The organism is Streptomyces sp. NPDC048664 (assembly GCF_040650555.1).
In the GTDB taxonomy this organism is placed as follows: domain Bacteria; phylum Actinomycetota; class Actinomycetes; order Streptomycetales; family Streptomycetaceae; genus Streptomyces.
Map to the genome: position 1 here is coordinate 114965 of NZ_JBEZHK010000015.1, position 56812 is coordinate 171776.

51 protein-coding genes (1 of these 51 only partly in view) are annotated in these 56812 nt (G+C 72.5%); 25 read left to right on the plus strand and 26 right to left on the minus strand.

Going from position 1 to position 56812, the window contains the following annotated elements; translation table 11 throughout:
* Positions 1–281: 281 nt before the first annotated feature.
* On the minus strand, positions 282–1322 hold the full coding sequence (locus tag AB0C59_RS18430; protein ID WP_363005803.1) for a PP2C family protein-serine/threonine phosphatase: 1041 nt from the start codon (positions 1320–1322) through the stop codon (positions 282–284).
* Positions 1323–1770: 448 nt separating this feature from the next.
* Here AB0C59_RS18430 and AB0C59_RS18435 point away from each other — a divergent pair, with 448 nt between their 5' ends.
* The gene (locus AB0C59_RS18435) at positions 1771–3837 is read left to right on the plus strand and encodes a SpoIIE family protein phosphatase (RefSeq protein WP_363005698.1); all 2067 of its coding nucleotides are present in this window, start codon (positions 1771–1773) and stop codon (positions 3835–3837) included.
* An 18-nt stretch (positions 3838–3855) separates the two neighbouring features.
* On the opposite strand, the gene AB0C59_RS18440 is transcribed toward AB0C59_RS18435, so the two are convergent.
* From AB0C59_RS18440 to AB0C59_RS18470, 7 genes are all read right to left on the minus strand, one after another.
* Positions 3856–4689 carry a DUF1206 domain-containing protein gene (locus AB0C59_RS18440; protein WP_363005700.1) on the minus strand — a complete coding sequence of 278 codons (834 nt, stop codon included), beginning with the start codon at positions 4687–4689 and terminating at the stop codon, positions 3856–3858.
* 122 nt (positions 4690–4811) lie between these two features.
* A complete protein-coding gene (gene sbnA / locus AB0C59_RS18445) occupies positions 4812–5837 on the minus strand; it encodes a 2,3-diaminopropionate biosynthesis protein SbnA (RefSeq protein ID WP_363005702.1) in 1026 nt (341 codons plus the stop codon).
* A gap of 37 nt (positions 5838–5874) precedes the next feature.
* Positions 5875–6945 (minus strand): 2,3-diaminopropionate biosynthesis protein SbnB, encoded by a 1071-nt coding sequence (sbnB, locus tag AB0C59_RS18450; RefSeq protein ID WP_363005704.1) that lies wholly within the window; start codon positions 6943–6945, stop codon positions 5875–5877.
* On the minus strand, positions 6942–7949 hold the full coding sequence (locus tag AB0C59_RS18455) for a TauD/TfdA family dioxygenase (protein ID WP_363005706.1): 1008 nt from the start codon (positions 7947–7949) through the stop codon (positions 6942–6944). The genes sbnB and AB0C59_RS18455 overlap by 4 nt, the downstream gene beginning before the upstream one ends.
* A 52-nt stretch (positions 7950–8001) precedes the next feature.
* Entirely contained in the window at positions 8002–11274 is a 3273-nt protein-coding gene (locus AB0C59_RS18460) for an amino acid adenylation domain-containing protein (protein ID WP_363005708.1), read from the minus strand.
* 13 nt (positions 11275–11287) lie between these two features.
* A complete protein-coding gene (locus AB0C59_RS18465) occupies positions 11288–13951 on the minus strand; it encodes a Pls/PosA family non-ribosomal peptide synthetase (protein WP_363005710.1) in 2664 nt (887 codons plus the stop codon).
* Positions 13952–14372: 421 nt separating this feature from the next.
* Positions 14373–14945 (minus strand): ATP-binding protein, encoded by a 573-nt coding sequence (locus AB0C59_RS18470; RefSeq protein WP_363005712.1) that lies wholly within the window; start codon positions 14943–14945, stop codon positions 14373–14375.
* A gap of 114 nt (positions 14946–15059) precedes the next feature.
* Here AB0C59_RS18470 and AB0C59_RS18475 point away from each other — a divergent pair, with 114 nt between their 5' ends.
* Both AB0C59_RS18475 and AB0C59_RS18480 read left to right on the plus strand, forming a co-directional pair.
* On the plus strand, positions 15060–15677 hold the full coding sequence (locus tag AB0C59_RS18475) for a TetR/AcrR family transcriptional regulator (RefSeq protein WP_363005714.1): 618 nt from the start codon (positions 15060–15062) through the stop codon (positions 15675–15677).
* Positions 15678–15748: 71 nt separating this feature from the next.
* Positions 15749–16234, plus strand: coding sequence for a general stress protein (locus tag AB0C59_RS18480; protein WP_363005716.1), 486 nt, complete (start codon positions 15749–15751; stop codon positions 16232–16234).
* Positions 16235–16287: 53 nt separating this feature from the next.
* On the opposite strand, the gene AB0C59_RS18485 is transcribed toward AB0C59_RS18480, so the two are convergent.
* On the minus strand, positions 16288–17466 hold the full coding sequence (locus AB0C59_RS18485) for a PP2C family protein-serine/threonine phosphatase (protein ID WP_363005718.1): 1179 nt from the start codon (positions 17464–17466) through the stop codon (positions 16288–16290).
* A gap of 54 nt (positions 17467–17520) precedes the next feature.
* Positions 17521–17763 (minus strand): hypothetical protein, encoded by a 243-nt coding sequence (locus AB0C59_RS18490; protein ID WP_363005720.1) that lies wholly within the window; start codon positions 17761–17763, stop codon positions 17521–17523.
* Positions 17764–18596: 833 nt separating this feature from the next.
* On the opposite strand from AB0C59_RS18490, the gene AB0C59_RS18495 reads away from it, so the two are divergent.
* Positions 18597–23177, plus strand: a complete 4581-nt coding sequence (locus AB0C59_RS18495; protein WP_363005722.1) for a cation-translocating P-type ATPase — start codon at positions 18597–18599, stop codon at positions 23175–23177.
* Between the two features lie 28 nt (positions 23178–23205).
* Here AB0C59_RS18495 and AB0C59_RS18500 read toward each other — a convergent pair whose 3' ends face one another.
* Positions 23206–24297: a magnesium and cobalt transport protein CorA gene (locus tag AB0C59_RS18500; RefSeq protein WP_363005724.1), complete on the minus strand. Its 1092-nt coding sequence runs from the start codon at positions 24295–24297 to the stop codon at positions 23206–23208.
* A gap of 143 nt (positions 24298–24440) precedes the next feature.
* Positions 24441–24860 carry a (2Fe-2S) ferredoxin domain-containing protein gene (locus AB0C59_RS18505; RefSeq protein WP_363005805.1) on the minus strand — a complete coding sequence of 140 codons (420 nt, stop codon included), beginning with the start codon at positions 24858–24860 and terminating at the stop codon, positions 24441–24443.
* A 129-nt stretch (positions 24861–24989) separates the two neighbouring features.
* Between AB0C59_RS18505 and AB0C59_RS18510 the strand changes: the two genes are divergently transcribed.
* A complete protein-coding gene (locus AB0C59_RS18510) occupies positions 24990–26006 on the plus strand; it encodes a cytochrome c oxidase assembly protein (RefSeq protein WP_363005726.1) in 1017 nt (338 codons plus the stop codon).
* 4 nt (positions 26007–26010) lie between these two features.
* Here the strand turns inward: AB0C59_RS18510 and AB0C59_RS18515 are convergent, their stop codons facing one another.
* Positions 26011–26349 (minus strand): antibiotic biosynthesis monooxygenase, encoded by a 339-nt coding sequence (locus AB0C59_RS18515; protein WP_363005728.1) that lies wholly within the window; start codon positions 26347–26349, stop codon positions 26011–26013.
* Positions 26350–26643: 294 nt separating this feature from the next.
* Here AB0C59_RS18515 and AB0C59_RS18520 point away from each other — a divergent pair, with 294 nt between their 5' ends.
* Both AB0C59_RS18520 and AB0C59_RS18525 read left to right on the plus strand, forming a co-directional pair.
* On the plus strand, positions 26644–28290 hold the full coding sequence (locus AB0C59_RS18520; RefSeq protein WP_363005730.1) for an APC family permease: 1647 nt from the start codon (positions 26644–26646) through the stop codon (positions 28288–28290).
* Positions 28291–28482: 192 nt separating this feature from the next.
* Positions 28483–29316: a maleylpyruvate isomerase family mycothiol-dependent enzyme gene (locus AB0C59_RS18525; protein WP_363005732.1), complete on the plus strand. Its 834-nt coding sequence runs from the start codon at positions 28483–28485 to the stop codon at positions 29314–29316.
* Positions 29317–29332: 16 nt separating this feature from the next.
* On the opposite strand, the gene AB0C59_RS18530 is transcribed toward AB0C59_RS18525, so the two are convergent.
* A complete protein-coding gene (locus AB0C59_RS18530) occupies positions 29333–29464 on the minus strand; it encodes a hypothetical protein (RefSeq protein ID WP_363005734.1) in 132 nt (43 codons plus the stop codon).
* A 357-nt stretch (positions 29465–29821) separates the two neighbouring features.
* On the opposite strand from AB0C59_RS18530, the gene AB0C59_RS18535 reads away from it, so the two are divergent.
* Positions 29822–30460 (plus strand): hypothetical protein, encoded by a 639-nt coding sequence (locus AB0C59_RS18535; RefSeq protein WP_363005736.1) that lies wholly within the window; start codon positions 29822–29824, stop codon positions 30458–30460.
* Between the two features lie 22 nt (positions 30461–30482).
* Here the strand turns inward: AB0C59_RS18535 and AB0C59_RS18540 are convergent, their stop codons facing one another.
* Positions 30483–30674 carry a glycosyl hydrolase family 28-related protein gene (locus tag AB0C59_RS18540; RefSeq protein ID WP_363005738.1) on the minus strand — a complete coding sequence of 64 codons (192 nt, stop codon included), beginning with the start codon at positions 30672–30674 and terminating at the stop codon, positions 30483–30485.
* A gap of 295 nt (positions 30675–30969) precedes the next feature.
* On the opposite strand from AB0C59_RS18540, the gene AB0C59_RS18545 reads away from it, so the two are divergent.
* Positions 30970–32037: a glycosyltransferase family 2 protein gene (locus tag AB0C59_RS18545; RefSeq protein WP_363005740.1), complete on the plus strand. Its 1068-nt coding sequence runs from the start codon at positions 30970–30972 to the stop codon at positions 32035–32037.
* 173 nt (positions 32038–32210) lie between these two features.
* Here the strand turns inward: AB0C59_RS18545 and AB0C59_RS18550 are convergent, their stop codons facing one another.
* Positions 32211–32678 (minus strand): helix-turn-helix domain-containing protein, encoded by a 468-nt coding sequence (locus AB0C59_RS18550; protein WP_363005742.1) that lies wholly within the window; start codon positions 32676–32678, stop codon positions 32211–32213.
* A gap of 94 nt (positions 32679–32772) precedes the next feature.
* On the opposite strand from AB0C59_RS18550, the gene AB0C59_RS18555 reads away from it, so the two are divergent.
* From AB0C59_RS18555 to AB0C59_RS18575, 5 genes are all read left to right on the plus strand, one after another.
* The gene (locus tag AB0C59_RS18555) at positions 32773–33273 is read left to right on the plus strand and encodes a PaaI family thioesterase (RefSeq protein WP_363005744.1); all 501 of its coding nucleotides are present in this window, start codon (positions 32773–32775) and stop codon (positions 33271–33273) included.
* 116 nt (positions 33274–33389) lie between these two features.
* Positions 33390–34148, plus strand: coding sequence for a TetR family transcriptional regulator (locus AB0C59_RS18560; protein WP_363005746.1), 759 nt, complete (start codon positions 33390–33392; stop codon positions 34146–34148).
* Positions 34149–34288: 140 nt separating this feature from the next.
* Positions 34289–34702, plus strand: coding sequence for a hypothetical protein (locus AB0C59_RS18565; protein WP_363005807.1), 414 nt, complete (start codon positions 34289–34291; stop codon positions 34700–34702).
* Positions 34703–34782: 80 nt separating this feature from the next.
* Entirely contained in the window at positions 34783–35235 is a 453-nt protein-coding gene (locus AB0C59_RS18570) for an NAD(P)H-dependent oxidoreductase (RefSeq protein WP_363005748.1), read from the plus strand.
* Positions 35236–35280: 45 nt separating this feature from the next.
* Positions 35281–36204, plus strand: coding sequence for an NAD(P)H-binding protein (locus AB0C59_RS18575; RefSeq protein ID WP_363005750.1), 924 nt, complete (start codon positions 35281–35283; stop codon positions 36202–36204).
* Here AB0C59_RS18575 and AB0C59_RS18580 read toward each other — a convergent pair.
* Both AB0C59_RS18580 and mgrA read right to left on the minus strand, forming a co-directional pair.
* Positions 36197–36916, minus strand: a complete 720-nt coding sequence (locus tag AB0C59_RS18580; RefSeq protein ID WP_363005752.1) for a hypothetical protein — start codon at positions 36914–36916, stop codon at positions 36197–36199. The two genes, AB0C59_RS18575 and AB0C59_RS18580, sit on opposite strands and share 8 nt — an antisense overlap.
* Before the next feature lie 74 nt (positions 36917–36990).
* On the minus strand, positions 36991–38034 hold the full coding sequence (mgrA, locus tag AB0C59_RS18585) for an L-glyceraldehyde 3-phosphate reductase (RefSeq protein WP_363005754.1): 1044 nt from the start codon (positions 38032–38034) through the stop codon (positions 36991–36993).
* A 368-nt stretch (positions 38035–38402) separates the two neighbouring features.
* Here mgrA and AB0C59_RS18590 point away from each other — a divergent pair, with 368 nt between their 5' ends.
* Both AB0C59_RS18590 and AB0C59_RS18595 read left to right on the plus strand, forming a co-directional pair.
* Positions 38403–38708 carry a hypothetical protein gene (locus tag AB0C59_RS18590; protein ID WP_363005755.1) on the plus strand — a complete coding sequence of 102 codons (306 nt, stop codon included), beginning with the start codon at positions 38403–38405 and terminating at the stop codon, positions 38706–38708.
* A gap of 6 nt (positions 38709–38714) precedes the next feature.
* A complete protein-coding gene (locus AB0C59_RS18595; RefSeq protein WP_363005757.1) occupies positions 38715–39146 on the plus strand; it encodes an SsgA family sporulation/cell division regulator in 432 nt (143 codons plus the stop codon).
* A 31-nt stretch (positions 39147–39177) separates the two neighbouring features.
* On the opposite strand, the gene AB0C59_RS18600 is transcribed toward AB0C59_RS18595, so the two are convergent.
* Positions 39178–39885, minus strand: coding sequence for a helix-turn-helix domain-containing protein (locus tag AB0C59_RS18600; RefSeq protein ID WP_363005759.1), 708 nt, complete (start codon positions 39883–39885; stop codon positions 39178–39180).
* Positions 39886–40024: 139 nt separating this feature from the next.
* Between AB0C59_RS18600 and AB0C59_RS18605 the strand changes: the two genes are divergently transcribed.
* On the plus strand, positions 40025–42205 hold the full coding sequence (locus AB0C59_RS18605) for an alpha-galactosidase (RefSeq protein ID WP_363005761.1): 2181 nt from the start codon (positions 40025–40027) through the stop codon (positions 42203–42205).
* Positions 42206–42265: 60 nt separating this feature from the next.
* Here AB0C59_RS18605 and AB0C59_RS18610 read toward each other — a convergent pair whose 3' ends face one another.
* Positions 42266–43483, minus strand: a complete 1218-nt coding sequence (locus AB0C59_RS18610; RefSeq protein ID WP_363005763.1) for a saccharopine dehydrogenase C-terminal domain-containing protein — start codon at positions 43481–43483, stop codon at positions 42266–42268.
* Between the two features lie 151 nt (positions 43484–43634).
* On the opposite strand from AB0C59_RS18610, the gene AB0C59_RS18615 reads away from it, so the two are divergent.
* The 3 genes from AB0C59_RS18615 to AB0C59_RS18625 all read left to right on the plus strand — a co-directional run bounded on the left by AB0C59_RS18615 (position 43635) and on the right by AB0C59_RS18625 (position 45582).
* A complete protein-coding gene (locus AB0C59_RS18615) occupies positions 43635–44363 on the plus strand; it encodes a TetR/AcrR family transcriptional regulator (RefSeq protein ID WP_363005765.1) in 729 nt (242 codons plus the stop codon).
* A gap of 64 nt (positions 44364–44427) precedes the next feature.
* Entirely contained in the window at positions 44428–45198 is a 771-nt protein-coding gene (locus AB0C59_RS18620; RefSeq protein ID WP_363005767.1) for an alpha/beta fold hydrolase, read from the plus strand.
* A gap of 171 nt (positions 45199–45369) precedes the next feature.
* Positions 45370–45582 (plus strand): hypothetical protein, encoded by a 213-nt coding sequence (locus AB0C59_RS18625; protein ID WP_363005769.1) that lies wholly within the window; start codon positions 45370–45372, stop codon positions 45580–45582.
* Positions 45583–45654: 72 nt separating this feature from the next.
* On the opposite strand, the gene AB0C59_RS18630 is transcribed toward AB0C59_RS18625, so the two are convergent.
* Positions 45655–47568 carry a cellulase family glycosylhydrolase gene (locus AB0C59_RS18630; protein ID WP_363005771.1) on the minus strand — a complete coding sequence of 638 codons (1914 nt, stop codon included), beginning with the start codon at positions 47566–47568 and terminating at the stop codon, positions 45655–45657.
* Positions 47569–47666: 98 nt separating this feature from the next.
* Positions 47667–48011: a cupin domain-containing protein gene (locus AB0C59_RS18635; RefSeq protein WP_363005773.1), complete on the minus strand. Its 345-nt coding sequence runs from the start codon at positions 48009–48011 to the stop codon at positions 47667–47669.
* A 252-nt stretch (positions 48012–48263) separates the two neighbouring features.
* Between AB0C59_RS18635 and AB0C59_RS18640 the strand changes: the two genes are divergently transcribed.
* A complete protein-coding gene (locus AB0C59_RS18640; protein WP_363005775.1) occupies positions 48264–48683 on the plus strand; it encodes an MscL family protein in 420 nt (139 codons plus the stop codon).
* Positions 48684–48688: 5 nt separating this feature from the next.
* On the opposite strand, the gene AB0C59_RS18645 is transcribed toward AB0C59_RS18640, so the two are convergent.
* The 3 genes from AB0C59_RS18645 to AB0C59_RS18655 form a co-directional block, all read right to left on the minus strand.
* Complete coding sequence (locus tag AB0C59_RS18645) at positions 48689–48829, minus strand: hypothetical protein (RefSeq protein WP_363005777.1); 141 nt, start codon at positions 48827–48829, stop codon at positions 48689–48691.
* Between the two features lie 144 nt (positions 48830–48973).
* Positions 48974–50824 carry a glycosyltransferase gene (locus AB0C59_RS18650; protein WP_363005779.1) on the minus strand — a complete coding sequence of 617 codons (1851 nt, stop codon included), beginning with the start codon at positions 50822–50824 and terminating at the stop codon, positions 48974–48976.
* A 169-nt stretch (positions 50825–50993) separates the two neighbouring features.
* Positions 50994–51509, minus strand: coding sequence for a hypothetical protein (locus AB0C59_RS18655; RefSeq protein ID WP_363005781.1), 516 nt, complete (start codon positions 51507–51509; stop codon positions 50994–50996).
* Between the two features lie 329 nt (positions 51510–51838).
* Here AB0C59_RS18655 and AB0C59_RS18660 point away from each other — a divergent pair, with 329 nt between their 5' ends.
* Positions 51839–52270, plus strand: a complete 432-nt coding sequence (locus AB0C59_RS18660) for a nitroreductase/quinone reductase family protein (protein WP_363005783.1) — start codon at positions 51839–51841, stop codon at positions 52268–52270.
* Positions 52271–52302: 32 nt separating this feature from the next.
* Here the strand turns inward: AB0C59_RS18660 and AB0C59_RS18665 are convergent, their stop codons facing one another.
* Positions 52303–53418, minus strand: a complete 1116-nt coding sequence (locus AB0C59_RS18665; RefSeq protein WP_363005785.1) for a PP2C family protein-serine/threonine phosphatase — start codon at positions 53416–53418, stop codon at positions 52303–52305.
* Positions 53419–53546: 128 nt separating this feature from the next.
* On the opposite strand from AB0C59_RS18665, the gene AB0C59_RS18670 reads away from it, so the two are divergent.
* The 3 genes from AB0C59_RS18670 to AB0C59_RS18680 form a co-directional block, all read left to right on the plus strand.
* Positions 53547–54077 carry a DUF4232 domain-containing protein gene (locus tag AB0C59_RS18670; protein WP_363005787.1) on the plus strand — a complete coding sequence of 177 codons (531 nt, stop codon included), beginning with the start codon at positions 53547–53549 and terminating at the stop codon, positions 54075–54077.
* A 356-nt stretch (positions 54078–54433) separates the two neighbouring features.
* Positions 54434–54745 (plus strand): hypothetical protein, encoded by a 312-nt coding sequence (locus tag AB0C59_RS18675; RefSeq protein WP_363005789.1) that lies wholly within the window; start codon positions 54434–54436, stop codon positions 54743–54745.
* 467 nt (positions 54746–55212) lie between these two features.
* On the plus strand, positions 55213–56812 hold the beginning of the coding sequence (locus AB0C59_RS18680) for a pyruvate carboxylase (RefSeq protein WP_363005809.1). The gene runs 1775 nt beyond the window's last position; 1600 of the gene's 3375 nt are visible here — the first part of the coding sequence; it begins with the start codon at positions 55213–55215; its stop codon lies beyond the right edge, outside the window.

The window sequence follows — 56812 nt, forward strand, 5'->3', positions numbered from 1 at the left end:
CCGTCATGTCGCCCCACGCCCCCCGGATGGGGGCGCGGGGAACTGCGCAAACCTCACGACGGCCCCGCAGCCGACAAGGCGCCTCACCCCCCCGGATGGGGGCGCGGGGAACTGCGCGAAATCCCACGACGAACCTGCAGCCGTCATGTCGCCCCACGCCCCCCGGATGGGGGCGCGGGGAACTGCGCAAACCTCACGACGGCCCCGCAGCCGACAAGGCGCCTCACCCCCCCGGGATAGGGGCGCGGGGAACTGCGCAAAAAACCGCCCCCCCAACCCCCTCACGGCATGCGATAAGCCGACAACGCCGCCGTATCGTCGTCCAGCCGCGCATCGCTGTACGCCAGCAGATCCTGATGGAGCCGGTTCAGCAGGCCGCCAGGCCCCAGCGCCGCCCACCCCCGCACTCGCTCCGTCAGCGGATAGAAGTTCCCGCGCCTGTCACGCGTCTCGGTCACCCCGTCCGTGTACAGCAGCAGCTGATCCCCGGGCCCGAACGGCTTCACCTCGACGTGGTAGTCGTCCCCCACGAGCACCCCCAGATTGATGGGCGGCGAGGGATCCTCCGGCTCCAGTTCCACGACCTCGCCGCGCCGGATGAGCAGCGGTGGCGGATGCCCGCAGTTGACGAGGCGCACGACGGGTTCACCCTCCGGGATCTCCGCGAACACGGCGGTGACGAACCGCTCCGCCACCTCGCTCCCGCGCAGCTCCGCCGCCCTGCGGGTCATGCTGGTCTCCACCCGGTGCGCCACCGCGGCCAGGTTCGGCTCGTCGTGCGCGGCCTCGCGGAACGCGCCGAGCATCGTCGCCGCGGTCTCCACCGCCACCAGCCCCTTGCCCCGGACGTCGCCGATGAGCAGCCGCACCCCGTGCGCCGTCGGTACCGCCTCGTACAGATCTCCCCCGATGCGCGCCTCCGCGGCGGCGGACAGGTACAGGGTCTCCACGCAGATCTGCCCGACCCGGTGCGGCACCGGCCGCAGCAGCACGCGCTGGGCCGTCTCGGCCACGAACCGCACGGTCGCGAGGGTGCGTTCCCGGCGGGTCCGGTGGGCGGCGAGAAGGGCGCCGAGAAGCCCTATCAGGGCGGTCGAGACGTACGAGGCCACGTAGTGCCGCTCCCACAGATAGCCCACGGAGCGGCCCGCGCAGCACGGCGTGCCCGCCAGGACCCCCTCGAAGACGATCGTGAGGGCCGTGACGAGGGCGACGGTGACGGGGCCGTGGGCGAAGGCGGCGATGACGGGGATCGCGATGAGCACGAAGCTGACCGGCCAGTCCACCGGCGTGAGCGGTTCCAGCGCCAGGACCGCCGCCACGTAGAGCAACGGCAGCCACCGCAACCACGCGGGAGGCGCGGGCGTGGCCCCGCCCGCGAGACCCGTGCTGTCCGTGCCGCCCGACGATCCCGCCGGCCGGCCCCGGGCGTCACGGAAACCTGGCCGGTGGGGCCGTCTCACGGCTCGCTCCGCGGCGCACGGCACGCCGCCGGCGGCAGGAACCCACGCGGGCCCTGGCGGATCCGGTCACTCGGCCTGTGCACACGAACTCCTGGCGGGGGGCTGATCACGAGGATCAGCCCGATGCGGTCCGCAGGTCAAACCGATCATTTACTCCGAAAGAGGCATATCGGTACCTTCGTGACGATCCTACGGCACGGGGATCATGCGATACAGGGCCGTAGGGGGTACTCGCAGCAGGAGCCCTGCGCTGGGCAGCGCGCTGTGACGGGGGCAGCATGGAAGTACCCGAACAGGGAGATCCGGGATGACAGCCGACTCGTTCCAGGCCGAGGACGACAACAGGGGCCCGGGGCAGGAGCGGACCAGCGGCCTGCTGGACATGCTCAGCGTCGCCGCGGTCGTGCTGGACCCGAGCGGCCGCATCGTCTTCTGGAGCCCCCAGGCGGAGGATCTCTTCGGGTACACCGCGCAGGAGGCGCTCGGAGAGTTCGCGGCGCGCCTGTTCATCCAGCCCGAGCACCTGCACGCCGTGGTCAGCCTGTTCTCCGAGGTGCTGGAGACCGGACGCAGCTGGTCCGGGGCCTTCCCCATCCGGCACAAGGACGGCGACACCCGCCTCATGGAGTTCCGCAACATGCGGCTCCTGAACGACCGGGGCGACGCCTACGCCCTCGGCATCGCCGCCGACCACACCGCCCTGCAGCAGGTGGAGACCAACCTGGCGCTGTGCGAACGGCTGGTCAACCAGTCACCCATCGGCCTGGCCCTCATGGACCCGGAGCTGCGCTGCCTGCTGGTCAACCCCGCGCTGGAGCGCATCGACGGGATACCCGCCAAGGAGCACATCGGCCGGCACCTGCGCGAGACCCTGGCCTTCCCCGACATCGACACCATCGAGTCCGCCCTGCAGCAGGTCCTGGCCACCGGCACCCCGCTGCTCGACCAGTACGCCGTCGGCCGCACCCCCGCCGACCCCGACAACGACCACGCCTGGTCCCTCTCGTTCTACCGGCTGGAGGACCCCGGCGGGCGGGTCCTCGGCGCGGCGACCTCGGTCGTGGACGTCACCGAGCGCCATCGCGCGGCCATCGAGGCCGACCGGGCCCGGCGCCGGCTGGCCCTGATCGCCGACGCCTCCGCCCGGGTGGGCACCACGCTGGAGGTGGACACCACCGCACGGGAGCTGGCCGAGATCGCGACCCCGGTGCTCGCCGACGTGGTCGCCGTCGACGTCCTGGACTCGGCGCTCGCCTGCCGCCGCACGAGCAAACCCGACACCGGTCCGGAACTCTTCCGGGCGCTCGCCCTGAAGGCCTCGCATCCCACGGTGGCCCTGCGCGCCGCCGATCCTCCCGGCGACCTCGCCTCCTACGAGGGGGACCGGCTGGTCACCCTGTGCGTCCACTCCGGGCGGCCGGTCCTGGTGCGTCACGTCGGCGACCAGGACCTCTCACGGATCGCCCGCGACCCCGAGGCGACCACCCTCCTCGCACGCGCCGGCGTCCACTCCTACCTGGCGGTCCCGCTGATCGCGCACGGCGAGGTGCTCGGGGCGCTGGACCTCAAGCGCACCCGCAACCCGGTCGCCTTCGACGACGACGACGTCGTCCTGGCCAGCGAGCTGGCCGGCCGGGCCGCGGTGGCCATCGACAACGCCCGCTGGTACCAGAGCGTGCGCAACACCGCCCTCACGCTCCAGCGCAGCCTGCTGCCCGCCCACCCGCTGCAGCACACCGGCCTGGAGCTGGCCACCCGCTACCAGCCGGCGCAGACCACGAGCGAGGTCGGCGGCGACTGGTACGACGTCATCCCGCTCGCGGGGGACAAGACGGCGCTGGTCGTCGGCGACGTCATGGGCAACGGCATCGACGCCGCCGCCACCATGGGCAGGCTGCGGACCGCGACCTGCGCCTACGCGGACCTCGACCTCGAACCCGACGCGGTCCTCCAGCACCTGGACAAGATCACCTGTGATCTGGAGCACTACATCGTCACCTGCGTCTACGCCGTGTACGACCCGCACGAGAGGACCTGCCGGATCGCGAACGCGGGACACATGCCGCCCGCGCTGGTGGGTCCCGGACACGCCCCCACGCTCCTGGAACTGCCCGCGGGCGCCCCGCTCGGCGTCGGCGGCGTCCCGTTCGAGACGACCACGGTCCGGCTGGACGAGGGGGATCTGCTGATCCTCTACACCGACGGCCTCGTGGAGACCCGGCACCATCCCATAGACGACCGGCTCGACCTCCTCCTGAGCCTGCTCGACGAGCCCCGACGCCCCCTGGAGGAGACCTGCGACCTGCTGCTGTACGGGCTGCGCCACCCCGACGACCACGACGACGTCGCCCTTCTCGTCGCCCGCGCCGCCTGATCCGGCGCCCCGGGTCCCTCAGACCCTGCGCCAGCGCGCCAGCGCGAAGGAGAAGAGACCGAACAGCGCCACTCCCACGGCCACCAGGACCAGCAGCCACGGTCCGAACGGCGTGTCGGCGAACGAGCGCAGCGTGTCGTCCAGCCCCTTGGCCCGGTCGGGCCGGTAGTCCACCGCCGCCCGCACGGCGAAGACGCCCGCCGCGGCGAACACCAGTCCGCGCGTGGCGCCGCCGCCCACACCCGTGACGTCCACCGCGCGGCGCGCCCGCCGGGACATCTCACCGAGCTTCAGCTTGTCGTGGAAGTCGCGCCGCACCGCCCTGACACCGATCCACACCCCGGCGCCGAGCACCCCGACCGCGGCGACCCCCACGATCCACTGGCCGCCGGGCATCCCCAGGGCCCGGGCGGTGAGGTCCCGGGACTGCTGGTCACTGGAGGAGCCCCCGTTGCCCGAACCCGCCGCCAGCGACAGCACGGAGGTGGCGACGAACCCGTAGAACACGCACCGCCCGAGCGCCATGAGCCGCTTGTGGACCTTGCGTCCGTCCGCTCCCCCCGCTCCGAACGCGGCCTCCGACAGCCGCCACAGCGCCATCCCGGCCAGTCCGGCCCCCAGCGCCCACAGCATCACGGCGCCGAACGGCTCCTTGGCGATCTCGGCGAGGGCTCCCTGCCGGTCCGCCTCCTGGTGCCCGTCACCGAAGGCGATCCTCAGGGCCAGCACGCCGATCAGCAGATAGATCACCCCCCGCGCCGTCAGCCCCGCCCGAGCGGCGCCCTCCGTCACCGAATCCCTGGTGCGCCGCGTTCCGGCCCCGGTCGCGCGGGCCACCGTACTCGTGTTCATCCGGACCTCCTGGGACCCGGATGCCCCGGCACCCGGCGGGCACACGCGGTCGGCGGGCGCGGGGCCGACGGTGAGGGCCCCGCGCGAGCGGACGGCGGTCGTCGGCGGCGAGCCGGCGGCCCTCAGGTCTTGCGCCGCCGGCCCGTCGCCCGCGGCGTGCGCTCGGCTCCCCGGGGAGCGGGGGTCATGTCGTCCAGGCCCAGGACGTCGTCGCCGTACAGGTCGTGCAGCCAGTTGGTCTGGTAGATCGTGTCCAGGTAGCGCTCGCCGAGGTCCGGCGCGATCGCCACGGCGGTCAGGCCCCGTCTCTCGTGCCGGGCCAGCCAGTCCATCGCGCCGCTGACCACGGTCCCGGTCGAACCCCCGAACAGGAACCCGCGCCGGGCCAGCCGGTGGCAGGCGCGGATGGTGTCCGCCTCCTCGACCCTGATCACCTCGTCGACGTACGACTCGTCGAGCAGCGGCGGCCGCATGCTCATGCCCAGCCCGGGAATCATCCGCCGACCCGGCTCGCCCCCGAAGCTCACCGAACCCACGCTGTCCACCGCCACGATCCGCACCGGCCGGTGCCACTCGCGGAAGTAGCGGGCGCAGCCCATCAGGGTCCCGGTGGTGCCCGCGCCGACGAACAGCACGTCGAGGCGGGGGAACTGACGGGCGATCTCCGGGGCCGTCCTGCGGTAGTGCGCCCGCCAGTTGCCCGGGTTGGTGTACTGGCTGAGCCACACGTACCGGTCGTCGGAGGCGCACAGCGCGCGCACGTAGTCGATCCGGGCACCGAGGAACCCGCCGTTGGCGTCCAGGTCCGCGATGATGTGGACCTCACTGCCCAGCGCCTCCATGAGCAGCCTGGTCGACAGGTTGCAGCGGGAGTCCGTCACACAGATGAACCGGTAGCCCTTGCTCGCGGCGATCATGCTGAGTGCCACGCCCAGGTTTCCCGACGACGACTCGACAAGGATCGAGTCCGGCCCGAGGAGCCCGTCCCGCTCAGCGGTCTCCACCATCTCGATCGCGGCCTTCAGTTTGACCGAACCGGCGAAGTTGAAGCCCTCGCACTTCAGGTAGAGGGAGCGCCCGAAGATCGACTGGAGATCGACGTAGAGCTGGCTTTCGTTGAAGGCTTGAGGGGTGGAGATGACGGGCACGGTGGCCTCCTGGTGCCAGAGCCGAAGGTGAAGGCGTTCAGCCGTATCGGCGCAGCTCGTGGAAGAAGTGGTCGATGAGGTGGAGGTGTCCGGCCAGGGCGATCTCGTCGTAGACGTACTTGCCGACGGCGAGGTCGAGGACGCCCAGCCCGAACGGTGAGAACACCACGGGCCGGTCGGTCGGCGGGCTCACCCGTCCGGACATGACGTCGTCGAGGGTGCCGTTCAGGAAGTCACGGTTGCCGGTGAGCTGTTCGGCCAGGTGCGGCGAGGTGTCGGCCTTCAGGCAGTGCTCGACGTCGTCCACGAAGTTGGCCGAGCGCAGCAGGATCTGGGGTGCGAGGTCGCGCAGGGAGACATGCAGGACCAGGGGGTTGTGGGTGAACCAGTCGGGATCGGTGACATGGGGCTGGGAGGCGACGGTGGCGAACACCACCAGGTCGCTGGAGCGGATCAGCTCCTCGGGGCTCTCGTGCACGGTGACCTGCCCCGTGGCGCCGGACTGCTCCAGATAGCCGCGGAAGCCGGCCGCGCTGTCCGGGGACACGTCGTGCACGCCGACCCGCTCGAACGCCCAGCCCGTGCCGGCCAGGAACGTGTGGATGTAGCGGGCGATCAGACCCGTGCCGAAGAACCCGACGCGGGTGGGACGCGACCTGCCGTGGCTGAGCCGGTCGGCCGCCAGCGCGGCGGACGCCGCGGTCCTGGTGGCGCTGACGATGGAGCTCTCCAGGCAGGCGAACGGATATCCCGTGTCATGGTCGTTGAGGATGAGCACGGCCGAGGCCCGGGGCAGGCCGGACGGGACGTTGGCGGGGAAGCTGGAGATCCACTTCAGGCCGTCCACCGGGGCCGGGCCGCCGAGGGACGCGGGCAGGGCGATGATCCGGTCCGCGGGGCGGTCCGGGAAGCGCAGGAAGTACGACGGAGGGTTGACGGAGTCACCCGAGCCGTGCAGCCGGTAGGTGGCCTCGACCAGTTCCACGACCTGCTTCTCGCGCCTGTGGAGGGCCTGGCGCACCTGGGCGCCGGAGATCACCGCGAAGGTGGGTGCCGGGGCCCGGTGCGAGGCCGTGGGCTGGGGGGTGGGGGAGGAGGTCGTGGTCATCGCCCGCTCGCCTCCAGGGTCGGGCACGCGTCCGAGAGCCTGCGCGGCTCGGCCATCGCGACCACCACCTCGCGCTCCCCGCCGAACGCCTCCCGGCTGTGCGCGGTGCGCACGTTGTCCACGAGCATCAGGTCTCCCGCCTGCCAGGGCTCTCTGCGGGTGTGCTCCTCGTAGGCGGCGTTGAGCGTGGCGACGATGTCCTCCCCGACCGGCGCTCCGTCGCCGAAACGGGTGTTGAACGGCAGCCCGTCCTCGCCGTAGACGTCCACCAGGTACTCGCGCACCTCCGGGGCCAGGGTCCACTGGTTCAGGAACGCGATCTGGTTGAACCAGCAGCGCCGGCCGGTGAGCGGGTGCCCCACCACGGCGCTGCGGCGCTGACGGGTACGCAGCGAACCGTCGGACTGCCAGTCGAACTCGATGGCGTTCGCACGACAGTACTGCTCGATCGCCACGGGGTTCTCCGTGCCGAACGACTCCGTCAGGGACGCCCCGATCTCGTCGTTGTAGCTGCGCGTGAGCAGCCAGCCCTCCCGTTCGAACCGCTCGGTGATCGCGGGCGGCAGCGCGGCCAGCACACGCTCGGAGTCGGCCACCGCGGTCGCGCCGCCCTCGGCCGGCGCGGTCAGGCACGCGAACAGCATCAGGCCGGGCACCTCCAGCCGGTAGCTGAGTTCGTGGTGCATGCACATCGGCTGGTTGGACGGCCAGGTGGCGGAGGAGTACAGGCCCGGGCCACGGCTCTCCCGGGGCGCGAACGCCTCCCTCTCCGTCATCAGACCGCCGGCCAGCGCGGTGAGGACGGCGCCGGCCGAGGCGGCGTCACCGAGCCCCAGACCGCGGACCAGCAGCGCGCCGTGCTCGGTGACCTGCGCCCTCAGCGCCTCGCGGTACTCGGCGGCCCAGGCCGACGGGTCCGGCGCGGTGTCTACCCGCAGGATCGGGGGCTTGTCCGGCCGCAGCTCCACCTCGAGCAGGGAGGCCAGCGATTGCGAGGACGACATCTGTTTTCCTTTCGACAGCCGTTCAAGAGGCCCGAGGAGGTTCACAGGGGGGTCAGGGTGACGCGATCAGTTCGACGGCTCCCAGGACCGCCGACGCCGCTCCGGCCGGACGGGTGCGCGGGAAGTAGTGGCCGCCGTCGGCCAGTTCCCGCAGCTCCACGTGGTCGGCCAGCGACTGCCAGTCCCGGTACCGGTCGCGGAAACCGGGGGTCAGGGGGTCGTCGGCGGCGATGACGACGGTGACCGGCGCAGTCAGTCTCACCGCCGGAGGGTGTTCCAGCACATCGGCGAAGTAGCGGTGGGCGGACACACAGTCGTGCCGGTACGCGGCGCCGACATGCTCGGCGTGCCGGGCGTTCAGCTCGCCCAGCTCGGTGTATCCGCTGTCCGCGGTCAGGTCCCCGGCGATCTCGGCGTTGCTGCGCGCCTCGAGCGCGGTCAGGGCGTGCCGCCGTTCCTCGGCGGTCCCCGGCAGCTGCGCGCCGAGGAACACCCGGGGCACCTCCACACCGCGCTCCAGAAGCCGCCTCGCGGTCTCCAGCGCCGGGGCGGCACCCGAGGAGTGGCCCCACAGCATGACCTTCGTGAGGCCGCGTGCGGTGATCTCCGCGACAACCCGTTCCACCGTCTGCGCCATCGGAGTGAACGGCTCGTCCCGGGCGGCCAGGTCGTGGCCGGGCAGGTCGACCGCGTACACGGCGGGGCCGCGCCCGGCGAGGGCGGCGGCCATCGGCCGGAAGTTGACCGCGTTGCCGCCCGCGTAGGGGAAGCACACCAGGGCGCACTCGGGCCCGCCGTCCGTCCCGGACAGCGGCTGGAGCAGCTCGGTGCGGCCGGCGGCCGTCCCGTCCAGGAGGGCGGCGAGGTCGGCGAGCACCGGATGCCGGGTGATGTCCTTGAGGGACACCGCGCGGCCCAGCGCGATGGTCAGTTTCACGGCCGTCAGCGAGGTGCCGCCCGAGTCGAAGAAGTGGTCGTGCCGCCCGATCTGCCCCGCGGGGACACCGAGCACCTCGGCCCAGGCGGCGGCCAGCCTGCTCTCGCCCTCCGTGCGCGGCGCACGGTCCTCCTGCCCCGCGCCGCCGTCGGCGGGCGGGCCGGCCGGGTCCTGCTCGGCCAGCGCGGTCAGCGCCTTCCGGTCGACCTTGCCGTTGGCGGTCAGCGGCAGGCTGGGCAGCCAGTGGAAGGCCGAGGGGACCATGTACGAGGGCAGCGCGGTCCCCAGCGCCTGCCGCAGCACCTCCACCTGCCGGGTCCTGCCGCAGTAGTAGGCGATCAGGTGCCGGGTGCGGCCGGCCCGCTCGGCGACGACCACGGCGCCGTCGCGCACTCCGGGCACCTTGAGCAGGGTGTTCTCGATCTCCCCGATCTCGATGCGGAAGCCGCGGATCTTCACCTGGTTGTCGCGGCGGCCGAGGAACTCCAGCTTGCCGTCCGGGTGCCAGCGGCCCCAGTCGCCCCCCACGTACAGCCGCTCACCGGGCCGGTGGGGGTCCTCGCGGTACGCCGCGCGCGTCCGCTCGGGGTCGTTGACGTAGCCGCGTCCCACGCAGACCCCGGAGAACGCGATCACCCCGGGGGCGCCCAGGGGCACCAGCGCCAGCCGCTCGTCCACGACGTGGACGCGCACGTTGTTCACGGCCCGGCCGAGCAGCACCCGGTCGCCCTGCGGCAGCGCGTCCATGACCTCGTGGTTGGTGTCGTCCGAGGTCTCGGTCAGCCCGTAGGCGTTGACCAGGGTGACCCCCGGCCTGATGGCGAACCAGCGCTGGATCAGCTCCCGCTTCAGCGCCTCGCCGGTCACCGACACGCATCGTAGGTCGGGCAGGTCGCGCGGGCGCCGTTCGAGACAGGAGACGACGACCTCCAGATACGAGGGCACGACCTGCACCACCCCGGCCCGGCCCCGGACCAGGGTGTCCAGGAAGCGCTCCACGTCCAGCACGGCCTCCTGCTCCACCAGCAGCGTTCGCCCGCCGACCAGCAGCGCGGCCAGCAGCTGCCACAGCGAGATGTCGAAGCACTGCGGCGCGGTCTGCGCCACCACCCGGTCCTCGCCGATCCCCAGGTCGTCGATCTTGGCGAAGAGGTGGTTGAGCATGCCCGCGTGCTCGCACATGGCGCCCTTGGGCTCGCCGGTGGAGCCCGAGGTGAAGTAGATGTACGCGAGCTGGTCGGGGGCGACCTCCACCCCGAGGTCGCCGTCCGCGTGCCCTTCCTCGTACGCCGCCCCGATCAGCAGCCGCTCGACCCCGTCGAGCGTGCCCAGGGCCTGGTCGAGGGTGCTGGTGCTGCCGGGCTCGGTGAGCGCCAGCCGGCAGCCGGCGCGCGTCAGCACGGCCGCGATCCGGGACGCCGGGAAGTGCGGTTCGACGGGCAGGTAGACGCCGCCGGCCTTGAACACCGCCAGCACCGAGGCCAGCCAGTCCAGGTCGCGTTCGGTGACGACCGCCACCACGCTCTCGCGTTGCACGCCGTGGGCGAGGAGCGCTCGCGCCAGCCGGTTGGCCCGCTGGTTCAGCTCCTGGTAGGTCCAGGAGCGGTCGCCGTGCACGGCGGCCACGGCATCGGGCCGCTCGCGCACCCGACGCTCGAACAGCTCGTGGGCACGCGCGTCGGGCAGCTCCCGGTGCGGCCCGGCGAGCCCGTGCAGCTGGTACCGCGTCTCCTCGGCGGACAGGAGGTCCACCCGGGTGTGCTCGGCGTCGGCGTCGGACGCCATCGCCGTGAGCGCGGCCAGGTGGTAGCCGCCGATCCGGGCCGCGGCCTCCGCGTCCAGCACCTGCGTGCGGCAGCGCAGCCGCACCGACAGCCGGCCGTCGTGGTCGGACCAGTCCACGCTCAGCGCGGCGTCGTCGACCAGTCCGCAGGTGCTCCTGCCCGGGTCGAACACGACCTCGTACGACGGCCCGCTCACCCCCAGCTCCCGCCGCAGGTCGTCCACCGGGAAGTCGCGGTGCCGCAGCAGGTCCGCCTCGGCCTCCCGAGCGCTCTCCACCAGTGCCCGCCACGAGCCGGGGGCGACGGCGAGGCGGCAGGGCAGCGGCCCGCGCCGGGTCCCGGCGGCGTAGCCCGTCACCACGTCCCGCTCACCCGACAGCGCCGCGAGCACCTTGGCGTGGGCGGCCAGCAGCACCGCGCTCAGCGGGACGGAGAGCTGCCGCGCGAGGGCGCGGACCCGCACGCCGACGTCCTGCGGCACCGTCGCCTCGTACTCGGCGACGCCCGCCGCCGGCTCCCGCACCCAGCGGGGGACCGCGGTCAGTCCGCCGGCGTCGAGCACACCGGTCCAGAACTCCCGGTCCGTCTGCACGTGCGCTTCCATCGGATGACCTTCCTCAGCGGGCCTGCGGCGCGGCGTCGCCGGCGCAGGGCGGGGGAGCGGCGGCCGCCTGGCCCGGCGCGAGGGCGGGCGCGGGAGCCTGCGGCATCGGCGCGGCGGGGTTGCCTCCCCACTGTTCGTGCGGGGGCACTTCCTCGCCCTTCATGAGGAAGGAGTCGGTCGCCAGCACGGCGCCCTCGCCCATGGTCACGCCGTAGTGCACATGCGCGCCGACGCCGAGGGTGCAGTCCGCGCCGAGCCTGCTGTGGTCGGACTTGAACGTGCCGTCCTCCTGCGAGTGGCACTGGATCTTGCTGCCGGCGTTGAACGTGCAGTCGTCCCCGATGGTGGTGAGGGTCCGTTCCGTCACCAGGAGCCCGTCGTCGAACACCCGGCGGCCGATGCGTACGCCGAGCAGCCGCCAGACCAGGCTCTTGAACGGGGTGCCGTTGAACATGTTCAGGAAGCGGGCCGGGACCTTCCACAGGCGCTCGTGCCACCAGAAGTAGGGGTCGTAGATGGAGCAGAGCTGGGGGCGCAGCGGCCGGAACCTCGCGATGCACCGCTCGGTCAGGATGAAGTACAGCGTGGTGAAGCCGAGGGTGAGCGCCAGGTAGGTGGCGATCACCAGGTGTCCGAGGACGCCGTACAGGTCGAAGGAGGCGAGCGCGATCAGGGCGAGGCCGAAGGCGTGCAGCCAGCGCAGGACCAGCCACAGAGCGATGGAGCGCAGGTTGTAGTGGTTCTTGGCGCGCAGGCGGCGCCGCAGCTCGTCGCCGGCCCGCAGGTGGTCGAACCGGGTGTCGCGCTCCACGGTGCGCGGGATCTCGAAGCAGGGGGAGCCGAGCAGGCCGATCCCGCTGCGGATCTCGCCGTCGAGCGGGATCATCACCTTGGTCGCCAGCAGGCAGTTCTCGCCCGTCCTGCCGCCCGCGGGATAGGCGATGTTGTTGCCGATGAAGTTGTGCGGCCCGATCGAGGCCCGGGACACCTTGAAGGACGTGCTGGAGTAGTCGGCGTTCACGATGGAGAGCCCGTCGGCGACCATCGTCCCCCGGCCGACCCGGGCCAGGAACGGCGACTCGTGCTGCATCTCCGTGCCGAAGTTCGACCCGGTCTGCTCGACCTGGGTCAGGTCGTACCCGAGGCCGCGCAGGTAGTGGACGACGAAGGAGCTGTCGCCGAACAGCCAGGCGTAGAACTTGATGTTCGTCATGACGACGATCGCCCGGTGGGCCGCATAGCGGAATCCGTAGAGCGGATAGACCCGGTCGGGCTTGAGGGCGAGGCTCAGCAGGCGGGGCAGGGTGTACAGGACGAGGAGGCCGAGGACCCCGACGCCGAAGAAGGCGGCGAGGGAGACCTGCAGCGCGTCGACCACGAGCACCGACGGTGTCAGCGTGCCCGCGTCCGGGTCCAGCCGGTCGTCCAGCGACGGGACGGCGTTGATCAGCAAGTACACACCGCCGACGCTCAGCGGCAGGTACAGCAGGAACAGCTGGAGCAGGGAGGACAGGCTGAAGCAGGCCCGGCGCAGCGTGCCGCACCTGGCCGGGGGGACCCGCAGGTAGTCGATGGACGTGGGTTCCGCGGGGCAGCCGTGGTGGTGCTCGGCGTCGGGGACCGACTGGCCCCGGTACAGGGCGGAGGAGTGTCCGAGCTGGCTCCGGTCGCCCATCGACGTGTCGATGTCGAGCACCGTCTTCTCGCCGATGAGGACGTCCCGGCCGATGCTGACCCGGCCGGTCTGGATCTGGCCGGCGTGCGCCCGGTAGCACAGGAAGAACGATTCTTTGCGGATGACCGTGCCCGCGCCGACGGACAGCAGGTCGGTGCAGACCGGGACCGAGCGGGACAGGATCGTGACGCCCTTGCCGATTCGGGCGCCGAGGGCCCGCAGGTACAGCACGTACAGGGGAGTTCCGACGAACAGGATCATCGGGTTGGCGTGCACCAGGACCTTGACTATCCAGAAGCGCAGATAGGCCGGGCTCCACACCTCGAACGCGCACGGCTTCCAGCGTCCGACGAGCACCCATTTCGCGACGATGGGCAGCGCGCACACCGCGAGGAACCCCATGCCGCCGAACAGGACGGCGCGCAGATAGATCTGTACGAAGCCGTCGCCATTGGACACCCAGTCGTAGCCCTGGGCGGCGCCCACTCCGACGAGGAAGGAGTACGCCAGGAAGACCATGAGCTGGAGGGTGCCGCACAGGACGAAGTCGACCGTGCCGGCCCGGTTCCTGCGTGCCGGTGCCTGCTCGCTGACGTGCTGCACCAGGGCCGGGGCCGATGCCGTCACCCGTAGGTCGCCGGCGGCCTGGACGGTCGCGGAGGAGTCCCCCGCCGGCCGTGTCGCCGCCGCGGGGGAGGCGTCCGCGAGCGCCGCCGCCAGGCTCTTGACCGTCGGGTTGCGGTAGATGTCCTTCATGGAGGCGGACGGCAGATCGGGCCGCTTCCTCAGCCGCGCGCAGAACTGCGCCATGACCAGCGAGTTGGCGCCGAGGTCGTGGAAGAAGTGGCTGTCGGCCCCGACCTGTTCGACGGAGACAAGGTCGGCCAGTACTTCGGCGAGTTTCCTAGCGGTGTCTGTCGTCGTCATGCCGGTATCGCTGGGCTTGGCGGTCGCGGGTTCTTCGGGCCCGGACGTCAAGACCTCGGCAGACTTCTCCACCATTCGAGCTCCTCGAAGACATGTCGACAACCCCCGGCCAGCGGCCGGTCCGGAGTTCTCGCACCCGGTGACGAAGGGGCGGGAATTCCGGAGCTTACGAGTCGTTGAGGTCGTTCGCTCTTATGTGATCACGAAACCACGCGTTTCAGTTTTATTCGACCGCCGTCGGACTGCCACTCGGGCGACGAATGGGAGACGGCGTGTCACTGACGCTCGACGGCCGGTATTCCACCGTTCCCGCATCGTCCGAGTGAGCAGGATTTTTCACCCAAGTGGACGTCGAGTCCCCGAGGGTGGGTTTCTCGATGGCCGACCCCGGAAGTTCCAGGGCACATCGGAAGGTGGTTATTACATCTTATTCTACAGGCCGTTCGGCTCTTGTGTGGGTCGAAGCCGCGGCCGCGGCGGCGTTCGCGGGCGACTCCTACTCGGAGGTCTCGAGTTCGAACCAGCTGGTCTTGCCGGTCGCCGTGTGGAAGCAGCCCCAGGCGGCACTGAGTATCTCCAGGAGTTCCACCCCGCGTCCGCTCTCCGCCTCCTCGGTGCAGATGGAGCGGCGGAACGGGCGGGTGTCGTGGGTGTCCTCGACCTCGCAGCGCAGCCGGGAGTCGGACACCCGCAGGTTGAGCCGGACCGGGCCGGGCGCGTGGCGCAGCGCGTTGGTGACCAGCTCGCTGACCAGGAGCTCGGCGGTGTCCGCGAGTTCGCCGCCCAGCTTCCACGCGGCCAGGCGTGCCGTCACCAGCCGCCTGGCGCGAGAGACCGAGACGGGCTCGCTGGCCAGGGGCCAGGAGGCCTCCCGTGCGACGACGCGGTTCGCCGGAACGCTCAGCGGGTGCAGGGACCGCGCGCCGCGGGCCCACAGCGCCGCGCATCGGCGCCACCAGGAGGCGGAGGCGGCGGCGGACGGTCCCGGGAGGGAGGCGAACATCGTGATCAGCTCATTTCGCGCTGTCAGGGTCGGGAGTGCGGCCGTGCCGGCCGCATCGCCGTTCATGTAGCGCGTGCTACAGGGACATCTATAGGTGTAGCACGTGCTACGGTAAAAAGCCATAAATACTACCGAAATGGTGCGAACTGGACGCGTGACCCGGATCGATGCGGAGTGCCCATGCCACGCCCCCCCGACCCCGCCAAGCGGCTGGAACTGCTGGACCGAGTCCGTGAGTACGTGGTCCGCCACGGGCTCGCCGGGCTCTCCCTGCGCCCCATGGCCCGGGCGCTGGGGACCAGCGACCGCATGCTGCTGTACTACTTCGGCACCAAGGAGCGCCTGGTCTCCGAGGCGCTCGCCCTGGATGAGCGGCGCCCGATGCTGCGCTTCGCCTCGCTTCTGGAGGACGTCGGCCCCGTCCGGGACGCGGCCACCCTGCGGCGCTTCCTGGAGGAGGTGTGGCGGCAGCTCGGTGCGCCGGACCGCCGCGCCATGCTGCCGCTCTACTTCGAACTGATGGCCGTCAGCCTGATGGACCCCGACCGCTACGGCCCCCTCTTCCGCAGTCTGCTCTCCGAGTGGACTGGCCTGCTCACGCCCCTCTTCCGCGGTCTCGGCATGTCCGAGGAGGCCGCCCGGGAGGAGGCCGCCCTCGTGGTCGGCTCCGCCTTCGGTCTGGTGTTCGCCCCCTTGGCCGACGGCGACTGGGACCGCGCGGACCGCGCCTTCCGCGTCCTTCTGGACCGGTTCGAACCCCACTGGTCCACCGGCCGCGGCGCGGGTGCGGACGCCTGAGACCGGAGCGTCCCGCCTTGCGGCGGCCGTCGCGGGGCAGCAGGCTGCGAGGTGACGAAGGGAGCCCTTCGATGACCCAGCACCCACCACCGCACTCCGCGCCGCTGGAGCGGCCGGTGGTCGGCTCCTACCCCACCTACGAGGGGGCCCAGCGAGCCGTCGACTTCCTCTCCGACCACAGGTTCCCGGTGGAGCGCACCGCGATCATCGGCACGGACCTGCGCATGGTGGAGACGGTGCTGGGGCGCCTCACCCGCGGTCGTGCCGCGCTCGCCGGTGCCGGCTCGGGCGCCTGGTTCGGGCTGCTCATCGGCCTGCTGCTGGCCCTGTTCGCGGCAGGCAACCACCGCGTGTTCGTCCTGATGATCAGCGGCCTGTTCTACGGCGCGATCTTCGGTGCCCTCTTCGGATTCACCGGCCACGCGCTCACCGGGGGCCGCCACGACTTCGCCTCCCGCAGCCAGATCGTCGCCGCGCGCTACGACGTCGTGGCCGAGGCGGAGGTCGCCGAGGAGGCCAGGAACATGCTGATCAAACTGGGCTGGCGCGAGGGCTGAGGCCCGCCTCTCCTCCCGCGGCCGGGCGGGCTACCAGTGCGGCGACCGGTGGGTCAGGGGGGGCGGCAGCGCCGGGCGGCCGCCTGCGCGGTCTCCTCGTCGTCCGAGGCGTCCCTCTCACCGGTCACCACCCCGCGGCGCACCACGACCAGCGCGGCGTCGTCGTCGAAGGTGCTCCGGCAGAACATGCCGAGATCGTCACGGACCCGCTCGATCAGCCCGCCCGGGGTGTCCATGTCCTTCCAGGACGGAAGCCGTTCGGCGAGCGGATAGAACCGGTCGTCCGCGTCCCGCGCCTCGGTGACTCCGTCGGTGTAGAGCACCAGCATGTCGCCGGGCTCGAACGCGTACGTGTCCACGGACCCCGTCGGCGCGTGGGGCAGGCACATGCCGAGCGGAGTCGCGCACTGCCCCGGCGCGAGGACCGTGACCTGCCCTGCGCGCAGCCGGAACGGCGGGGGGTGACCGCAGTTGAGGATCCGCACCACGGGCTCGTGGTCGGGGATGTCGATCAGCATGGCCGTGACGAAGGACTCGTCCGCGTCCGGCTCCTCCCTCGCGGGCTGCGCCAGACTCCAGCACACCGTCGCGTCCAGCTCCGCCCGGAGCGCGGGCAGCGCCGGCTCCCGGTGGGCGGCGCTCCTGAACCCGCCCAGCACCAGGGCCGCGTCCTCGATCGCGGGCAGGCCCTTGCCCCGGACGTCGCCCAGGAGCAGGCGGGTCCCCTGACGGGTCCGCACGGCCGCGTACAGGTCGCCGCCGATCCGCGCGTGGTCGGTCGCGGCCCGGTAGGCGCTCGCGATGCGCAGCGTGCCCATGCGCTCGGGTAGCGGCTGCAGCACGACCTGTTGCGCGGCCTCGGCCACGGACCGCACCTGGCGCAGCTCGGCGCTGTGCCTCTCCCGCAGTCTGCAGAAGACGACGGTGAGCGCGCAGATCAGCACCAGGGCGATGAGCTGGCTCTCGTGGTTGGAGTTGAACAGGCTGTTGCGGATCACCGAGATCGCCACCAGCGCCCCGACGGACAGGGCGCCGATCAGCGCGGTGAGCCGGGAGCCGCCGATGGAGGCGGTGATCGCCGGCGCGACCACGAGCAAGGGCCCCAGATGCGTGCTCTGGGGCGCCAGCACGTCGGCGATCGTGATCACGACGATCAGGGCGATGGGGATCACCACGAGGTTGCGGCTGGACTGCCATGACCAAGCGCCACCGTCGTGGGGCTGAAGGCGCATACTCCATGAATACACCCGCAGCTCGGCCCGCGAGTACCTGACGGGGCGGTCGTCTCACCTCGACGCGTCGGGCTCCTGAAGCAGGCCGCCGCGCCGCAGTACGGCGTATCCCATGCCGGCACCCACCGCCAACGGCCACTCCAGCACGCCGATCACCGTCAGCGCGCCCAGCCCCGCGTACAGCGGCAGGCCCTCCTTGACGGACATCACCCGGCGGGCGGCGGCCACGGGCAGCGAGGCGGCGCTTCCCACCGCGGAGGCCACCACGCTCAGGGGCCCGACGGCGACGGACAGCACGTGCCGGCCAGGAGCGGGCGAGGATGTCGGCCTCCCGGCGCGTCGCGGTGCGCGGGGCGTGGGCGGTGCCTTCTTCTCCGCCCTCTTGTTCTCCGCTTTTCCGACCCTGCCCGGTGCTTTTCCGACCCTGCTCGAAGTCCTCGCCGATGCCTTGGTCCTGACCTTGGCCTTGGCTTTGGGATTGGCCTTTGCTTCTGCCTTGGCCGCCGTTGCCGGTTTCGGCTTGGTCTCCATCGGCTTCGCGGACTTCACCGGTTTCACCGACTTCACCGTCTTCACCGTCTTCACGGACTTCACCGGCTTCACGGACTTCACCGGCTTCGCCCGCCTCGGCTCGGTTCCCACCGAGGCGGTCCCCGTCCGTCCGGCCCGGGCCCCCGTCGGCCCGGCCTTCTTCGGCCCGCGCACCGCCGCTGGAGGCCTCTCGGCCCTCTTCTGCGTTCTCGTGCTCGACGTTCTCGTGCCGGTCGGCGCGGACACGGGACGTCGCCGTGTGCTCTGCGTCGTCTTCGCCCCGGCGGCGTCACGCGACGGCGCTCGGGTGGTCTTGGTCCGCGGGGCCGGGCGCTTCTCGGCGGTCTTCGGCGTGGTCACGGTTCACTTCCGTTCGTGGGTCCGGGACTTGGCCCCCCGACCAGAGCGCACGGCGCGCCCTGACACCAGCCACAAGCTACCCGTGGGTCCGCGGGCCTGCGAGCCAGGACGCCGTTCGGCTCAGCACGCCGGGCGGGGCGCCCGGGGCCCGGGTCATGATGATCGCGACCGGCCGGGGGCCATCGGCGAGGACCGGGGACGAACCGGGGGACAGACCCGCGTGGAAAGGTGGCGTGCGGATGTCGCTGCTGTCCGGAGTGCGGCTTCCCCTGACAGGACCGCTGGCCGAACAGATGGCCGCCGGGGTCCGCGGTGCCGTGGACATGGCCGCCACGGTGCTCGGCATGGAGCGCCGCGACGTCTGGTCGCGCCCGGGGCGCTCCCACATCGAGGTACGAGGCGTGCGCGGCCCGCACGGACTGTCGCTCGGCGGCCTCGTGGAGCAGGCGCTCGAGGAGCACCCCTGCGTGTCGTGGGCGCGGGTCAACGGCCCCGCCGAGCGGGTCGTCGTCGAACTCACCTCCCCGCCACCGCCCCAGGACGAACTCATCCGGATCATCGCCCGAGCGGAGGCCCACGGCGCGCACACCGCCCCGACGTCCGGCGTGCCCGACCGCTGGTGCCCTCAGCCGCATCACCCCTCCGAGGGACGGGGCAAGCGGCCCAGCCTCCCCGTGCTGGCCGCGGACGTGGCCGGGCTGCTCCTCATGGTGGGCACCCGGCTGTCGCCCTGGCCACCGCTGCCCGCCGAGGTGGGGGCGCTGGCGGCCGCCGTCCAGCACCATCCCTGGTTGCGCAGGGCGATGCTGTCCGCTCTGTCCGCGCAGGGGAACGCGGGACCTCTGGTCCCCGTGCTCAACGCGATCCTCCAGGGCGTCGCCACGCGCGGCGGCGGCCTGGTGCTCGACGTCGCGCAGCGCGTCGTGCAGTGGCGGGAGGCCAATGCGGCACTCGACGCCTGGGTGCGGGCCGAGCCCGAGATGGTGCGGGGACCCGAGGACGCGCACGCCGAGCCGATCGTCGTCGAACGCCCGACCGCCCACGAGGACGTCACCAGCCGCTACGCCGGACGGGCGATGGGCGCCGGCGCCGCCGTGGGAGCGCTGGCCGCACCCTACGCCGGGCCCCGGCGGGGCCTCGCGGTGGCGCTGGCGAGCATGCCGAAGGCGCCCGAGGCCGGCCGCGAGGGCTTCGCCACCAGTCTCGGCAGGTTCCTGGCCCTGCGCGGCGTGGTGGCCATGGACCGCAGCGCCCTGCGCCGCCTCGGCCAGGTGAACACCGTCCTGCTCGACGTGGACGTCCTGCGCAGCGGACGCCACGAGCTGACCGAACTGACCCTGCTCGGCGACGCCGGGTCCGAGCAGGTCTCCGACCGGCTGTTCGCCCTGTTCGACCCGGCCGCACCCGCCCGGACCCGGCGGGACGACGACGGCTGGGCGCTCGGGCCGCTGGAGGACCTTCGGGTGACGGGCCGCACCGGGCGCCGGGAGGCGGAGCGGTTGCGGTTCCGGGGCAGCGAGACGGTGCTGGGCCTGGCCTTCCGGCGCCGCCTGGTGGCCGTGGCGGGGGTCGCGACCCAGACCCTGCCCGGGGCGCAGGCGCTGGCCGCCGCCGCCCGCCGCTCGGGTATCCGCGTGATCCTCGCCGGTGACCAGCCCTATCCCGAACTCGGCTTCGTCGACGCGATGGTGCCCACGGGCGGCCACCTCGTGGCGTCGGTGCGCGCCCTCCAGGCGGAGGGCGCGGTGGTGCTCCTGGTGTCGGGCAACCGCCGGGCGCTCGGCGCCTCCGACTGCGGCATCGGCGTCCACCGTCAGGGCGAACCGCCGGCCTGGGGCGCCCATCTGCTGGTCGGCACCGACCTCGACGCGGTCGGGCTGATCCTCACCGGTGTCGGAGTGGCCCGCCAGGTCGACCGCGACAGCGCGGTGCTGGCCGCGAGCGGCAGCGGCATCGGCGCGGTCGCCGCCCTGCGGGCACCGGCGGGCCAGGCGTGCTCGCGCGGACAGACGGCCTGCAACACCGCCGGCGGGATCGCCTTCGGTCTCGGCCTGTGGCGCGCCCGCCAACTGTGCGCACGTCCCCTCACCCCCTCCGTGGAGACCGTCCCCTGGCATCTGATGCCGTCCGCACGCGTACTGGAACGGCTGGGCACGAGCGGCGACGGGCTCACCCCGCAGGAGGCCGCGGCGCGTGCCAAGGGCGTGCCGGAAGCGGGCGCCGCACCGCGCACCACCCTGCCGTCGGCGTTCGTGGAGGAGCTGGCCAACCCGCTCACGCCGGTCCTGGCCGGCGGCGCGGCCCTGGCGGCGGCCGTGGGCTCCAAGGCGGACGCCGCGCTGGTCGCCTGCATCACCGCGACCTCCGCCCTGGTCGGAGGCGTCCAACGGGTACGGACCGAGCGCGCCCTGGCCGCCCTGACGGCACGCTCGGCCGTCGGAGCACGGGTGCGCCGGGGAGGACGCGAGTACCTGGTCACCGCGGGCGAACTGGTGCCCGGGGACGCCATCCTGCTCCGTTCCGAGGACGTCGTACCCGCCGACTGCCGTCTGCTGGAGGCCGAGGGACTGGAGGTCGACGAGTCCTCCCTGACCGGCGAGTCCCTGCCCGTGGCCAAGGATCCGGCGCCCGTGGTCGCCTCCCAGCTCACCGAGCGCCGCTCGATGCTCTACGAGGGCACCACGGTCTCCGCCGGGCAGGCCCTCGCCGTCGTCGTGGCCACCGGCGCGGCCACCGAGGTGGGGCGCACCATGGCCACCGCGCGCGAGGCGGCACCGGTGACCGGCGTCGAGGCCCGCCTGTCGGCGCTGACCAAGGCCAGCCTCCCGGTGGCGACGGCGTCCGCGGCGGCCGTCGCCGGAGCGGGGCTGCTGCACGGCCGCCCGCTCGCCCAGAGCCTCGCCTCGGCGGTCAACCTGGCCGTCGCCTCGGTCCCCGAGGGACTGCCGTTCCTCGTCAACGCGGCCCAACTGGCCTCGGCGCGGCGGCTGGCCGAGCACGGCGCCCTGGTCCGCAACCCGCGCACCATCGAGGCGCTGGGCCGGGCCGATGTGCTCTGCTTCGACAAGACCGGCACCCTGACCGAGGGCACCCTCCAGCTCGCCTCCGTCAGCGACGGGACCAGCACCCTCCCGGTCGGCGGACTCGGCACGGGACACAAGGGGGTGCTGTCCGCCGCCCTGCGCGCCACCCCCGCCGCCCGCCGCTCGCAGCCCATGGCCCACCAGACCGACCGGGCCGTGGACGCGGGCGCGCGTCGGGCCCGGGTGACGGTGGGTCGGGGCGCGCCCCGCTGGCGCCGCACCGACACCCTGCCCTTCGACCCGTCCCGCGCCTACCACGCCACCGCGGGCCGCACCGGGAACACGGCGCTGCTCAGCGTCAAGGGTGCCCCGGAGACCGTGCTCGCCCGCTGCCGGAGCAGGCGTCTGAACGGCACCGAGAGCGCCCTGGACGCCGCCGGGCGCGGGGCGCTCGCCCGGGTCACCGAGGAACTGGCCGGTGCGGGGCGCCGCGTCCTGGCCGTGGCGGAGCGCACCCTGGGCCCCGGCGAGGAGCTGACCGACGGCACGGTACGCGACCTGGTGTTCGTCGGGTTCGTGGTCCTGGCCGACCCCGTCCGCCCCGGAGCGGCGCCCGCCACCGCACGGTTGCGCGCCGCCGGAGTGCACACGGTCCTGCTCACCGGGGACCACGCCGCCACCGCCGAGGCCATCGCCGCCTCCGTCACCGGCGAGCGGGAGCACACGGTGATCACCGGGCCCGAACTGGACGAGCTCGACGACGTCTCGCTCGACGGGCTGCTGCCCAAGGTGGACGTGATCGCCCGGTGCACCCCGCGCCACAAGGTCCGTATCGTCCAGGCCTACCAGCGCCTTGGCCGGGTGGTGGCGATGACCGGGGACGGCGCCAACGACGCACCCGCCATCCGCCTCGCCGACGTCGGCATCGCGCTGGGACGCCGCGGCACCCCGGCCGCCACCGCCGCGGCCGACGTGGTCATCGGCGACGACCGTCTGGAGACGATCGTCACCGCCCTGACCGAGGGCCGGGCGATGTGGACCTCCGTCAGGACCGCGCTGGCCATCCTCATCGGCGGCAACCTCGGCGAGGTCACCTTCAGCGTGCTCGCCTCGGCGCTGGCGGGCAGCTCCCCGCTGAGCGCCCGTCAGATCATGCTGGTCAACCTGCTCACCGACCTGGCCCCGGCCCTGTCGATCGCCGTGCGCACCCCGGCCCGGAGCACGGGGGAGCAGCTCCTCGAAGAGGGCCCCCAGCACTCCCTGGGCACCGCGCTGACCCAGGAGATGCTGCAACGCGGACTGACCACCGCGCTGGGCGCGGGACTGGCCTGGACGGCGGCCCGCTTCACCGGCACCCAGCGCAGGGCGGCCACCGTGGCCCTGGCCGCGGTGGTCGGCACCCAGCTGGCGCAGACCCTGGTCAGCGGTGGCGCGAACCGCCAGGTGCTGGCCGCCACCATCGGCTCGGCCGCGCTGCTCACGGGCATCATCCAGACGCCCGGCGTCAGTCAGTTCTTCGGGTCGACGCCGCTCGGTCCGCTCGCCTGGGGCATCGCGCTGGCGGCCATCGCCACCGCCATGGCGCTCCACCCGGCACTCGGTCCGCTCGCGAGCCGGCTGGCGGACACGGGGTGGCTGCCCACCGCCGCCGAAGGGGCCGACGGGCCGGGCGAGGACGCGGGAGCGGCACCGCTGTCCTCGGCCGCCGCCGCGCTCGCCGCGGTTCCGGTCGGCTGGCTGAACGGGGCGCTCGGACGCCTCGGCCTGGGCCTGCCCCTCCTGCGACTGCCGTCCTGACCGTGACGGGCCCCGCCCGCGCCCCGCGTCACAGCCAGCCGTTGCGCTTGAAGCCCCGGTAGATGAAGAAGCAGGCGGCGGCGATGACCGCCAGGGCGAGCGGATAGCCGTAACGCCAGTGCAGTTCCGGCATGTGGTCGAAGTTCATGCCGTACACACCGCACACCATGGTGGGCACGGCGACGATCGCGGCCCACGCGGTGATCTTGCGGGCGTCCTCGTTCTGCGCCACGGCCACCTGCGCGAGATGGGCCTGCAGAATGGAGTCCAGCAGCGCGTCGAACGCCGTGACCTGCTCGGTGACCCGGCTGAGATGGTCGGCGACGTCCCGGAAGTACGCCTGGATCTCCCGGTCGACGAAGCGCATCGGTTCGGTGGCGAGCCGGGACATCGGCCGGGCGAGGGGGACCACCGCCCGCTTGAGTTCGAGCAGTTCGCGCTTGAGCTGGTAGATGCGGCCGGCGTCGGCGCCGCGCGGGCTCTGCGGGGAGAACACCTCCGACTCGACCTGGTCGATGTCGTCCTGGACGGAGTCGGCGACGGTCACGTAGTCGTCGACGACATGGTCCGCGACGGCGTGCAGCACCGCGGACGGCCCCTTCGCCAACTGGGCGGGGTCCGACTCCAGTTCCTCCCGCAGCGGACCGAGGGAGCCGTGCCGGCCATGGCGGACGGTGACCACGAAGTCGGGGCCGGTGAAGACCATGATCTCGCCGGTGTTGACCACCTCGCTGGTGGCGGTCAGCTCCGAGTGCTCCACATACGTGACCGTCTTGAAGACGGCGAACAGCACCTCGCCGTACTGCTCCACCTTGGGACGCTGATGGGCGTGCACGGCGTCCTCCACCGCGAGCGGGTGCAGGTCGAACAGCTTGGCGACCCCGGCGAACTCCTCGTCGGTCGGCTCGTGCAGGCCCAGCCACACGAAGCCGTTCCTGCGGCGCACCTGCCGGACGGCCTCCTCGACGGAGTCGACGTCGGGGCGGCGCACGCCGTCGCGGTAGACGACGCAGTTGACGACCGTGGAGCCGAGCGGGGAGCGGGCGGGGTGACTGAGGTCCACGCGGCGGCTGCGCCGGGTCAGCCGGGCGACCTTGCGCAGATTGCCGACCATCGACATGCGGAACTCTCCTTTCGCCGGGACTTCGGGGGCCCGGGCAGTGTCCCAGGCGGGGGTAAGACGGACGCCGGCACCCGCCGGTGCCGGGAGCGCCGCCCACCTCCCCCTCACCTCACCGGTCTTCACCGGTCCACACCCGTCCTTTACCGGCTCGTTCCCCGGCGTGGGCGGCGGGCGGGGCCGACCGTGTACAGGTCGAGGACGGCCGGCGGCTCCGCGAGGCCGGGGCCGCCGGCCCCGACCCACGCGGCGATGTCGGCGCAGGCGTCGGGGTCGTTGACCAGTCCGAGCCACACCGGGCGTCCTCCGGCGCGCCGCCCGGTGGTGGAGGGCTGGACGACGATCACGTTCGCCTGTTCGCAGACGTCCAGGCACTCGGAGGCCCGCACACGCGCCACATCCGCCAGCGCCGCCCGCAGACCGTCGAGTTGGGCGGCATGGTCCACACCCGGGATCTTCGGCGTGCCGCAGCAGCAGCCCCGGCACACCGTGACGGTGCAGCGGTCCGAGGGCGACGGCGCTCGCGCGCCGGGCACATGGCCCACGGTCGTGGGGGAGGGCAGGGACAAGAGGAACCCTTCGCCGGGCGGGAGGTACCGGACCGGTCACGATACAGACACCCCGCAGGGGCTACCGTTCGGTGTGCGAGCGAACCGGCTCAGCCCCGCATGGGCCGAAGGAGGACGATCAGGATGGCAGGTCACCCGGTGACCGTTCTGTCGGCGGGGCAGCTCGCCGAACCGACCCTCGGGCACCTGCTGTCGTCCTGGCAGGTCGACGTCCCCGCGCTGCTGCTGGTCCTCGCCCTCGGCGCCCTCTACGGCTGGGGTGTCCTGCGGGTGCGCCGGCGCGGAGCGTCCTGGCCGCTCGCCCGCCTCGCCGCCTTCGCCTTCCTCGGGCTCGGCACCCTGATCGTGGCCACGATGTCGGCGCTCGCCGTGTACGACCACGTGCTGTTCTGGCCGGCCGCGGTGCAGAACGTCCTGCTCGACCTGGTCGCTCCCCTGGGTCTGGCCCTCGGGGACCCGCTGCGGCTCGCGGTCGAGGCGCTGGAGGAGGACTCCGCGGGGCGGGTCCGGCGGGCGATGACCGGCAAGGTGGTGCGCGTCCTGACGTTTCCGCTGGTCAGCACCGCCCTGGTGCTCGCCACCGAGCTGACCGTGTACTTCACGCCGTACTTCGCGACCGCCCTGCGCGTGGGCTGGCTGCACGAGCTGCTGTATCTGCACCTGCTGCTCGCCGGATGCCTGTTCGTGGTGCCGGTGCTCACCCGGGAGCAGACGCTGCCCGCGTGGTGCACCCACCCGGTGCGGGCGGCGCTCGTCTTCGTGGACGGTGTGGTCGACGCGGTGCCGGGGCTCGTGGTGATGACGCACGGCACGTTGATCGCGGGCGCCTGGTACCTGCACCACGCCCCTTCCTGGGCGCCGGACGTCCAGCGCGACCAGCAGCTGGGCGGTGGCGCGATGCTCGCCCTCGCGGAGCTGGTCGCGCTGCCGTTCCTGCTGGCGATCCTGGTGGCCTGGGCGCGTACCGAACGCGCCCAGGCCGTGGCGCTCGACCGCAGGCTCGACCGGGAACTCACCCCCGCGGCCGTGCCGGCCGCGGACACCGGCGAGGCCGGGTCCCCCGATCTGGTCCGCCCCTGGTGGGAGACCGAGCACACCGAGGTGGCCGCCAGGATCCGCGGCCGGCGCGGCACCGGCTGAGCCCTCAGGCGCTCTTGGGCGCCGCCTGCTGCACGACGTCGAAGGACCACAGCATCGACCCGCTCGCCGCGGGGCGCGGACGCTCGCCGCCCTCGGCACCGCCGCCGTCGCCGCCCTGGTGGGCGGCCTTCATGGGGCCCTCCATCCAGGCCTGGAACGACGCCTCGTCACGCCAGCGCGTGTAGACCAGGTAGTCGTCGGTGCCCTCGACGGGCCGCAGGAGCTCGAACCACTCGAACCCGTCCGAGCTCTCCACGGTGTGGGCGCGCGCGGCGAAGCGCTTCTCCAGCGTCTCCCGCTGCTCGGTGGAGACCTTCAGCACGTTGATCTTGACTACGCTCATGGGCCCATCCTGCCGTACGGCCGGTGGACCCGCGGCATTGACATGCGCATGGAGTTATAACGTGATGATCTGAATCACCGCTCAGCCCTTGACTGTCTCAGTCTCTTCTCATATTTGAGCGCTGAATAGGGACATTCCTGCGCTCGCCTTGACCTGCGTAAAGCAAACGTAAAAGAAATACCCGCGAAAGAGTCAAATCTCGGGTGACGGTCTTCTGCAGCGGGGCTCGGCATTCCTACTGTGAGCGGCCGTTGGGCGTTAATTCCCTGTTCAGATAATGAGAGGCCCCTTGACATGGTGAACGTTGACCATGCAGCCCCCGATGTGACCCGCAGTGAGACCGGTGACACCAGTCTGCGGCGGAACGTCGGTCTGATCGGACTGATGTGGGCCTCCGTGGGTTCCATCATCGGTTCCGGTTGGCTTTACGGCGCGGAGAAGGCCGTCACCACGGCCGGCCCCGCCGCCATCATCTCCTGGCTGATCGGCACCGTGGCGATCGTCCTGCTGGCGCTCGTGCACGCCGAACTCGGCGGCATGTTCCCGGTGGCCGGCGGCACGGCCCGCTACCCGCACTACGCCTTCGGCGGCCTGGCGGGCATGTCGTTCGGCTGGTTCTCCTGGCTGCAGGCGGCCACCGTGGCACCGATCGAGGTCGAGGCCATGATCGGCTACGCGGGGCACTGGAAGTTCGCACAGGGCTTCCTGCACGCCAACGGCACCCTGACGACCAGCGGCTTCCTCGTGGCGGTCCTGCTCATGGCCGTCTTCGTCGCCGTCAACTTCTTCGGTGTCCGGGTGCTGGCGCACACCAACAGCGCCGCCACGTGGTGGAAGATCGCCGTGCCGCTGATCGCCATCTTCGTCATCGCGATCGGCAACTTCCACCCGCACAACTTCACCTCGCACGGCTTCGCGCCGTTCGGCGCCAAGGGTGTGCTGGGTGCCATCAGCGGCAGCGGCATCATCTTCGCCCTCCTCGGCTTCGAGCAGGCCATCCAGCTCGCCGGTGAGAGCCGCAACCCCAAGCGAGACCTGCCCCGCGCCACGCTCGGCTCGGTCGCGATCGGTGCCGTGATCTACGTCGCGCTCCAGGTCGTGTTCATCGGCGCGCTGCCGGTCAGCACCTTCGCGCACGGCTGGGACAAGCTCGACTTCCCGGGCATCAGCGGCCCCTGGGCCGGTCTCGCGACGCTGGTCGGCCTCGGCTGGCTGAGCGCGGTGCTCTACATCGACGCCGTGATCTCCCCCGGTGGCACCGGCCTCATCTACACCACCGCCACCTCGCGCGTCTCCTACGGCCTGTCCAAGAACGGCTACGCGCCCAAGCTCTTCGCGAAGACCGACTCGCGCGGCGTGCCGTGGTTCGGCCTGATCATCTCCTTCGTGACCGGCGTGGTCTGCTTCCTGCCCTTCCCGGACTGGCAGACGCTGGTCAGCTTCATCACCTCGGCGAGCGTCCTGATGTACGCCGGCGCGCCCCTGGCCTACGGCGTCTTCGCCGACCGGATCCCGGACCACGAGCGCCCCTACCGCCTGCCCGGCGGCAAGCTGATCTCCCCGCTGTCCTTCATCGTCGCCAACCTGATCATCTACTGGGCCGGCTGGGACACGCTGTGGCGCCTGGGTATCGCGATCGTCCTGGGCTACGCGCTGCTCGGCGGATACGCCCTCTACGCCCGCGGCAAGAACCTGCCCGACGCTCCCCGCATGGACTTCAAGTCCGCCCAGTGGCTGCTTCCGTACCTGGTGGGCATGGGCCTGATCTCCTGGCAGGGCGGCTTCGGCGGCCAGGCGCACCTCGGCCTGTGGTGGGACATGGTGGTCGTCGCCGCCTTCTCCCTGGTGATCTACTACTGGGCGAAGGCCACCGCGTCGCAGCCCGAGGCGATCAAGCGGAGCATCGACGAGGTCGTGGTCGTCGACACCCCGGCCCACTGAGGCACCGCCTCCTGGCACCACCGGCATGCAACGCCCGACCGGACGTGTCCCCGTCAGCCCCGGCTGACGGGGACACGTCCCGTTCGCGTAGCGCGGCGGACGGCCGTCCGCGTCCGGACCTTGCCGGGCGGCCCCGCGCCTGGTTGGGTACCGCGACGAGCCCGGCGGGCACGACGACAGGAGAGGGACGACGTGGAAGCACAGACGCGGCAGGACACCGGGGCCGGCCTGCCCGACGGACTCGCCCGGGCGATCCGCGCGACGGCCGCCGACATCGCCGCGGTACTGCGCGGGGCGGGGGACATGGACACCCCCGTGCCCGACTCGGAATGGAGCGTCGCCGAGGCGGCGGCCCATCTCGCGCAGGCGAACGAACTGATGGCCGACCTCGCGGCCGGCCGCGAACGCCCCTACGGCGACGGCACACCGCAGAGTCTGGCCGCCGCCAACGCGCGGGCGCTCGCGGTGTTCGAGGAGCGGGGGGCGCACCCGCTGGCAACCATGATCGTGGACCAGGCGGACGCCTTCCTCGAGGCGGTGGACCGGTCCGTCGCGGAAGGCACCGCCGACCGGACGCTGATGACCCCGCTCGGTCCCCTGAACCGGGCGCTCCTCGCCTCCTACCTGCTGACGCACATGCTGGGCCATGGCTACGACCTGGCCCGCGCGCTGGACCGGCCGCACATGATCGACCCCCCGCGCGTCGAACTCTGCCTGCCGTTCCTGCGGGCGGCCATGCCCCGGGTCGCCGACCCGGCCGCCGTCGCCGGGCTCACCGCCCGCTACCGCCTGCGGGTGCGGGGCGGCTCGGCCTTCGGCGTCACCGTGGCCGACGGCGCCGTCGAGGTGACGCCGCGGCCGCCGCACCGCCCCGACTGCACCCTGCTCACCGAGCCCGTCACCTTCTTCCTCATCGCGCTGGGCCGGGCCAACCCCTGGCGGGCCATCGCCGCGGGCCGGGTGCTCGCCTGGGGGCGCAAGCCCTGGCTGGCCCCCCGCTTCCCGGGGCTGTTCACGGCGCCCTGAGCGCCCGCGGCACCCCTCAGCAGCCCTTGACGAAGTCGACGACGTACCACTTGTTCTTGCTCGTGTTGTAGATCGCGGTGAGGAAGTCCCGTTTGTTGGCCCCGGTGGTGAGGGTGACCGCCGAGACGGTCGTCCCCAGGGCGAACACGGAGCTGAGGGTGAGGGCCCTGCCGCCGGTGGCGTCCTGGACGAGACGACGCGTTGCCCGTCGGTGGGGTTGGTGGGCGGGCCGAGGGTGCGGCTGCCGCCGAGGGTGACCCGGAAGTGATGGCCGAGCGCGGCGTTGGTGGCGATGGTCGCGGCGTCCGTGAGGGTCACCGGCGGGGGGTTGAGTTTGGCGTCGACGTAGTCCTTGCGCGTCAGATGCTGGGCCTGGCTGGGGGAGGCGGTCGTGGAGACGGTGCCCTCGTAGTAGGCGGAACCGGCCCCGTAGACGAAGCCGGTGGCCACCGTGCCGCCCGCCGTGTCGTTGGTGACGTTGGTGAACCCCGCCAGGGACAGCGGCGTGACGTTGCTGACGTCGCCCAGGGTGGCCGAGCAGTCGTCGTCCACGACGATCGAGGTGCTCGCGGAGGGGGCGGGGCTGTTCTCGGCGAAGCCGAAGACGCTCACGGCGCGGGCGCCGCCGGTGACCCAGACGCTGGAGTCGGGGCTGCCCAGGCTGAAGCAGTTCCGCAGTCCGACGCCGATCGCCGCGTCGATCTTCCACGCGTACCCGTCGTATCCGGTGCCCCGGTCCACCGCGGACTCGGCCCCGCACCCCAGGAAGCCGATGCTCTGGCTGCCGGCGCCCGTGACCTCGTACCCGATGCCGCAGTGGTCCGCGGCGCAGCCGGTGAAGGAGCAGCTGGCGCCGGCGGCCCCGCCGGCCACGCCGTGGATGTCCCAGCCGTGGTTGCCGTTGCCCGCGGAGGTCACGCCGATGAACGTGGACACGATGGGGTTGGACAGGTCGATGCCGGAGTCGCGGAAGTACTTCACGCTCACCCGGGAGAACTCCAGGGACACGGTGGCGGGGTTGGCGACCCGGGTGAGCGCGATGCCCTTGCCGGTGCCGCCGCCGGGACCCTGGAAGGTGAGGTCCTGCAGGGTCAGCCGGGTGATGTCCGAGCCGGTCAGCCCGCCCGCGGAGGCACTGGACTGAAGGATGACCGAGGCGCCGTCGCTCACTCCGGCGAGCACGAGTTGGAACGGGCGACGAGGGCCGACGAGATCTTGTAGGTGCCGGCGGGGAAGACGACCGTGCCTCCCGAGGCGGGCACGGCGCCGATGGCGCTCTGCAGGGCGGTGGTGTCGTCGGTGCTTCCGTTGCCGGTCGCTCCGTAGTCCAGGACGTTGATCCAGTAACTGGTGGCCACGATGACTCCGTTCCGGATGTCTTCCGCGTGGAAGGGGTGGTGGTGCGACCGGATGGGGGAAGGAGGCCCTGTCGGAGGATTACGTTGTGAATGCGCTCGATTTCTCTCCGTTATCTCAAGTGCGCCGCCGGGCCCCGGTAAAGCCCCTGACGGAATGGCACCGGGGGCCTCCAGAAGGGCCGTTCAGGAAGGACGGGTGGAAGAGCTGCGACCGGAAGTCCCTTTCATCCGTCATAGCGGTGCCGAGGGCGGCCCCGCCGCGCCCCAGCCGCCTTCCGGTCGGCCGCGTCTCGTCGTGGTGATCACCGCCCACAACAAGCAGCGCCATCTGCCCGCGGCGCTCGGATCCGTCAAAGCCCAGAGCGGTGCGGTGAGTCGGATCGTCGTCATCGCCGATCGATGTACCGACCGCACCGTCGACATCGCCAGGGAGCAGGGCTGCGAGGTCGTCGAGACCGTCGGCAACGGGGTCCTGAAGGCCGGCGCCCTGAACCAGGTGCTGCCCGCCCTGCTCGACACCCTGGGCGAGGCGGACGCCCTGCTGCTCATGGACGCGGACACCACCATCTGCCCGGAGTTCACGGAGGCCGCCCTCGCCTGCCTGGCGTCCCGGCCCGAAGCGGGCGCGGTCGGAGGGGTGTTCTACGGCCACAGCGGCGCGGGTCTGGTCGGGGCGCTCCAGCGCAACGAGTACGCGCGCTATGCCCGCGAGGTCGCCCGCCGCCGGGCCAGGGCCACGGTGCTCACCGGGACCGCCTCCGTCTTCCGCGCCCGGGTGCTGCGCGCCGTGGCGGCTGCGCGCGGCACCCTCCTGCCGGGCCCGCCGGGCTGTGTGTACGACCCGGGCGCGCTCACCGAGGACAACGAGATCACCCTGGCCGTCAAACACCTGGGCTGGGCGACCCTCTCCCCCCGCCGCTGCCGCGTGGTCACCGAAGTGATGCCCACCTGGGGGGACTTCGTGCGCCAACGCCTGCGCTGGCAGCGCGGCGCCCTGGAGAACCTGCGCGCGTACGGACTGACCGGGGTCACCCTGCCGTACATCGTGAAGCAGTGCGCGATGTACTTCGGCATCGCGGCCGTCTGCCTGATGCTCTTCACCAGCGGGCTGTTCGTCTGCCTCGGCCTGTACACCGCCCCTCGCGGGTGGCTGTGGGTCCCACTCGCCGTCTTCGTCCTCGAACGCGTCTGGACCGTGCGGCGCCAAGGGCCCGCAGCCATGGCCCTGGCGGCACCCCTCGTCCTCGAGTTCGCCTACGACGGCGTCCAGCAGTGGGTCTATCTGCGGGCGGCGGCCCAGACGCTGCGCCGCCAGGGGCGCCAGTGGCACCACGTCGCATGCGAGGAGGGATCGCGCACATGATGCACGGGAAGCCGCCCCTGGTGACCGTCTGTGCCGGTGCCACCGGCACACCGCTGCTGTACGCCACCGCCTGCCGCCTGTGGTGGGTGGTCATCACGCTCACGCTGATCGCGGCGGCGGGCGCCGCGCTGCGCCTGGTGCCCCGCAGATCGGAGTGGGGCGGCCGGGTCGGGTCACGGCAGGCGCCTGGCCCCCGGGCCCGGCCGGACCGCGACCTGGTCCGGGGTCAGCGCCGTGTGCTCCGCGGCGCACTCGACGACCACCCGTACCGGGGCCCCGCACTCGGCGTGGCTCAGGTCCAGGACGGCGCCCTCGGGCGCGGGGTCGTGCATCTCGCCCCACTGGCGCAGCGCGACGACGAGCGGCCACAGGTCCCAGCCCTTGCGCGTCAGGCGGTACTCGTTGCGGGCGCGGCTGCCCGGCTCGCGGTAGGGGACGGTCGTCAGGACCCCGGCCGAGGTGAGCTTGCGCAGCCGGTCGCTGAGGACCGCCTCCGACAGGCCGATGTGGCGGCGGAAGTCGTCGAAGCGGCGGACCCCGTTCACGGCGTCGCGCAGGATCAGCAGCACCCACTTCTCGCCGACCAGGTCGAGGGTGCGTCGCACGGAGCAGTTCTCCGTGCTCATCTCAAGCCACTCCATCGTTCCATGGTAGCCAGGCTGGCTTCGAGATTGACAGTCAGCGGAGCGCGGATCTAACTTCGTCCGGAGAAGTCAGACGGGAAGGTGGCACGGCATGGGCCGGATCCGTACGTACCAGTGGGAGGACCCCGCGGTCACCGCCGAGGCGGCCGGGCGGCTCTCCGGGCTGGAGCTGCTGGGCGAGATGCGGGCGGGCCGGCTTCCGGGGCCGCCGATCCTCGCCACCCTGGACTTCACCCTCGACGAGGTCGCCCCCGGCCGGGTGGTGTTCTCCCTGCTCCCGGGCGAGGACCACTACAACCCGATCGGCAGCGTGCACGGCGGGGTCTACGCGACCCTGCTCGACTCGGCGGCCGGCTGCGCCGTCCACTCCACCCTGCCCGCGGGCACGGCGTACACCTCGCTCGACCTGAACGTGAAGTTCCTGCGGCGCGTCACGGTGGACACCGGCAGGGTGCGCGCCGTCGGCACGGTCGTGAACAGCGGCCGCCGGACGGCCCTCGCCGAGGCGACCCTGCTCGACTCGGCCGACCGCCTCCTGGCGCACGCCACCAGCAGCTGCATGCTCTTCCCCGTGCCTCCCGCCGGGGGCTGACGCCAGGGACCGACGCCACCGCGTCGCCCGCGTCGTCGTGCGCCGCGGCAGCACTCGGTTCCCTCAAGATCGGCACTGAGTGCCATTTCGGTCGTTCCGGTGCTACGTTCGCGTCCATGAGCCCGAGCAGCGCGGCCCGCCGCGACGACAAGGCCGACGCGCCCGCCATGAAGCCGCCCATGCGCGACGCCCTGGTCTCGGCGGCCTTCCAGCTCTTCGTGGAGCGGGGCTACGAACAGACCACCGTGGACGACATCGTGGCGCTCGCGGGGGTGGGGCGCCGGTCGTTCTTCCGCTACTTCCCCTCCAAGGAGGACGTGGTCTTCCCCGACCACGAGCGGTGCCTCGCCGATCTGACGGCCTTTCTCGCGGCGTCCGACGGTGCGGACGAGCCGGTCGCGCGGGTCTGCGACGCGGCCCGGCTCGTGTTCGGCATGTACGCCGAGAACCCCGCCTTCTCCGTGCAGCGCTACCGGCTGACACGGGAGGTCCCCGGGCTGCGCGCGTACGAACTGTCCGTGGTGTGGCGCTACGAGCGCGCCCTCGCCGGATATCTGCGCGAGCGCTTCGCGGACCGGCGCGAGGGCACCCTTCAGGCGGACGTCGTCGCGGCCGCCGTGGTCGCGGCGCACAACAACGCGCTGCGCTCCTGGCTGCGTGCCGGCGGCCGGGGCGGGGCGGCGGCGGTGGACCACGCGCTCGGACATGTGCGCGCTGTGTACGGCGGACCGGCCGAGGGGTCCCCGGCGCCGTACGCCGTCCGGCCGGTGACGCCGGACGGGGACGGGGACGTGGTCGTCGTGGTCTGCCGCAGGGGGGCGCCCCTGTGGCGGGTCGTCCAGGAACTGGAGCCCGTGCTCGGCGGCCGCGACTGACCGCACCCCGGCCCCGAACCCAGGTGAGGGGTACGGAGTGCCTTTACACGTGGCACTGAGTGCCATACGCTGGCGCGGTGCGCGGCGGCACGGTGATCCGCGTACGTCGGATTCCGGCTGAGCGCAGGGAGTTGACCAGCGTGTACGACCACTCGGCAAGCGTGTCCTACTCGGCGGCCGACTCCGCCACAGGCCTGTTGGAGCCCGGGCCCCGGGACGCGGACGGCCTCTCCTTCCAGCGCTGCACCTGGTGCGGCACGGCCGTCTACCAGCGGCTTCTGTGCCCGGTGTGCCGGGGCAGCGAACTGAGCGCGGAGCGCAGCGAGGGAACGGGCACCGTCCGGCACGCCACGGTGGTGCATCGTCAGACGCCCCTGGCGCGCAACGTGTCGCTGGTCGAGATGGCCGAGGGATTCGTGGTGCGGGGCCGCGTCATGGGATCGCCCGCCGCCGTCCACAGCGGCGACCGCGTCAAGCTGTCCGTCGCGGAGGACCCCGTCCGCGGCGAGCCCGTCTTCCAGTTGATCGAGGAGCCGCACCGCGTGTGGGGCTGAGCGGCCCCCGACCCGCCGTCACCGCCGGGCGGGTGCCGCCGGTTGCGGCCACCGGGGCGGGGAGGGCAGGGTTCGGCGGTATGGCCACCTTGCTCATCGTGCACCACACGCCGTCGCCCACCTGCCAGGCGCTGTTCGAAGCCGTCGTCTCGGGCGCGACGGCCCCGGAGATCGAAGGGGTCCGGGTGGTGCGGCGGGCCGCGCTCGCCGCCACGGCGTCCGACGTGCTGGCCGCCGACGGGTACCTGCTGGGCACCCCCGCCAACCTCGGCTTCATGTCCGGCGCCCTCAAGCACTTCTTCGACCAGGTCTACTACCCCTGTCTGGACGAGACCGCGGGCCGCCCCTTCGGCTACTGGGTGCACGGCGGGAACGACGTGACCGGTGCCGTGCGGGGCATCGAGGCGATCACCACGGGCCTCGGCTGGCGGCGGGCGGCCGAGGCGGTGACCGTGACCGGCGGGATCGACAAGGCGGACACCGAGGCGTGCTGGGAGCTGGGGGCCGCGGTCGCCGCGGGCCTGATGGACTGACCTGCTCCGGTTGCACCCCCGCCACCCCGGTCGCAGGCTGCCCCCATGGACGTCACCCCGGAATCCGGCACCCGCCCCGTTCTGGTGACCGGGGCCGCGGGCCGGGTCGGCGGCGTGGGGCGATCCGTCGTCGAGGGCCTTCGGCGCCGAGGGCTGCCCGTGCGGGCGATGGTGCACCGGGACGACGACCGCGCGCGGGCGCTGCGCGCGACCGGAGCCGAGGTCGTGGTGGGGGACCTGACGCGCGCGGCCGAGGTCGCCGAGGCCCTCGCCGGCTGCGGGCGGCTGTACTTCGGGATGGGCGTCTCGGCCGAGTATCTCCAGGCCGCCGTGACGACGGCGGTGGTGGCGCGCGCCCACGGGTCCCTGGACGTCGTCGTGAACATGTCGCAGCTGACCGTGTCCCAGATGGGCATCACCAGCACGTCCGAATCGGAGCAGCAGCGTCAGCAGTGGCTCGTTGAGCAGGTGTTCGACTGGTCGGGTGTGCCCGTGGTTCAGATCAGACCCACCGTGTTCATGGAGAACCCGCTCTTCCAGGCCGGTTTCTCCTCGATCGCCGGGGAGGGCACCGTCCGGCTGCCCTTCGGGCGGGCGAGGACGTCGCCGGTGGCGGCCGAGGACGTCGCCGCGGTGGTGGAGGAGATCCTCGCCGAGCCGGCCCCGCACATCGGGCGGACGTACGAGCTGACCGGCCCCCGCTCCGAGGACGTCGACGCCATGGCGGCGGAGATCTCGACGGCTCTGGGCAGACCGGTGACCTACACCGACGTCCCGCTGGAGGAGTGGCTCGAGGGGGATCTGCGGCCGCTCGGTCTGCCGGACCACGTCTTCGAGCACATCGCGACCATGGCGCGTCTGCACGCGGAGAACCGGTACGACCGCCGGGCGGACGGCGTGGAACAGGTCACGGGCCGCCCCGCCTCGGGGATCGCCGACTTCGTGCGCAGGCGCGCCGCGGTCAGCTGAACCGGGCGTCCGTGATGTCGACGGACACCATGACCTGCTCCCGCAGCGGGCAGTCGTCGCTGCCGCGGCGGTAGGCCCGGCGCTTGGTGGGCAGCACGATCCCGTCCGCCGCCATCGGCTCGTGGACGTACTGCGCGGCGGCGAACCCGCCCGCCACGTCCACGTGGTAGTCGTGCCGGCGCAGGATCCCGTCGGGGCCGAAGTAGAAGTCCTGCTGCGTGGAGTGGCTGGCCAGGTGGGGAGGGAACCGGGCACGCAGCCCCCGCCACCGCTCGCCCTCCTCCTGCCACGGCCGGATCTCGTCGACCGTGAAGCCCGGCATGGCGAGCAGGAACGGTGTGGTGAGGTAGGTCCACAACGCGTAGCCGTTGAAGTAGGCGCGGTCCAGTGGGTCCCAGGCGGTCTCCAGGACATGCCCGGCGAACGACGAGCGCGGGTCCTCGCGTTCGGCCACGACCCGCCCGTCGAGCTTCTCGATGCGCACCCGCCCCGGAGTGAAGTCCGTCCTCTGGTCGGCGGCCCCGAAGGGACGCACCGAGGCGTGCTCCTCGTGCAGCCGTACGGTCATCTCGCGCGGCGCGGGGTCCTGCGGCAGGCCCTTGACGGCGAAGAGGTCCCCGCCGCTGACGACGGTGGCCCGCACCTGGTCCAGTTCCCGCCAGCGCCGCATTCCACCATGGGCCTCGATCACCTCGGCGAGCAGCTCGTTCACTCGTGACTTCCTACCCCCTTCCGGCCGCCGCGCGGCGCAGGCGCGTGCGCGGCGTAGGCCGGACGGGAGAGGGGTCAGCGCACGTTGCCGAGGCGGGCGTCCTGCCACAGGTCGACGCCGCCGTCGGTGGCGTACGTGTCGATCTCGGCGAGTTCCTCCGGGGTGAAGTCGAGGTTCTCCAGCGCGGCGACGTTCTGCTCCAGCTGCTCCGTGCGCGAGGCGCCGATGACGAGCGAGGTCACGCGCTCGTCCCGCAGCGCCCAGGCCAGGGCCATCTGGGCGAGCGTCTGGCCGCGCCGGGCCGCGACCTCGTTCAGTGCGCGCAGCCTGCGCAGCATGTCGTCCGAGAGCCAGGCGGTGTCGAACGACTTGCCCTGCGACGCCCGGGACCCCTCGGGGATGCCGTCGAGATAGCGCCCGGTCAGCAGGCCCTGTGCCAGCGCGGTGAAGCCGATGACCCCGAAACCCTCGTCCTGGGCGGCGTCGAGCAGCCCGTCGGTCTCGATCCACCGGTTGACCATGCTGTACGACGGCTGGTGGATGAGGAGCGGGGTGCCCAGCTCGCGGAGGATGGCGGCGGCCTCGCGGGTCCGTTCGGCGTCGTACGACGAGATGCCCACGTACAGGGCCTTGCCCTGGCGCACGGCGGTGTCCAGCGCCCCCATCGTCTCCTCGAGCGGTGTGCTCGCGTCGAGCCGGTGCGAGTAGAAGATGTCGACGTAGTCGAGCCCCGTCCGGCTCAGCGACTGGTCGAGCGAGGCGAGCAGGTACTTGCGGGAACCGCCGCCCTGGCCGTAGGGGCCGGGCCACATGTCCCAGCCGGCCTTGGTGGAGACCACCAGCTCATCGCGGTACGGGGCCAGGTCCTGCTTCATCAGGCGCCCGAAGTTGATCTCCGCGGAGCCGTAGGGCGGTCCGTAGTTGTTCGCGAGATCGTGGTGGGTGATCCCGAGGTCGAAGGCGCGCAGGGCGATCTCGCGCTGGGTCTCGAACGGCTGGTCGTCCCCGAAGTTGTGCCAGTAGCCCAGGGACAGCAGGGGAAGGTCGAGCCCCGAGCGGCCGGTACGCCGGTAGCGCATGGTGCCGTCGTAGCGAGCGGGGTCCGCGACGTGGTTCATCGGGCGATCTCCGGTGGTGCGGTACACAGCGCCCGTCGGGATCGAGGGCACGGCTCCACCCTGCTCCGAAGTGATCCTGAAGTCCAACCGCTGTCCCGGCTGGGATTCACCGGTGCGGTTTCTGAATCGCCGCAGCCGCCCGGCGCGGGGCCGTGGAGCCGTCCCCGCCTCCCTCCGGTGCTGTGACGAGCCTCACCGCAAACATGAGGGGTCCCTCGAGTACGGTGGGGGAGTCGAACATGAGGGACCCCTCCGAATAGGTTCGACGGCCCGGCGGCAGGCGGGCACGACCGCCTCGCACCGCCGTTCACAGCGTGACGCCACGCCGCTCACGAAGCGGGACCGTGGCAGGTGACAAGGAGATCATCATGAACAGGTTCGTCAGGCGCGTCCCGGCCGCACTCGTTTCCGCGGCGGTCGTCGGCGGAGTCGTTCTCGGCGCCGGCGGCGCCGCCTCGGCGGCCACGTCAGGGCCCGTGGCGCACGACCGCACCCCGGCCGTCGCCCACGAGGACCGCGGTGTCCGCGGTGCCACGCACCTGGAGGGCCGGCTGCGCTGGGACGGGCACCGGCTCTACGTCTGGAACGACGGCTCGTGGAAGGACGTGACCCCGGTCCGCCACGGCGGTGTCGACCGCTGGCTCGTCGACCAGTTGCTGGCCGCCCAGCGCTGAGGCGCCGTGAGAGCGACGAGAGCCGTGGCGTACGAGCTGCCCGCCCGGCTCGTCGTGTCACGTGAGATGTCCGTGCCGCTGTCCGTGGAGCTGGGCTACGACGCCGGCGACCCCTACGCCGTCCGCGCCGTCTTCCGCACGGTCGGCTCCGTCGGCGGCGCCGGAGTGGTCGAGTGGTTCTTCGGTCGCGACATGCTGACCCGGGCCCTGCGGGGGCACGCGGGTCACGGGGACGTCCGCATGTGGTCGGGGGACGGCCTCGGCCGGGACGTGCTGTACATCGCCCTCAGCCCGCCCGCGGGCTCGGTCCTGCTCGAGATCCCCGTCGAGGGCGTGGAGTCCTTCCTGGGTCAGACGCTGCAGATGGTGCCGCCCGGCTCCGAGTCGGGCCGGCTGGACCTGGACGCCGAACTGGAGCGGCTGCTCGCGGACGACTGATCCCCTCCGCCTCCGCCGTGGGCGGTGGCGGTCAGTCCTCGTCCTCGCACTCCCCGCAGGCCTCCGCGCGGCACTCGAACGTGGCGGTGAGGGACGCGTCGACCTCCTCCCGGGTGAGCGGGGGCTCGGGGAGTTCGTGCACGCACTGCGCGCGGAACGCGTCCAGCATCAGGTGGAGATGGCGCCGCCAGGCCCTGGGCGCGACGGTGCGGGTCGCCCGGATGATGCCCGCCTGCGACCACATGACGAAGGCGAGGTCCTCGGGGACGACGTCGTCCCGCAGCAGGCCCTGCTCCTGGGCGTCGCGGAAGATCCGGTCGGCCAGTTCCTTCGCGCGCTCGACGGCCTGGCAGCTGACCGCGTGGGTCGGCAGCCTGGAGGACACGAGGTCGTTGAACGCGCGGTCGCACGCCTGGAGTTCGGCGAACCGCTCCAGGTAGTGGCAGAACCCCTGCCAGGGGTCGTCCATGGCGGCGGCCTCTTCGGCGGCGCCCAGCAGATCGGCGAACTTCGCCGCGAACAGCTCCTCGACCAGGGCGAGCCGGGTGGGGAAGTGCCGGTAGAGCGTGCCGATGGCGACGCCGGCCTGGCGGGCGACCCCTTCGAGCGACGCGCCCACGCCTTCCGTCGCGAAGGCCTCCCGCGCGGCGGCCACGATCGCGTCCCGGTTGCGCCGCGCGTCGCGGCGCAGCGGCTTGGCCGGAGCCTCGGGCGCGGGGGGAGTGGATCGGGGGCTCATGCGCCGAGTCTAACATGAGGGCCCCCTCACAATCGGGGCCGCGACTCAGGCCGCGCCGCGCCCGGCGCCACGGGTGGATCCGGCCCCCGTCCCGGACATGATGAGGAACAAAAGGACGCGTCCGAAAGGCAGGACTTGCATGTCCGAATCCCACGCGCGGATCCTCGCCCTGCGCGCCGCCGGCGCCTGTCTCGTCGTGGAACTGGCGGAGCCGGTGCCCCGGGTCCTGCACTGGGGGGCCGACCTCGGCGACCTGACGGCGACGGGGCTCGCGGCCCTCGCCCTGACCGGCGAACCCGCGAGACTCAACAACTCCCTCGACATCCCCCGCCGGTTCACCGTCTGGCCCACCGAGGCGGACGGCTGGATGGGCACCCCCGCCCACGCGGGCCACGCGGGCGGCACCCGTGCCGCGCCCCGGATGAGCCTGGTCGGGGCCGCGCACCGCCCGGCGGCCGAGGGCGGGGAACTGGACGTCCTGCTCGCCGACCCCGTCACCGGGCTCGATGCCGTCGTCACCTATCGGATGGAGCCCTCCGGCGTGCTGAGCGTGCACAGCACGCTCACCCGGCGGCAGGACGCCGACCCCGTGCCGTACGACCTCGCCCACGTCACCACGCTGCTGCCGCTGCCCCGACGGGCCGCCCAGATCCTGGACTTCACCGGCAAGTGGAGCCGTGAACGCTCCCCGCAGCGCCGCCCGCTCGGCTTCGGGACGTACACACGGGAGGTCCGGCGCGGCAAGCCCGGACTCGACTCGCCCTATCTGGTGACCGCCGGGGTGCCCGGCTTCGGCTTCCGCGCGGGCGAGGTGTGGGCGGTGCACGTCGCCTGGAGCGGCGACCAGCGCTACGTGGTCGAGCAACTGCCGGAGGGCGCGGGCACGCACGCGGGGGTGCTCGGCGGCGGGGAGCTGCTGCCCGCCGGGGAGATCCGGCTCGCGCCCGGGCAGTCGTACACCACCCCGGTGTGCCACTTCGCCTGGTCCGACCAGGGCCTGGACGGGCTCGCGGACCGGTTCCACACCCTGCTGCGGTCCAGGCCCACCCATCCGCGCGGCCCGCGTCCGGTGATCCTCAACAGCTGGGAGGCCGTGTACTTCGACCACGACCTGGACCGGCTGCTGCGGCTGGCCGACAGGGCCGCCGAGATCGGAGTGGAGCGCTTCGTCCTGGACGACGGCTGGTTCCGGGGCCGCCGCTCCGACACCGCGGGCCTCGGGGACTGGACGGTGGACCCGGTGGTGTGGCCGGACGGCCTGACACCCCTGGTCGACCATGTGCGCTCGCTCGGCATGGAGTTCGGGCTGTGGGTCGAGCCGGAGATGGTCAACCTCGACTCCGACCTCGCCCGCGCACACCCCGACTGGGTGCTCGGCCCGGCCCGCGGCCCCGGCCCCTCCGCCCGCCACCAGCACGTCCTGGACCTGGCCAACCCCGGAGTCTGGGACCACCTGGTGGGCGCGCTGGACGAACTCGTGGCCAAGTACGGCATCGCCTACCTGAAATGGGACCACAACCGGGAGCTGCACGAGGCCGTCCACGGCCCCACCGACCGCCCCGTGGCACACGCGCAGGTCCTCGCCCTGCACCAACTGCTCGACGCGCTCAAGGAGCGCCACCCGGCCCTGGAGATCGAGAGCTGCGCCAGCGGCGGCGGCCGGATCGACCTCGCCACCCTGGCCCGCACCGACCGGGTGTGGGCCTCGGACTGCAACGACCCGGTGGAGCGCCAGGCCATCCAGCGCTGGACCGCGCAGCTGCTGCCGCCCGAGCTGATCGGCGCCCATGTCGGCGCCGCCGCCAGCCACACCACCCATCGCGTCAGCGCCGACTCCTTCCGGCTGGCGACAGCCCTGTTCGGGCACGCCGGCATCGAGCAGGACATCACCCGCGGCACCCCCGAGGAGCTGGCCCGGCTCACCGCCTGGACCGCTCTCCACAAGGAACTGCGCCCCCTGCTGCACAGCGGACGCACGGTCCGCGCCGATCTCGGCGGTGACGCGACGCTGCTGCACGGAGTCGTGGCGCACGACCGGTCCGCCGCCGTGTACTGCTGGGCACGGGTGGCGACCTCGCCCGAGGGGCAGAGCGGACGCGTGACGCTGCCCGGCCTCGACGCCGCCGCGCCCTACGAGGTGCGCGTCCGCACCGAACTGGGCCTGCCGTCCTTCCGCCAGACCTCGGGCCCCGCGTGGCTGCCGGCGGCGATCGAGGGATGGCTGCCCCTGCCCGGGGCGGTCCTCGCCCTCGCCGGACTGCCCATGCCCAACCTCGACCCGGACCAGGCCCTGCTGCTGGAGGTGCGGCGCACCCCCTGAGCCCGCCCCCTGCCGGACCGCGACCCGCGGTGCGGTCCGGCAGGCCCGGAGCGGGCGGGGTCACTGCTCCCGCATGCCCCAGGGCGACCCGTACTCCGTCAGCAGGTCGAGGAAGGGCCGGGCCGGGAACGCCTCGGGACCGAGGACACCGGCGCCCGACCAGCTCCCCCCGGCGAGCAGCTCCAGCGCCACCACCGGATTGACGGCCGTCTGCCACACCACCGCCTGGCAGCCGTACTCGGCCATCGACCACTGGTTGTCGACCACGTGGTAGAGGTACACCTCGCGCGGCGCCCCGTCCTTGGTCCCCCGGACCCAGGTGCCCGCACAGGTCTTGCCCCGCATCCGCTCGCCCAGCGTCGCCGGGTCCGGCAGGCAGGCCGCGACGACGTCCCGGGGCGAGACGGCCACCGGCCCGTCCGGGCCCGGCACGGTCACCGGCGCGGTGCGGTCCAGCCCCAGCAGGCTCAGCGTCCTGAGGGTCTCGATGAACTCCCGGCCCAGCCCGTACTTGAAGGTGACCCGGCGGGCGTCGACCCAGCGCGGCACCAGCAGCACCTCCTCGTGCTCCACGTTCACGCACTCGACCTCGCCGATGCCCTCGGGGAAGTCGAACACCTCCGGCTCGCTGAACGGCGCCGTGGTGAACCAGCCGCGGCCCTCCTCGTAGACGACGGGAGGGTTCAGGCACTCCTCGATCGTGGTCCAGATGTTGAAGGACGGAGCGAAGTCATGGCCCTCGACCGTGAGGTTCGCGCCGTCGCGGATGCCGATCTCCTCGATGTCGTCGAACAGCTCGTCGGCCGCGTGCCGGGCGAACACGTCCGACAGACCCGGTTCCACCCCCATGCCGACGAGCGCCAGCGCCCCCTCCTTCTCCCAGTCCGCCGCCCGCGCGAACTGCTCGTCGCCGAGCTTGACCCCGCACTCGTCGTACGGCCGCGACTCGTGCGGCCGCGACAGCGACATCGCCATGTCGACGTATCCGGCTCCGGCCGCCCGCGCCGCCTGGAACAGGGGCATCACGAACCGCGGGTCGGTGGCGTTGAGCAGGATGTCGCAGCGGTGCCGGCGCAGCAGCGCGGTCACCGCCGCCTCGTCGCCCGCGTCCACGGCCTCGGCCGTGAACCGCGCGTCGCCGGGAAGGGCGGCGACCGCCGCCTCGGCCCGCGCCGGGTCGTGGTCGGCGACGACCATCGCCCCGAAGAACGTACGCCGGGCCGCGATCCGCGTGATCGCCGTGCCCACACCACCCGCTCCCACCAGCAGTACCCGCATGCCGACCACTCCTCTTCCGCTTGTCCCGGTCCGGTTGACGCCCGATACAACGCCCGGCGCCCGGATAAGGTCAATGGCGTTGGCATAAGATTCCCGGCACGCGGCGGGGTGGCCCGCGCGGGACGCCGGTCGGGGCGAGCGAGGAGGCGGGATGCCGAAACGGGTGGTTCCCGAGGAGGGGCGGCGACGGCGGCGCCCGACCAAGAGCGGCACCGTGCTGTCCGAGGACCTGATCGTCGGCACGGCGCTGCGGATGCTGCGCGAGCACGGCAGTGCCGGACTGACCGCGCGGCGGCTGGGCATGGCGCTCGACTGCGACCCGAGCACGCTCTACCGCTACTTCCGCGGCATGGACGCCCTCGTGCTGGCCATCGGCGACGCCCTCATCGGCCAGGCCCTGCGCGGCTGGACGCCGACCGGCGCCTGGCGGCACGACCTGCGCGCCCTCGGTCTGCGCATCCACGCCGCCTATGTCGCGCACCCGCAGGCGGCGCAGCTGACGGCGAGCCGTGTCAGCGGCAGGGCGAACGAACTCGCGGCCGACGAGGCGGTACTGGGAGTGCTGCGCACGGCGGGCTTCCCCCTGCCCGACACGGTGCGGGTCTACCACGCCTTCATCGACCAGACCCTCGCCTTCGCCGCGTTGGACGCCGCGTCGCTGGCCCTGCCCAGCGACGCGCTGCGCGCCGACGAGTCGCGGTGGGGGTCGACCTACGCGCGACTGCCCGCGTCCACCCATCCGCACATCGCCGAGGCCGCCCCCCTGCTGGCCGCCCGCATGGTCAGCAGCGCCTATCCCACGGCGCTCGACATGCTGCTGGACAGCGCGGCGGCCCGGCTGGCGGTGCTGAACGGCAGGGAGGACGGCGAACGGCGGTGACGGCCGTGGTCGGAGCCGACTACCGTACTCGCCAGTAGCCCGACCGTGCCCCAGGAGGCGCCCCATGCCGCAGCTCGAAGTCGACGGCGCAGCACTCACGTACGACGACGAGGGGCCCCGCGACGGCGGGGGCGTGCCCCTGGTGTTCGTCCACGGCTGGACGGCCGACCGGCACCGCTGGGACCACCAGGTGGCCCACTTCGCCGCCGGGCGCAGGGTGATCCGGCTCGACCTGCGGGGGCACGGGGAGAGCGGCGGCTCGGGGGCGCGCACCATACAGGCGCTGGCCGGCGACGTGCTGGCCCTCCTCGATCACCTGGGCGTCGACCGGTTCGTCCTGATCGGCCACTCCATGGGCGGGATGATCGCCCAGACCATCACCCTGGCCCACCCCGAGCGCGTCGAACGCCTGGTGCTCGTGGGCTCCATCGCCAAGATGGCGTACAGCCGGGGGAGAGCCCTGCTGATGTCGGCCTCGACCATGGTCCCCTTCAGGCTGTTCGTCGCGGCCAACATCCGGCGCGCCTTCGCTCCCGGCCACCCGCGCGAGGAGATCCGGGCGTACGTCGAGGGCTCCTCGGCCACGCCGCGCGAGGTCGTCATGACGTGCTACGGCGCCATGCGGGACTTCGACGTCCTGGACCGCCTGGGCGAGATCGACGCGCCCACCCTCATCGTCCACGGCTACCACGACATCCAGCTCCCGGTGCGGCAGATGCTGCGCATGGCCAAGGCCTACCCGAACGCCGAGGTCCGCGTCATCGACGCCGGCCATGAACTCCCGGTCGAGAAGCCCGCGGAACTGACCGCGGTCCTGGACCGCTTCGTGAGCTGACGCCGCGCGCTGATCCGCCGGGGATCACGGGACAGCCCAGGGGCTGCCGTCCGGCCGGCGGGCGGAGCGTTTCGGCCATCGGACCGGCGGGTGACGGCGACGTTCGGGCTGCCCCTACACTCGATAGCCGCCCATGCAGGGATGCCACCTACAGGAAGGCCTTGTTGCCCCGTGTTCCAAGACGCCCCGATCTACCACCAGCTCGTCGCCGAACGTGGCGACGTGCCCGCCCGGGTTCGCGACGCGGCCGAGAGTATACGTCGTGAGCTGGAAGGGGTGATGACCATGGGGCAGCCGGCCGGCGGCTTCCAGTCGGGCCGCTTCGCCACCCACCCGCCGGCGCAGCAGCGCTCCGCGCTTCCCCCGGCCCCGCCGTCCAGGTGAACCGCCCCGCCGCCCCGCGCACCCGCGGTGCCGGGGCGGCGACCGAGGCCACGGCACCGCGCCCGCCGGCGGTCAGCCCAGCGCCCGGCACAGCAGGGCGGCCGGCCCCGGACTGCTTCCCAGCCGGGCGGTGAACGCGATCCCCGCGGCGTACTCGCCGTCGGCGCACTGGCCCTTGCGGTCGCCCACGGCGAAGTCGCCCCCGGCCGCGCCGGTGGGCCGGTTGTCGGAGCGGTCGAACCACACGGTCCGCCCCGCCGTGCCCGGCACGCCCTTCGCGGGGACGCACAGCGCCGCGGACACGCGGGTGCCGCGACGGCTGTAGCCGATGAGGAACTGCGCGGCGGGGCACTGGAGTTTGGTGTAGCCCACGGCCCAGTCGCCGCCGGGGGGAACATGGCGCTCGTCGGTGACCACGGTCGTGTCCGTCCCGGTGGCGCGCAGATCCCCGCCGGCGACGTCGGTGCACAGCCCCCTGCCGCCGGTGTGGCCCAGACCCGCCAGCCGCAGTCCGTCGGGGCACACGGCCTTGGAGGCGCCGACGTCCCAGTCGCCGCCGGCCCGTACCCGCCGTGACTCCACCGCGTCGCCGTGGTCGGTGCTGAGCATGCGCCAGGTGGGGGTCGGGGCGATGGGCCCGGTGCGGCCGGGAGAGGTCATGAGCCGACTCCACGCCGCGCCGCGCCAGTCGGACGGGTCCAGGATGCCGTGGCGGTCACCGGCGCTGTCGTACCGCAGCAGGGCCCAGTCGTCGTGGCCCTCCCAGCCGACGAGCGGCCAGTACGCGAAGTCCGCGTCGTGGTCGGCGAGGTAGTCGGTGAAGGTGCCGAACCACGTGCGGGCGGCGGTGCCGCTCTCGCCCGCTCCGACACCGAACTCGCTGATCCAGACAGGCGCGGTGAAGTGCTGCCCGGACTCCTCGGCGACGTAGAAGGCCTCGTCGTGCAGGGCCTGTTGGAGCTGGTCGCGGGTGAGGTCCTGGTAGCGCGGGTCGTGGGTCTCCCCGAGTCCGGTGGCGCCGCTGTGGCGGGGGCCGGTGTAGCCGTAGAAGTGGGCCGAGTAGACCAGCTTGTGGGCGTCGACGAGCGTGTGGGAGAGCGCGCGGACCGGGGTGAGGGCGGGTCTGCCGTGCGGGAGTCCGTCCACGGGCAGCCCGGTCCAGTTGATCCCCTCGATCACGATGAGCAGGGAGGGGTTGGCCTCGGTGAGGATGCGGTCCCCGGCGAGCTGCGCCGCGGCGTACCAGTCGTGGGCGTCGCCGAGGCCCCAGTTGGGGTCGTCCAGGATGTCGCGGCGCACCTCGTTGTACAGATCGGCGCCCACCACACGGGGGTTGGCGGCGTAGCGGCGGGCCATGAACACCCAGTCGTCCGCCCACCGCTGCGTGGACTGCCCGCTGTTCCACCGCTCGTTGCCGTCCACTCCGCAGCACCAGCGGGTGGTGTTGGTGTGGTTGTTGAGGATCACCGCGAACCCGTCCCGGGTGAGGGCGGCCACGACGCTGTCGTACACCTGGAGCGGTGTCATGCCGCGCAGCCCCGGATTGGCCGCGACGGCCGGGTCCGGGACGGTGGCCGTCGTGTGGATCATCTCGTTGGAGAACGGCAGCCGGACGCTGTTGATGCCCAGTCGGTGGAAGTCCGCGAGCAGCCGGGGCAGCGGGACCCGGTCGAGGCCGAGCGGAATGCCGTGGGAGTCCTGGCCCGCGTGGTGGGAGGCCGGGTCGGCGATGTCACCGCTGCCGGTCCACGAGCCCTGTGCGCCGTCCCAGTTGGCCGCCTTCAGTCGGAAGCGGTCGCCCGCGGCGTCGACGACGTACCGGCCGCGGGTGGACAGCGGCGGCTGCCAGGTGTCCGCGGCGGGGGAGGAGGCGGGAGCGGTCGCGGTGGCGGGCGCCGGCGCGGCGGCGACCGCCCCGGGTGCCGCCGCCGACAGCAGGACGGCCGCGACCGCCGCGGTCAGGTGGCGCAGACATCTGGACGGCATACGGCCCCCTGCGGGCGGGCGGTGGTGCGTGGACCGGGGTCGGCCGTCAGTCTACGGAACCACCCTCGCGGAGCAACTCCCGCTCCCGTAACGGGGGTTCACATTCCGATCGCGTACACCTTGCGCAGCGTCTCGTGCACCGTCCATGTGGTGCGGTCGCCCTCGTGCAGCACCGCCGTGTCGCCGGGCCCGACCCGCAGCGTCGGGCCGCCCTCGACCTCGATCGTCGCCGATCCGCTGACGACCACGAACACCTCGTCGGCCTCGGTGTCGGTCACCACGCCGGGGGTGATCTGCCAGATGCCCCGTTCCTGGCGCCCGTCCCGCGACTCCCACAGGACCGCGCAGGTCACCTCGGGCGAGCCGGAGACGATCTGCGCGGGGTCGAGCGGCTGCGGTGCGAGCGCGGCGTCGGGGACATGGACGACGAAGCTGTGGGTCATGGCGCGACCCTAACGGGCCCCACGGGGGCTTGACCGCAGACACTGTGTCGGGTGTCGACCCGCCTCACGGGACACTTAGCCGGTCCCGTGCCACCCGCGCCACGACCTGCCCGGTGCCGCACGTCACGCGCGGCCGGGACCTGCCCGATCGGGGGCGCCCCGGGTGCGCCCCCGCGCGACGCGTGGTGACACTGAGGGTGACGAGCAGAGGACGGGTGGGGCTCGGGGCGTGACAGGAAGTGAGGATCATCGATGCTGCGCGGTTTCAGGAACTTCCTGATGCGGGGCGACGTCATCGTGGTGGCGGTCGGACTGATCGTGGCACTGGCGTTCAGCACACTGATCAAGGCGTTCACCGACTACGTGATCAATCCCGTCATCGCCCGGGCCCAGGGCGGGACGTCGCCCGGTCTGGGCTGGCAGCTCGGCAAGCCGGGCAACGCCGCGACCTACCTGGACATCGGAGCGTTCGTCTCCGCGTTGATCTACTTCGTCGTCTTCATGGCGGTGGTCTACTTCCTGATCGTCCTGCCCTACAAGCGTTCGCAGGCCCGGCGGGGGGTCACCGTCTTCGGGGATCCGGTGCCCGCCAAGACCTGTCCCGCCTGCCTTGCGGACGATGTGCCGAAGGCGGCCGGAAAGTGCCGCTACTGCGGCACCGTCCAGGTCTGACCGCGTCACTCGGGTATCGACTGGTCGGGGATGGTGGGGTCCTGTGCGGGCGGGTCGGGCGGGGGGAACAGGAGGTCCTCCAGCGCGTCCAGCGCGAACATGAGGAGCAGGAGTGCGACTGGCACGAGCAGAGCTATGACGACCACGGCGCCTCCAGATGGAGCAGTGATCACAGCTACGGTGCTTCGAACAGGGCTTCCACCCTCAGCGTGCGGCCGAACGGAGTAAGCCGCACCCGGGTCCCCCGATCGTGTAGGCCGTTCGGGTGACGATCTCGCAGGTCGGGCCGACTACACCGAGGTGAGCTCGCCCCGCGCGGGGGCCGCGACGGCGGCGGCCCGCCGGACATCGCGCTCGGACAGGAACGCCATGCCGACCGCCGCGTAGTAGGCGACCGACCGCAGCCCGAAGACGACGCCGATCAGCAGCAGGAACCCCGACCCGTCGGACACGACGGCTCCCACCGCGGCGGCGGTCAGGAGCAGCGCGAGGGCGCACTCCACGCGGACGGTGGAGAGCACCCGCCACCCGGCGGAGCGGGCCTTGAACTTGCTGGTGCGACGCCAGGCCGTGCTCCTGGTCAGGATGCCGTGGAGCGTGGCGCAGGTGCAGATCCAGGACAGGGACGCGTCCACCACGATGGCCATCAGCGTGTCCCTGTGCGCGGAGCCGGCGATGTACCGGTAGCGGCACCAGCGCAGGACGAGCGCGGTGCACAGGCCCATGCCGAGCCCCACCCACAGGCCCGGGACCATCGGCGGCTGCTCACCGTGGACCAGCATCGACACGAGCGCGGCGAGCCCCAGCGGCAGCGCGGTCGCGAACGCGAGGCCGCCGGTCACCAGGACGAACCCGTGCTCGAGGCAGAGCACCTTCTGCTGCGCGGACATCGTCGAGGGCGTGGCGAACCGCCTGGGCAGGAAGAACCTCCAGTGCTGCTTCAGCTGCTGGATCGGGCCGTAGGTCCACCTGAAGCGCTGCTTCTTGAACGCCGCGAAGGTCTCCGGCACCAGGCCCGCGCCCACCGGGTCGTCGAACGTGAAGGACGTGTAGCCGACGGCCTGGATCCGTACGCCGATCTCCGAGTCCTCGGTCACGCACGACTCCGACCAGCCGCCGGCCTCCTCGATCGCCGCCCGCCGCAGCAGGCACGAGGTGCCCATCGGATACGCGGCGATCCGGTCGTTGCGGCTGCGGAAGAGCATGGAGAAGGAGACCTCGTAGCCCCAGTACGCGCCCGTGCGGAACAGACTGTCCTGCCAGTCGCGGAAGTTGTACTTGGCCTGGATGAAGCCGAGCCTGTCGTCCGCGACGAAGTGCTGGACCAGGCGGGAGAGGAAGTCGGGCGCCATCTGGTAGTCCGCGTCCACCAGCGCGACGAGCTCCGCGTCCGAAGCGGTGTGCGCCAGCGCGTAGTTGAGCGCACCGCCCTTCGCGCCCGCCAGCGGGGCGACATGGAAGAAGCGGAACCGCCGGCCCAGTCGGGCGCAGTGCTCCCGCACGGGGTGCCACAGCGCCGGGTCCTTGGTGTTGTTGTCCACCACGACGACCTCGAAGTCGCGGTACGTCATGCGCGCCAGCGCGTCCAGGGTCCCGATCACCACGTCAGGCGGTTCGGCGTAGCACGGCACGTGCACCGAGACCTTGGGTCCGTCCGTCACCGCGGGGGCGTGCGGCATGTTGTGGCGCGACCAGGTGTCGCGGCAGAAGGCCTCCAGGTCCATGAACGTGTGCAGGCAGGCCATGGGCAGCGCCACCAGCATCGACGGTATGCCCGCGAGGAAGAAGGCCCTCGTCAGCGCCGACACGTCCATCGTCAGGGCGAAGTGCACGTACCACGTCACCGCGGCCAGTGCCGTCGAGTAGACCGAGACCAGCAGCAGCGCGCCCGGCAGGTGCATGGGCGAGCGCCGGTGGACCAGGACGACCAGGACGGCCTCCGTGAGGGCGATCACCACCAGCCAGCGGCGCGGCCCGTACACGGCGACCACCCCGGCCGCCGCCAGCGCGCAGCAGAGCGCCCCGGCCCGGACGGCACGGCCGGGGCGCGCTCTGGGGACGTAGCGCAACAGCAGGAGAACCAGGGCGGTGCCCATCGCGACACTGTTGCAGACCAGCGCGGCACCGAAGAACGCGTCCACCGGCAGGCCCCCTCACCGAGGATCGACCCGAGGAGCCCCCTCCTCCCACTCTTGCATCGTTGGTGACTTCCGCAAGCCAGGCCCCGCGCGGCTCGCGGACCACGGAGTCCGGCCGCGGGTGCGCCGCCCCGGCGGGGGAGTTGACGGGCCCACAGCCGGTACGTGCCCCTCAGACGGTGCAGAGCACGCCGCACCCGGGGAGGGGGAGCACGGGCAGGCATCGCGCGACGCCCGCCGTGAAGGCCCCGCTGTTGTCGGAGTAGTAGTCGTCGTTCACCGCGAGGTAGAGCCGTCCCCGGCCCACGAGCGTGGTCGGCCCCGCCCCGATGTAGCGCCAGGGACCGTTTCCGATCCGGCCGATCAGGGAGTACGCCGGCACCCCGGGCAGCGGGAACCCCTGACCGGCCGTCGTCGCGCTGTCGCCGGCCGGTCCGAACACGGTGGGGCTGTCGGTCCTGATCGAGATCGTGCCCGTGCCCGTGACCCGGACGGCCCCGCGTGCGCACACGCCCGCCGCGTCGGGGAATCCGAGCGGACGGGCCGTCGCCGGTACCCCGACCGCCAGGGCGCGGCCCGGCAGCGGCGCCACGTGGCAGGCCACCGCCGCGGAACGCGGGGTGTCCGCCACGGCGGCGCCGGGGCCCACCATGAGCCCCAGCGCCAACGCGGCGGGAGCGCACGCCACCCGCGGCGGCCCACCGACCCCGACATCGTTCTGAGACGTACTCGTGCTCTCATCCGTGCCACAACCCGTTCCTCGTCGCCGTCGGCGGCCTGAGCGCCGCTCGGCGGCTCCCAGTAGTGCACGGGACGGGAGCGATCAGGCCCCGGGGTCCGCCCGTCCGTCCGTCAACCAGCCGAACGGCCCAGCCGCCCCGACCACCGTCCGGGGCGGTGCCGCCCGCGAACGCGGAGGCCCCCGAACGGCTCCGGCGTGGCGCACCGCGCTCGTACGCGCCTTCGGATAGCCAGGAACCGATCGGAGAAGGGTCGAGACGGACAAGGCGGCGGACGATGGACGTGAACGACGTGAACCGGCGCATCATCGGCGAGTTCCGGGAACGGGGCGGACAGGTGGGGGGCCACTTCGAGGGCGCGCGGCTGCTGCTCCTGCACACGGTGGGCCGACGGACCGGACGGGCCCGGGTCAACCCCCTGGTGTACGCGGTCGACGGCGACGGCTACCTCGTCTGCGGCTCCTCGCGCGGCGCGCACGTCGACCCCGCCTGGGTGGCGAACGCCGCCGCGATGTCCGAGGTCACCGTCGAGGTCGGTGACCGGGTCCTGCGGGCGACGCCCACCGTCGTGACGCACCCGTCGTCGAACTGGGAGCGGCTCTACGGCATCTGGTCCGCGTCCTGGCCCGACAGCGCGGAGTACGAGAGGCGGACGACCCGCAGGTTTCCCGTGCTGCGGCTGGACCCCGTCCCGGCGGACGGAACCTGACGCGGGGACGCGCGGCGGCGGGCGGTCGAGGGCTACGCGAGCTGCCGGCGCGGCCTCGGGTGCACGCGCTGCACAGCGAGGACCGCGGTGTCGTCGGCGAGCCTGCCGGAGCTGTAGTGGAGCAGCTCCCGGTGCAGGCGGTCCAGCAGGTCGACCGTGGACACCGCGCCCTGCTCGTGCACCCACCGGGCGAGCGGGAAGAAGTCGCCGTGGCGGTCACGGGCCTCCGACACGCCGTCGGTGTAGAGCAGCAGCCGGTCGCCCGAGGAGAAGGCGAAGGTGTCGACGTAGTAGTGGTCACCGATGAGCGCCGCGAGGTTCAGGGGCGGCGAGGGGTTCGTCGGCTCCAGGACCCGCACCTCCTCGTGGTGGACGAGCAGGGGCGGTGGATGACCGCAGTTGAGGATTCTGACGTAGCCACCGCCGTACGGGATCTCCGCGATGAGGGCGGTGGCGAAGTGCTCCGGCTGGTACTGGGTGAGGAACGCGGCGCTGTGGCGGGCCAGGCTGGTGTCCAGACGATGGATGATGCCCATCAGGTCGGGCTGGTCGTACGCGTTCTCCCGGAAGCAGTTGATCACCGCGGAGGCCGCCCCCACCGCCGAGAGGCCTTTGCCGCGCACGTCCCCGATCAGCAGCCGCACCCCGTAGGGGGTGTCGGCCGCCTCGTAGAAGTCGCCCCCGATCCTGGCCTGCTCCTGCGCGGCCACGTACAGCGATTCGATCTCGACGTCCTGGACCCGGCGCGGCAGCGGGCGCAGCAGGACCTGCTGGGCCGCGTCGGCGACGAGCCGGACCTGGAAGAGCGCCTCCTCCCGCTGCAGGCGCAGATGGCTCGCCCAGGCCGCGGCCAGGGTGACCGCCACGATGGCGGCCCCCGTGTAGGGCGTTCCGAGGTCGGCGTAGAAGAAGCTGAGCGCGACCATGACCAGCAGGCAGAACGCGCCCAGCGCGATCGTCGGGAGCACCGGCCACATCGCCGCGGCGAGCGCGGGCGCGGCGGGCAGCAGCCGGCTGAAGGCGATCTGCCGCGGGGTGGAGAAGGCCAGGCAGGCGATGAGGACGGTGACGATGACCGGTGACAGCAGCACGGTCGCCCGCTGGTTGCCGTAGGGAGCGTGACGGCGCTGGAGCCTGACTGACCTCATCACAAACTGCACCTTAGCCGGGCGAAGCGGTCCACGGTGCGCGGGAGTGCGCACGGTGCGACGCTGGGATGACGCGCACCCCGCGCGGCGGCGCCTGGACGCCCGGCGAACCCATGGGAGGTCGACCCGTGCATCGGACCACAGCGACCCTGCTCGCGGCGTGCGCGACCGGATGCCTCCTCGCGAGCGCGGGCGCGGCGGCGGCGGACACCGGCACCGGGCGGGGAGCGGCCTCGGTCGCCCCCTGCACGAGCGCGCGGATCACGGCCGAAGGCGCGCATCGGACGGCGTCCGGACAGGTCGTCGTGACCGTCGTCAACCGGGGGCCGGGGTCCTGCGTCCTGCGGGGCCATCCCACGGTCGCGCTCGCGGGCCAGGGCGCGCCGCAGGCGAACACACCGCTCTCCGTCGTCCGCCAAGGCACGGCGAAGCCCGTGCTGTTGGCGGTCGGAGGCCGGGCGGTCACCCGGCTCACCTTCACTCCGGTGCTGGGCGAGGCGAGCGGGTACTGCGCCTCCGGCGCCGATCCCGTCGTCGCGCCCTCGATCGTGGTGGGAGTCGCGGGCGGCGGACAGCAGCTCGCGCCCGACGACGGCGGTGAGTTCGCACTCTGCGGCCGCGACGTCGCGGCCACCGCCTTCCAGCCGGTGGGGTCGTGACCCGCCCGGACGTGTCACCTGATCGGCGGCATCGGTTTCGTTACAGAGGCCGTTGGGCCGGTCGGGTGAGCGCGCGGGGGCGCCGCGCGAGCGGCTGTCCCGCCACCCGCCGGTAAGCATGCTGCTCAGCGGTGCGCCGGGCGAGATCCGGCGGTCCACCCGAGGTCGTTTCCTTCATCTTTGACCGGTACAAGCGAGTGTTACGGAAATGTCTGTGTTGTGTAACACGGGCCCTTTCGCTGATCTCCCGCGGCGGACGCGCGCCACAGTTTCGGTCCTCGGCACCGAACCGAGGACTCGAACGGCACGCCGGCTCCCACCAGGGTGGGTGTGCACGCATGTGAGGGGACAGCTTGATGTCTGTTGCTCGTACCACGGTCCGCCTGATCGCCACCTGTGTGGCGTCGGCCGCGCTCGTAGGGGCGGCCGCGATGCCGGCCCTCGCCGACGGACACGGCCACGGCCTGGACAACCGCGACCGCGTGTCGCACTCCTACGGCGGCTACGACCACGACCGCGGCGGCGACCGCGACCTCCGCCGCTTCGGCCACTGGAACCACGGCCGGTACTACTACCGTCACCACAACCGCGACCGCTGGGGACAGTGGTGGTGGGACCTGGCTCCCCGCCACGGCTGGGACCGCTACCACCACCACTACGGCCGCTGAGCCGGAACCGTCGACTCCTCGCGAGGGGCCGAAGACCGTACCCACGGTCTTCGGCCCCTTCCCGCGTTCCGGCTCCGTGCGGACCCGGGGGCGATTCGCCGCGTTCACCGATGATCGCCCGGCTTGTGAGCCGGTCGGGCTCGGTGAGATGGGTCACGGAACGCGCAGGTCGGGCCGGTGACGCTGTCGGGCGCGACCTCGGCGTCCGTAGGATGCACGCCAGTCCGCCCACCGGCGGGCGAGGGCCGGTCGACGATGACACGGCCCGGCGGACGCCCCGTGGGGGCGGACCGCTGCCGGCCAGTGGAACGGCGGACAAAAACCCCAGCGCGCGTCCACCCACGACGCTCCACCACGGTGGCCGGCCGTTTGATCCCCGTCACACTTGTTGATGTCGCGTCGTGGCAGGGCATGAGCACCCAATGGCTGACACCGAGGCGTTCGTCGCCGGGCTGAAGGGATCCAGGATGTTCCGCAAAGTGCTGGTCGCCAACCGTGGCGAGATCGCGATTCGCGCATTCCGCGCCGGCTATGAGCTCGGCGCCCGCACGGTCGCCGTCTTTCCCCACGAGGACCGCAACTCGCTGCACCGGATGAAGGCCGACGAGGCCTACGAGATCGGTGAGCCCGGGCATCCGGTCCGCGCCTATCTCTCCGTCGAGGAGATCGTCCGCGCCGCCCGCCGGGCGGGAGCCGACGCGATCTATCCCGGATACGGCTTCCTGTCCGAGAACCCGGAGCTCGCGCGGGCCTGCGAGGAGGCGGGCATCACCTTCGTCGGGCCGAGCGCCGACATCCTCGAACTCACCGGGAACAAGGCCCGCGCGGTCGCGGCAGCCCGCGAGGCCGGGGTTCCCGTCCTCGGCTCCTCCGCCCCCTCCACGGACGTCGACGAACTCGTCCGGGCCGCCGATGACGTCGGCTTCCCCGTCTTCGTCAAGGCCGTCGCGGGCGGCGGCGGACGCGGCATGCGCCGGGTCGAGGAACCCGCCCAGCTGCGGGAGGCCATCGAGGCGGCGTCCCGTGAGGCCGCCTCGGCGTTCGGCGACCCCACCGTCTTCCTGGAGAAGGCCGTGGTCGACCCCCGCCACATCGAGGTGCAGATCCTCGCCGACGGAGCCGGCAACGTCATCCACCTGTTCGAACGCGACTGCTCGCTCCAGCGCCGCCACCAGAAGGTCATCGAGCTCGCGCCCGCCCCCAACCTCGATCCGGAGCTCCGCGACCGGATCTGCGCCGACGCCGTCCGGTTCGCCGAGCGGATCGGCTACCGCAACGCGGGCACCGTGGAGTTCCTGCTCGACCGGGACGGCAACCACGTCTTCATCGAGATGAACCCCCGCATCCAGGTCGAGCACACGGTCACCGAGGAGGTCACCGACGTCGACCTGGTCCAGTCCCAGCTGCGTATCGCCGCCGGGCAGACACTCCAGGACCTCGGCCTTCGCCAGGAGAGCGTCACCCTGCACGGCGCCGCCCTGCAGTGCCGTATCACCACCGAGGACCCGGCCAACGGCTTCCGCCCGGACACCGGCCGGATCAGCGCCTACCGGTCGCCCGGCGGTTCCGGCATCCGGCTGGACGGCGGAACGACCCACGCGGGCACCGAGATCAGCGCCCACTTCGACTCGATGCTCGTCAAACTCACCTGCCGCGGACGCGACTTCAAGACCGCTGTCGGCCGCGCCCGCCGTGCCGTGGCCGAGTTCCGCATCCGGGGCGTGTCCACGAACATCCCCTTCCTGCAGGCGGTGCTGGACGACCCGGACTTCCAGGCAGGACGGGTCACCACGTCCTTCATCGAGGAACGGCCGCAGCTGCTCACCGCACGGCAGTCCGCCGACCGCGGCACCAAGCTGCTCACCTACCTCGCCGACGTCACGGTCAACAAGCCGCACGGAGAACGCCCCGAACTCCTCGACCCGGTCACCAAGCTCCCCGCCGTCCCGGCCGGCGAGCCGCCCGCCGGTTCCCGGCAGCGGCTCGTCGAACTCGGCCCCGACGGCTTCGCCCGCCGGCTGCGCGAGTCGCCGACCATCGGCGTCACCGACACCACCTTCCGCGACG

What these genes read in the sequence shown, in the direction of transcription:
- AB0C59_RS18435 (WP_363005698.1), top strand. Translation starts at nt 1,771, where the DNA reads ATGACAGCCGACTCGTTCCAGGCCGAGGACGACAACAGGGGCCCGGGG.
- AB0C59_RS18440 (WP_363005700.1), bottom strand. Translation starts at nt 4,689, where the DNA reads ATGAACACGAGTACGGTGGCCCGCGCGACCGGGGCCGGAACGCGGCGC.
- sbnB (WP_363005704.1), bottom strand. Translation starts at nt 6,945, where the DNA reads ATGACCACGACCTCCTCCCCCACCCCCCAGCCCACGGCCTCGCACCGG.
- AB0C59_RS18455 (WP_363005706.1), bottom strand. Translation starts at nt 7,949, where the DNA reads ATGTCGTCCTCGCAATCGCTGGCCTCCCTGCTCGAGGTGGAGCTGCGG.
- AB0C59_RS18460 (WP_363005708.1), bottom strand. Translation starts at nt 11,274, where the DNA reads ATGGAAGCGCACGTGCAGACGGACCGGGAGTTCTGGACCGGTGTGCTC.
- AB0C59_RS18465 (WP_363005710.1), bottom strand. Translation starts at nt 13,951, where the DNA reads ATGGTGGAGAAGTCTGCCGAGGTCTTGACGTCCGGGCCCGAAGAACCC.
- AB0C59_RS18470 (WP_363005712.1), bottom strand. Translation starts at nt 14,945, where the DNA reads ATGAACGGCGATGCGGCCGGCACGGCCGCACTCCCGACCCTGACAGCG.
- AB0C59_RS18475 (WP_363005714.1), top strand. Translation starts at nt 15,060, where the DNA reads ATGCCACGCCCCCCCGACCCCGCCAAGCGGCTGGAACTGCTGGACCGA.
- AB0C59_RS18480 (WP_363005716.1), top strand. Translation starts at nt 15,749, where the DNA reads ATGACCCAGCACCCACCACCGCACTCCGCGCCGCTGGAGCGGCCGGTG.
- AB0C59_RS18485 (WP_363005718.1), bottom strand. Translation starts at nt 17,466, where the DNA reads ATGCGCCTTCAGCCCCACGACGGTGGCGCTTGGTCATGGCAGTCCAGC.
- AB0C59_RS18495 (WP_363005722.1), top strand. Translation starts at nt 18,597, where the DNA reads ATGTCGCTGCTGTCCGGAGTGCGGCTTCCCCTGACAGGACCGCTGGCC.
- AB0C59_RS18500 (WP_363005724.1), bottom strand. Translation starts at nt 24,297, where the DNA reads ATGTCGATGGTCGGCAATCTGCGCAAGGTCGCCCGGCTGACCCGGCGC.
- AB0C59_RS18510 (WP_363005726.1), top strand. Translation starts at nt 24,990, where the DNA reads ATGGCAGGTCACCCGGTGACCGTTCTGTCGGCGGGGCAGCTCGCCGAA.
- AB0C59_RS18515 (WP_363005728.1), bottom strand. Translation starts at nt 26,349, where the DNA reads ATGAGCGTAGTCAAGATCAACGTGCTGAAGGTCTCCACCGAGCAGCGG.
- AB0C59_RS18520 (WP_363005730.1), top strand. Translation starts at nt 26,644, where the DNA reads ATGGTGAACGTTGACCATGCAGCCCCCGATGTGACCCGCAGTGAGACC.
- AB0C59_RS18550 (WP_363005742.1), bottom strand. Translation starts at nt 32,678, where the DNA reads ATGGAGTGGCTTGAGATGAGCACGGAGAACTGCTCCGTGCGACGCACC.
- AB0C59_RS18555 (WP_363005744.1), top strand. Translation starts at nt 32,773, where the DNA reads ATGGGCCGGATCCGTACGTACCAGTGGGAGGACCCCGCGGTCACCGCC.
- AB0C59_RS18560 (WP_363005746.1), top strand. Translation starts at nt 33,390, where the DNA reads ATGAGCCCGAGCAGCGCGGCCCGCCGCGACGACAAGGCCGACGCGCCC.
- AB0C59_RS18570 (WP_363005748.1), top strand. Translation starts at nt 34,783, where the DNA reads ATGGCCACCTTGCTCATCGTGCACCACACGCCGTCGCCCACCTGCCAG.
- AB0C59_RS18575 (WP_363005750.1), top strand. Translation starts at nt 35,281, where the DNA reads ATGGACGTCACCCCGGAATCCGGCACCCGCCCCGTTCTGGTGACCGGG.
- mgrA (WP_363005754.1), bottom strand. Translation starts at nt 38,034, where the DNA reads ATGAACCACGTCGCGGACCCCGCTCGCTACGACGGCACCATGCGCTAC.
- AB0C59_RS18590 (WP_363005755.1), top strand. Translation starts at nt 38,403, where the DNA reads ATGAACAGGTTCGTCAGGCGCGTCCCGGCCGCACTCGTTTCCGCGGCG.
- AB0C59_RS18600 (WP_363005759.1), bottom strand. Translation starts at nt 39,885, where the DNA reads ATGAGCCCCCGATCCACTCCCCCCGCGCCCGAGGCTCCGGCCAAGCCG.
- AB0C59_RS18605 (WP_363005761.1), top strand. Translation starts at nt 40,025, where the DNA reads ATGTCCGAATCCCACGCGCGGATCCTCGCCCTGCGCGCCGCCGGCGCC.
- AB0C59_RS18610 (WP_363005763.1), bottom strand. Translation starts at nt 43,483, where the DNA reads ATGCGGGTACTGCTGGTGGGAGCGGGTGGTGTGGGCACGGCGATCACG.
- AB0C59_RS18615 (WP_363005765.1), top strand. Translation starts at nt 43,635, where the DNA reads ATGCCGAAACGGGTGGTTCCCGAGGAGGGGCGGCGACGGCGGCGCCCG.
- AB0C59_RS18620 (WP_363005767.1), top strand. Translation starts at nt 44,428, where the DNA reads ATGCCGCAGCTCGAAGTCGACGGCGCAGCACTCACGTACGACGACGAG.
- AB0C59_RS18630 (WP_363005771.1), bottom strand. Translation starts at nt 47,568, where the DNA reads ATGCCGTCCAGATGTCTGCGCCACCTGACCGCGGCGGTCGCGGCCGTC.
- AB0C59_RS18635 (WP_363005773.1), bottom strand. Translation starts at nt 48,011, where the DNA reads ATGACCCACAGCTTCGTCGTCCATGTCCCCGACGCCGCGCTCGCACCG.
- AB0C59_RS18640 (WP_363005775.1), top strand. Translation starts at nt 48,264, where the DNA reads ATGCTGCGCGGTTTCAGGAACTTCCTGATGCGGGGCGACGTCATCGTG.
- AB0C59_RS18660 (WP_363005783.1), top strand. Translation starts at nt 51,839, where the DNA reads ATGGACGTGAACGACGTGAACCGGCGCATCATCGGCGAGTTCCGGGAA.
- AB0C59_RS18665 (WP_363005785.1), bottom strand. Translation starts at nt 53,418, where the DNA reads ATGAGGTCAGTCAGGCTCCAGCGCCGTCACGCTCCCTACGGCAACCAG.
- AB0C59_RS18675 (WP_363005789.1), top strand. Translation starts at nt 54,434, where the DNA reads ATGTCTGTTGCTCGTACCACGGTCCGCCTGATCGCCACCTGTGTGGCG.